Genomic DNA, 53770 nt, shown 5'->3' with positions numbered 1-53770 from the left:
ACCCATTTCGGTAATCATCGTTGTCAGAACGCTCAGATTTTTCATATCCGAGATGATCCTCCATTTCGGCTTCCATCATTTCTTTGATGGTTCCGCCCAGAAGGTCTTTTAGAGCTTCCTGAATATCCTCAGCTGTCTGAATATCGTATTCTTCCATGAGCTGATGAATAATGTTTCGTTTTCCCTCTGTCATTTGTACCCGATGTATGGGTTTCTTCTGTTTTGCCATAATAAAAGGTCCTCCTATGATTTAAATTTTACCATAGAAGAACCTCTTCAATTACATATTTACAGAAAAAGTTTCACACTGCCTGAGTATCTGTCGGTAGAATCAATGAGAGAAGAAAGTTTAATCTTAAGTATATTATTAAGTGCTGGGAATGCATCTATCTTAAAGAAGGTCCAAGAAGTTTTGATCAAACCCTCTCAAACATTTCCTTCAACTCCCACTCACTGATTTCTCCCTGCTCCGCTTTGTCTTTCATTTCCTGTGCCCAGGCAACTGCCTGATTCCATTCCTCCACAGAGATTTTCTTCCTGTTTTTTCTTGTTTTCAAACGATTATATAGTTTTTGATATTCCGCCTGTGCAGGTGTTTTTGTCTGTGCGGCGGATTTTTTATGTGCGCCGACCTGTCTGCAGGTACGAGTGGTTTCGCCGGGAGCAATATTTGTGCAGTAGCTGACATGGTATCCCTTTTCCAAAAGGAAATATTTTCCGCAATTTTGGCATTTCTTTGGTGCGTGCCCAATCATAAGCCCTCGATATAGATCCACCTGCAAAAAAGAAAAGAGGTTCGTAAATACAAATCGTTCCGCAATGCAGAAGGATTGGGATTCGTCCTGTTCTGTCATGGTGACAAATTCCAAACCTACTTCATGGGTTTGGTTAATCAAAGGCAGCCCATGGGGAATTGCTTTTTCTATTTCCAGTTGCACCTGTCGGTTGGTCATAAAATCATAATAAGCCGATGCATAGGCTTCTGGATTATGATATTTCAGACGTTCCAAAAAGAGATTTACGAAGGCGGAAGCGTAGGAAAGGAAGGTGGCAATGTCGTTTACCATTCTGATCCAGCCGAAAATCATTTCAGCAAACATTTCGTAATACATGGAACATTCCTGCGTAACATCAGAACACTTTCCGTGAATTTCATCATAAGCAGAGGGCAGCATATCCTGAAATTCTTTCATAGGGATACGTAAGTCTTTGATGACAGGAAATTCTTTGGCAAAAGCCATGAATTGATTCCATGCTCCCTGTGCTTCCAGAACCATGTCTCTTGAGTGCTGTTCTTTTGGAGAAAAGAATTTCTGGTCTATGGTTTTGGCGAAAGATTCAGAAAGGCTTTTCAGTTTCAGCATCGATTCTTTGGATACGTTCAGCATATCTACGGACAACTGTCCAATGGGATAAGATGTATCCCCGATATATAATTTCTCTCTGGCAAACCGAACGGTAAACAGATCAGGATAATCACGTTTTTCTGCCAAAGATTTGATCTCAAACATTTTGTTCCCCTCCTTCTGTATCCGATTGATTTTTGGGATTTACCCATTCCAAGGCAAATCCATTGTAGTGTCATTTTATATCTGTTACATTGAGTGTACCCGATTGCAATATCAATTTCAATCAGGAAAGGAGTGATACTTATGGACAGTAGTCATAGGGTAGCGTATATAGATGGAAAAACATTGATGGAAAAAATCGTGATGCCTGCGGAATTTATCATTGAGGATTTATTAGGAAAAGGACTTCATATTCTGGCAGGTGCGCCAAAGGTAGGAAAGTCATGGATGGTGCTTTGGTTTTGTCTTCAGATTGCCAAGGGAGAACCTATCTGGGGGATGCCAGTAAAACAGGGAGAGGTTTTATATTTGGCATTGGAAGACCATGAAAATCGTTTGCAGGAACGCATTATATTATTGGGGGATGACGCTCCGGCGAGTCTTCATTTTTCTTTTTCCTATCCGACTTTAGGAAATGGACTAGAGGAAGAAATAGAAAAATTTCTGCGTGCCTATCCGCAAACCGTTCTTGTGGTCATCGATACATTGCAGATGATTCGTTCCAACATTTTTGAGTATGGTTATGCGGCAGACTATAAGGATATGGCTGGTCTGAAAGAGATTACAAAAAAATATCAGATTGCCATTTTGCTGGTGCATCATCTGCGCAAAGATGAAACGGGAGATGTGTTCCAACGTATCTCAGGAACCGTTGGCATACAGGGAGCGGCAGATTCCTGTTTCACTTTGGTAGAGGACAAACGCGGCAGCGGCAAAGCCCTGCTCTCTTGTATCGGCAGAGATATTGCGTATCGGGAAATTTCTTTGAGAAGAACGGAAAACCAAATCTGGGAATTGACGGAAGACAGCATAGAAGAAAAAGAAAAGGATCTGCTGCCGGAAAAGATTGCAGAACTGATGGAGGGTCGATTCTTTTTTGAAGCGCCGCCCACAGAATTCGCGGAACTTTTGAGGGACAGTTACCGCATAGATGTTTCGCATCTGACCCTGTTGAAACGTCTGGATCAAAACCGTCATGCATTGAAAAAACTTGGATTTTCCTTTCAAAGCCGCAAAAGTAATGGTACAAGGTATATTAAAATTTTTCGCATAGAGGAAGAAATAGGGACAGTAGGGACAGCAGAAACAGGTGCGTAAGCCCTCGAAAAGCGGTGAACCTTCTGACCCTGTGGTGGCGGTTTGGGGCTGTATTTGCCCTTGTGTGGCGAGGTATCAAACTTCTGGTAGTTTTGCCGCAGGGAAGAAAAGTGGGATTTTGGGCGGAAATTTGCCTTTGCCGACCACGATCCCTCCCCAAGGGAGGGGCAAGCATAGCGCCAGGCTGTACGCCGCGCGAAAGTTCGGGGCGCTGCCCCATGCCCCGCAGTGAAAAAAGAAGGTGAGAGCATGAAAACAGAACGTTTCAATTTGCGTATGACAAAACAGGAAAAAGAAAAGATCAGAAAAAAAGCGGAGAAAGCTCATAAGCCCATGGCAGAATTTATGATTGATATGGCTTTGGAGAGAGAAATCGTTGTGATAGAAGGACTGCCGGAAATCATAAGGGAGCTGAAAGCCATCGGCAATAACTTAAATCAGCTGACGATCCTTGCCCATCAAGGAAAAATCAGAACCATGAATTTTCGAAATTTTACGGAACAGGTGGCAGATATTTATGTGGAGATCTGTGATCTGGCAAAGAGGATATCATGAGTATTTTTACAGCGGTGCGTAATCAAAAGCAGACGGCAGGTGCTTTGCATGGCGCTATGCAATATATCATGGACCCGAGAAAAACCGTTGACGGAGAAAGAAATCTGGTAACGGGCATCAACTGCACTGCTTATACTGCATTTGTGGAAATGATGACCACAAAACGGCAGTTCAAAAAAACAGAAGGCAGGCAGTTTTATCAGTTTGTGCAGTCCTTTCCTGCGGACGCCAAGATTACGCCGGCGGAAGTCCATGAGATTGGTTTGGAATTTGCAAAGCGTCAGTTCCCAGAATATGAGGTACTGGTGGCAACCCATTGTAATACGGAACATCTCCATAATCACTTTATTGTGAATGCCGTCAGTTTCCAGACAGGAAAAAAGCTGCACCAAAATCATGGGGATTTGGAGCAGCACAGAAAGGTAAATGATGAAATCTGTGCTGCCCATGGGCAGGAAATTTTAGAGCACTATGGGCGTAACCCAAAGCAAAAGCCAATGAAACCAAAAGAATATCAGGCGGCAATACGGCAGCAAAGCTGGAAGTTTCAGCTCATAAAAGCTATTGAGGAAGCCTTAGCATACAGCACCAGCAAGGAGACTTTCATACAGAATATGAACTATGAAGGCTATGATGTGGCATGGAGTGACAGCCGAAAATATATTACCTATACCTGTCCCAATGGAAGAAAGTGCCGTGACAACAAGCTCCATGATGATACGTATCTGAAAGAAAATATGGAAAAAATATTTGCCTATCGGCAAGCGGCAGGTTTTATTCCGTTGACACCGGAGCCAAAAGAAGGTTGGCTTACGCAGGCGGAAACCTTTTTTTCGGAGATGGTACGGCTTGGATATCATGTGGAACAGAGCTTTCTGCCGCCGGAAAATGGCAGAACCATTGCCAGAAATGACCGAAAGCTGAAGCAAAGAGAAGCGCTGAAAAAACTGGCACATGGGCATAAACTCTCCAGCGAGGAAGAAAATCAAAAAGAAGATTTGAGGTGGTAACCGTGTATAAAGAACGTTTTACTTGGAAAAACTAGGAAAAAACAAAGGGGGGACTTGCTTATTTGAAAATCAATCTGAATGAAAAAACAAAAAGAAGAACCGTTTGGATGACGGAAGAGGAAATGAAGGATGAATGTTTGAAGCAGGTTTTTCAAGATGCAAAACCACAAAAAGACAGTGCAAAGTATCAAAATGTTATTTTTATTTCAGGGCACCATGACTTTTTTTCTATGACAGAGGGATTGCTTCTCCATAATTATGGTCTGGAGCAGAAAGAAAAGGTGCAATGATAAGCAATAGATCATAGAAAAAGCCGCCAGCTGAAAGGCGGCTTTTTATCCAGTATTTTCTGATACAAGTGTATGAAAAGCCATGATATACTGATGCCAAAGAGAAAAAGAGGTGAGAACATTGACAGAAACTTATGATATTGCGGGGTATTGCCGTATCTCTGTAGACGAGGAGATGGACAGGGACAATACCTCCATAGAAAACCAAAAAGCTATTATTGAGGACTATGTAAAACAGAAATTTCCAGGAAGTACCCTGACATTTTATGAAGATAGAGACCGCTCCGGTTATACCTTTGAAAAACGGGAAGGCTATCAAAAAATGCGTCCCCTGCTCATGGGACATAAATATGATATCCTGATAGTCAAAGATTTTTCCAGATTTTCCAGACGAAACAGCCGTGGTCTGGTAGAACTGGAGGACTTAAGGGACAATGGGGTAAGGATTATCTCCATTGGGGACAATGTGGATTTCCCCACCTTTGATGATTGGACGGTAATACAGTTTCGATTTATGATGAACGAAATGCCTGTTACTGATACCAGTAAAAAAGTAAAATCCGTCATTGACCGACGTCAGAATGACGGCAAATGGATTTGTGCTGTACCATACGGCTACATCATAACCAATACAAAAAATATGACCATTGCCATAGATCCGCCAGCGGCACAGGTGGTGCAGACCATATTTACCCGTTACAACGAGGGTTGGGGATATAAAAAAATCGCTAATTACCTGACAGAACAAAAAATCCCAACACCCCGTATGCACGAGAAAATGCGACGGGAAGCCAATGGGGAAGAAACAAAAATCCAAGCTAGACAGGAATGGAGCATCGTTACCATACAGGGGATTCTGGAAAATGACTTCTATATTGGTACATTACGGCAGGGGAAATATACCAGAAAACGCATCAATGGTCCAGAAATCAAGAAGGATGAACTGGATCATATTGTCTTTGAAAATCACCACGAAGCCATCATAGACAAGCAGACCTTCGCCATGGCACAGGAACAGCGAAAGAAAAGAACCCGTTCCAATTACAGAGGAATCAAGAAATATGACAATGTGTATTCTGGATTTCTCTACTGCGGTGACTGCGGCAGTCCCATGTTTTCCATGAGCAGGAGCGATTTGAAGCCTGCCTATCTCTGCGGCACCTATCACAAACGTGGGCGGAAAGGATGCACCAGTCATCATATCCGTGTGGATCTCTTGGATGGTATTTTGAAAGAATATATCCTGAAAATCAAAGAAAATTCAGAAGGAATTCTGGAACGGCTGAATGCGTCTTTGAAGGCGGAAAAAGCGGCGGTACAGACCAATGCAGAAACGGCTTCCAATATCCAGAAACAGATTGACGATGCTCTTGCGGAATTAAAAGCAACCAAGCGTCAGCGCATACGAGATATTATGAAGCATCCAGAAAAAGAAGCCATTCTGGAAGAAACCTATGACGAAATGGAAGCGGAACTGGAGGAAAAAATCAGCGCGCTAAAAGCGCAGGCGGAATTAAATGAGAATCAGAAAAACAATATGATCCGCATTAACCGTATCACAAAAACGGCTTTGGATGTGTTCGATGAGATTCTGCAAAAAGAAAAGCTGGATAAAGTCGATCTGGATTTTCTCATAGACCGTATTACGGTATATGAAAACCGCATCGAAATCAAATTAAAGGCAGATATTGAAGCCATACTGAACACAGAAGGCGTCTTTGTACTGCATGAACAAAAAGGAGAAACCGCCGCAAATTTTGACTGCGGCATCATAGATATCGCAGCAAGCCGTATTGTCCATCAGGTGCGCAACCGGAAAGACAAGGTCTATGATGTCAATGTTATCAGTGACGGCGACCCTTTGGAAATTTTCACAGATAGAGAAGGCGAAATCATTTTGAAGAAATATTCCCCCATTGGGGAATTGGGGGCATTCGCCAAGGAATACGCCGAAAGCCTTGCCCAGACCGCGGGACATGTGACCTGTATCGTGGATAAAGACCGGATCATTGCCGTTTCCGGCGGCGCGAAAAAAGAATTTCTGGAAAAACGCATCAGCCCGGAAATGGAAGAATGTATCAACAAGCGCACCCCCTTTGCGGCAGAAGCCGGGGATGGGCAGTTTGTACCGGTGCTCCATGATGGCGACGGCAGCGAATATCCTTACCAGTTGATGGTGCCCATTATTGCCGAAGGGGATGCGCTGGGTGCAGTGCTGTTTCTTTCCAAAGAGCAGAAAATGGGCGAAGTGGAAGGCAAACTGGCGCAGACTGCCGCAGGATTTTTGGGCAAACAGATGGAATCCTGAGAAAGAGATTTCATTTGTTTCGCAGGGGAAAATAGCTGGAATCCTTGAGATAGAAAGGATTTCAGCTATTGTGTTTTTATGAGGATATTTTCCTGATGAAAAAAGTTTTATGCGTTGCCAGCCTTTTGGAAATGTGGTACCCTGTTAGACAAGACAGGAGGTGCAACATGCATCATTACTTTATTATCAACCCGGCAGCAGGTCAGGGGAAAGCGGCAAAGCTGGTGCCTGCCATCCGGGAATACATGGAAGGGGAAGGACTACCTTTTACCATCTACCAGACAAAAGGTGTGGGGGACGCCATGGCTTATGTACGGTATATGGCAAAGAAAGGACCTGCGCGGTTTTATGCCTGCGGCGGAGATGGTACCCTCAATGAGGTAGTCAATGGGTTGAAAAAATTTCCGCAATGTCAGGTGGCTTTGATTCCTGCGGGAACAGGCAACGATTTTTTGCGGAATTTTACCAATATGGAAAACTTTCAGGATATTGCCGCACAGGTGGCTGGGGAAGCCGTTGCTATAGACGTGTTACAGGTTAACGGCAGACGTGTGGTAAACATGACAAACACGGGCTTTGACAGCGCTGTGGTGGCACAGGCGGCAAAGCTGAAGAAAATCCCCTTTGTGGCTGGACCTTTGGCTTATGTGCTGGCGGTGGCGGTGCTGTTCTGCCGTCCCATGGGCAAAGACCTTTCCTTCCGTACGGACAACGGCAAAGAAGCCAAGGGGAAATTTCTGCTGACTGCCCTTGCCAACGGTAAGTTTTATGGCGGCGGGTTCTGTCCTGCTCCCATGGCAAAAATCAATGACGGCAAACTGGAACTGGTGGCAGTGCGGAAAGTATCCAGATGGCGGTTCCTCCACTTGGTAGGCGCTTTCCGCAAAGGGACTTATTTGCAGGAGCCAGCGGGGGAAAAGCTTGTATTTCAGGACTGCTGCACACGGGTACATATTCACGCAAAAGAAACCCAGAAGCTCAGCATGGACGGGGAGATTGTGCCTTTTACCCATCTGGAAGTAGTGGTGGAAAAAGGCGGACTTTCCTTTGTGGTGCCAAAGGGCAGTGCATTATTAGAAGAAAGGGACGTGATGGAATGATTCACCAAGGCGGATATTATCTCCATTATAAAAATAAACTCTATCGAGCCATTGGCGTGGCGAAACATTCGGAAACACTGGAAGAATTGGTGGTTTATGAACCCCAGTACGGGGAAGGGGGCTTATGGGTGCGCCCACTGGACATGTTTCTGGAAAATGTTATCGTAGAAGGGAAAGAAGTGCCTAGATTTCGTTATGTAGGCATGGAAAAGCCCGAAGGGTATTAAAAAACGGATACCCTGTTAGGGGCATCTTCATAAGAAAACAAAGAAAGCCAAAATCCTTATCATTACAAAGGATTTTGGCTTTCTTATTTTATTAAGATTGTATTTGTTATGTTTTCTTATGAAGGTAGCCGTTGCAATTCCCCTTAAGAAATCAAGAAAAAGGAAAATCAATGTTTTCTTAAGGGGAAGTTGCTTTGTCAAAGGCTCATTTCATTCAAGCCTTTGACGAGTAGACAGAAGTATAAAGCAGGAGTTCCATCAGATTGTAATCTTTGAAACTCCTGCTTTTTCCCATGGGATTCCAGTTGGGAAACCCACACCGCAAAGAGATGCGGGCAACCATTTATGGCTGACATTTACAGAGCAAATGTGTTGACTCTTTGTTTCCCAAGCCCTTCCACGTTCTTGAAAAGGTATAAAATTTATTTTTTAATAGTTTAAGAGGAAGATTTCTTTTTTGAAATCTTCCTCTTTTTATAGTATCATTTTTCGTACTGTGCCATAAATTTTTGCAGGTTATTGTAAAACACATCTTCTATTTCTTTTTCCGTCAATCCGCTGGTGATTACTTTCTGCATTTCGATGGTGGGATGATGGAAAGGGGCGTCGGTGCCAAAGAAAATCCGGTCACTGCCTACAGTTTCATAGGCTTCTTTGATTTTGGAATTCATGGGCATGCCGGACATTTCCAGATAGAGGTTGGAATAGCGTCTTGCCATTTTCAAAGCGGCGTCGATGTAAACACCGTGCCCATGCCCCATGTGGATCATAACGATATTTACATCAGGGAACCGTTCTGCCAGCAGAGCAATGCTCCAAGGCAGAGCATAAGGTGCGTGACCGCTGTGGATGAAAACAGGAATATGCAGTTCTCTGGCGGCTTCCATGATGGGGTCAAGGCATTCCGCGTCTGCCACGTAGGCATGGCGAAGGGGGTTCAGCTTAATACCGGAAAAACCCTTGTTCTGCACCAAATCATAAATTTCCTGAACGGACTTTTCGCCCTCCAAAGGATTGGCGTATACCAGACCCCAGAAACGGTCTGGATATGCTTCCATAGCTTCTTTTGTGCGGAAATTGTCGTCACTTCCCGTGCTGCAAAGAACGGTTTTTTCGATTTCGCAGGCATCCATCTGCTGTACCAGTTCTTCTGCGGTGATGGCAACATTTGCCCAGCCGCCGAAAGTGCCCACATGGGCATGTGCGTCTAATTTTTTCATATATCTACATCTCCTTTACTTTTCGTAAAATGCCAGTGGTGCCCAAAACACCCACGAATATAGAAGTCAGTACAAGACCGAAAGCTGTCTGTACCAGAAGTCCTGGTGTCATGACCATGGCGGTGGCGAAGCCGTAATAGAAAATCTTCACTGCTGTGTAGCCAATGATCTGGAAAATACCCCCCAGCACTGCTCCAGCCAGCCAATTTCCCTTATGATGCCATTTGTTGATGACATAACCCATGATGAGTGCCATGAATGCTTTGATGAGAAACGTTGGCAGTACCCACTGCATATATCCTCCCAGCAGGTCAGCCAGTGCGGCGCCGATGCCCCCAGCCCATGCGCCTTTTCTGCCTCCCAAAAGCAATACACTGATGAGAATCATACAGTCCCCTAGATGGCTGTAACCGTTTGGTCCCGGTATTTTCAGCACATAAATGGCTACAAATACCAATGCCGCCATAACGGCGGTTTTTGTCAGTTCTTTCGTTCGCAAGATATCCGTCCTTTCTTGTATGTGTTTCTGTACAAGAGGATACCAGAAACTGGAAGGAGAAACCAGAGAATGTCAGACCACAATGGAAAATGTATGGATACAATATAGTATAAATGTATGGGTACAATCAAAGACAATAAAAAAAGCCGAAAATCTTTTTCAGATTCTCGGCTTTGTATTTTTTATCAGGCTTCCTCTGTTTCTTCTTCCACGGGAGCGGGGAAATTCTGTTCCTTGGCTTTGAAGCCGCCGCCTTCTGCTTCGGTGTTTTTTACCAGAGAAGTGAGGATGGTGCCATAAAGATGGCTCACGTTTTTCCGCCAGTTCCGGCAGATAGCCAGTGCCTGTTGTTTGGAAACAACGGAAACGCTGATTTCCATGAGGACGTTGCCGTCGTCGTCATTCAGCCCGCATTTTACCAGAAAATCATCGTTGATTTCCGGGAAATAATTGGCGGTAACGGCGTATTCCGCGCGGATGCGTTTGCTGTTTTCCTGCACGTAAGTATTGATTTCGTTTTTGGCGTGTTCGGAAATGTGGTTCAGAAAGTAATTGACGATTTCGTCGCCTTCGTCAGTGAGGGTATAGCGTGTGTTGTTCTGCTCCCATGATTTTTCCAGCCAGCCGGCGTCCACCAGTTCTGTCAGATACTGCTGGATGGAAAAATAGTCCATATAATTTTTTTCCAGCAAAAACTGGCAAATCTCACTGTTTGACAAAGCAATGCCCATTTTCTGCAAAAGATGCAGGATGATCAGCTTATGCTCCGCTAACTGCCGAATGGATTCTTCGGACATGGAACCCCCTCCTTTCTGTACTGCTAACCCTAATCATAACATATTTTTGTGAAAAGAAAAACATAAAATACGAAAAAAATCGAAAAATAGCGGTTTTTGCCTATTTTTCCCCAAAGTCCATGCCCTGACGGATATTCCGCTGCCGCAGGGTCTTATGGATGGTGTTGAGGACATGACGCTTATTCAGGCTCCACAAAGGCGCCAGCAGGATGTTTTTATCTCCGTCGCCTGTCAGCCGGTGCAGAACAATATCCGGGCGCAGACGAGCGATGCAGGCGCAGAGCAGGTCAATATATTTCTCCAGTGTCAACGGCGTATACTGTCCGCTGCGGTACAGTTCCGCCAAGTCTGTATGTTCTAAAACATGAAGCAATTGCAGCTTCACCCCTTCAATGGGCAGGCTGTTGATGTAGTCCATGGTTTTTAGCAAATCTTCTTTTGTTTCTCCCGGAAGTCCCACAATGACATGAGCCACCACGGAAATATCATGGGCGGCAAGGCGTTTTACAGCGTCGGTGAAAACGTCGTTGTCATATCCACGGCGGATGAAATGGGCAGAGGTTTCCTTTGCCGTTTGCAGCCCCAATTCCACCCAAAGTTTTGTTTTGCCGTTCAGCTCCGCCAGCAATTGGATTACATCATCTCCCAGACAGTCAGGACGTGTGGCAATGGAAAGCCCCACAATGTCCGGCTGGGACAGGGCTTCTTCGTATTTCTGCCGCAGGGTATCCACAGGGGCGTATGTATTGGTGAATGCCTGAAAATAGGCGATGTACCGGGGATGGTCCCACTTGGCGGAAGTCTGGGCTTTCCCCTTTGCGATTTGCTCCCTGATGGAAAGGGCAGCGCTTTCTGCAAAATCACCGGAGCCGCCTGCGGAACAGAACAGACAGCCGCCGGTGCCGATGGTGCCGTCACGGTTGGGGCAGGTGAAACCGCCGTCCAATGAGATTTTGGCAGTTTTGCCGCCGAATATGTTTCGGTAATAGGTATTCAGGTCACGATAGGGTTTTTCGTCCATAACAAAACCGCCTTTCTTTTGGTTTGTCCATTTGTTTCTGCCGCAGGTTTTCGCAGACATCCATCACATGCTGCCACAGCACATCGTCTTTCCCTGCCGCCAGCAGCAGAAAAAGAAAATCCGTTTTGGTGCTCTCCAGAAAATCTTCTGCTTCTGCTGGGCTTTTTGCCAGCAGGAATTTTTCCAGACTGTCTGTGGTCAGTGCCATGGGGATGCAGCTTTCCATTTGGGTCAGTATGCCGCCGACGGTATCCTTGCCGCAGGGCAGGGCGGAAAGGTGTTGATACAAAGCGTGGCTGTTGAGAAAATAAAGATTGCCTGCCTGCCAGTTATTCAGACTTTGCCGCAGCAGAGAGAAACAGCCGCAAAGAGTTTTGCGGCTTATGATTTCATGGGTTTCCATTGCCAATATCCTCCGAAAAAAATGTTGTATTTCTTCCCTAGGATATGTGGTTTTGAAAGATTTATATTGTCAGTTTTTTACGCTTCTTCTACCAGTTTTTTCAATTCTGCAATGAGCATAGCGTTGTCCTCGGGACGTAGGATACAGAAACGCAGGAAACTTTCATCCAGAAAAGCGAAGCTGGAAGCGTCGCGGATGAGCATTTTTTTCATGATCAGTTTTTCAAAAAGCTCAGCGGCAGTGATTTTGTCTGTCAGCAGCTTCAGCAGAATGAAGTTGGCAGAGGAAGGATATGCCTTGATATTTTTCCATGTAGAAAATTCTGCCAGCGCTTTTTTACGCTCGTCGGAAATGAGTTTCTTTGTGGTGTCATGGAATTCTTTGTCTGTGAAAAGACGTTCGCCGGCAAAGGCAGCCAGAGAGTTTACGCTCCAAGGGTCTTGGTTGGTCTGGAGTCGGTTACGGAAAGCTTCGTTGGAAGATACGCCGTAGCCAAGACGGATACCGGGTGCCGCAAAGAACTTAGATGTACCACGGATGACAAAAAGGTTGTCAAACTCCGCAGCCAGAGGAATGGCGCAGATTTCATCCAGATTGTCGGCAAATTCCAGATAGGTTTCGTCAATCATGACGGAAGCCCCTGTTTCTTTGCAGTGGGTCAGAATGGTGCGCAGCTGGGATACGGTCAAAGCGGAGCCTGTGGGGTTATTGGGATTGCAGGCAACGAACATGCCGATTTCCGGTGTCAATGCTGCCAGCAGGGCATCCAGATCAATGACAAAGTCGTCCTCTGCTTTCAGAGGAAAATAATCGAATGTGCCGCCGGTGAGAGAAACTTCCCGTTCGTATTCGCTGTAAGCAGGGCCCATGATAAGGCTTTTTTTCGCGTTGACGGTCTTGATGAATGTACCAATGAGTTCTGTGGAGCCATTGCCCACCACGATATGCGCGGGATTTGCGCCAGTGTATGCGCCGATGGCTGCACGCAGAGCGGTGTAATGTTTGTCTGGATAAGTGGAAATGATGTCCAGATTCTGGGCAAGGGCTGTTTTCACAGATTCGGGAAAGCCCAGAGGGTTGATGTTGCCGCTGAAATCCAGAATTTCCGCTTTGGAGATGCCGTATTTTCTTTCGATGGCGTCCAGATCGCCGCCATGCTGATGCATCAGAGGTTTTGTTTCCATGATTTATCTTAAGTCCCTTCTTATATGGTAATAATGTTAATAAATTTCGTCGATCTGTTCCATTTCGGTGATCTTTTCGCTTTGTCTGCAAATGCGTGGATACATAAGGTAAGGATTGCTTGCCTTTTTCTCCAGCACCTCAATGGTGAGAGCACCAGCTTTGCCGGAAGGCGGCGTCAGTGTCCATACATCGCCGATATGTAAAGGCAGATCACCCAGTGTCAGACCATCTGTTTTGTTGATGGCGCGCTTGGAAGCGGCTGGTGCGTATTCCATGGGGAAGCCGTTGTCATCGGGGATGGACAGAACGTATTCCCGTGTGTCTTCCATGGCAAAAGCGGCGAAGATGTCACAACAGAAATCATGGAGTAGATTTTCTGTGGAAAGTTCCGCTTCTTTCCAGAGGTTTTCGTCCTTCTGCAATGTGGCGCGGAGAGAAACCACATCGGTCACCAGTTCAAAACGCAGCATTTCTTCGTAATACCGCAGTTCCAGTTCCGGTGTGATGGCTTCCATGATGCGCTCAAAGGAAATGTTTTTGGGCATTTTCTGCTTATTGACAGAAAGCTTTTCTTTTGCCGTCAGTTCCATGCCGATGGCTGTCAGACTGCAATAGGAAGGTGGTGTGAACAGCTCCGCACCGGGATTATGGTGCATGAGGAACAGTGCCGCCAGATTATTGATGTTCTGATAAAAACGGAAGGCTGTGAAGGAAATGGGGCGCACCACATGGAAAAAGTGTCCAAGAGGCGTGAATACCCATTTGTCCATCATAATGCCTGCAAAAAGGAAAGAGGATACAATGGACTGTTCTTCTTCCGTCAGTTCATTAGGCGGCGTTTTCCAGATACTTTCCAGATCAATGTCCACCCGTTTATAAAAGTCTACAAAGACCTGATCGATGTCAATGTGGTTTTCCAGATACTGATAGAAAAAGCTGCTGCTGACCATGCCCGGTTCTAAGTCCATGGTGTATTGGAGCCGTTCTGCCGCCAGTGCGCAGCCTTCCCAAAGGAGGGTATCCAGCGCTTCTTTGGGTTCTTTTCCAAAGAAAGCGTCGGCTTTCGGGCTTTTGGTCACTTTATGGATATGGATGGCAGGAACTTTCTGGAAAAAGCCCATCTGCTGACACAGGCGTGTGAGATATTCCAGATAAAAGCCATCAGGCAGTGTGATTTTTTGCAGCAGTTCCGCTCTGTCCTCCGGCAGGAAAAAGCCGTTTTCGTCAACGGTGCAGTCCGGCAGGCAGGCATCCAGTATGGTTTGCATATCCCGCAGTATGGGGTGGTTTTCCAATGTGTAGGAAACGGGATGGAAGCTGTATTTTTCCATGCCAGCGGCTTTTTTGTCCACATGAAGGATGTAAGCCTTTTCCACCTTTGGATCTTCCTCGTCACAGTGAATGATGTTGGCAGGGGTCAGTATGGTTTCTCCCGTCAGTGCTGTATAATACCATTTGGAAAAAACCATGGGCGCAATGTCCCAAAGACCGTCCATGGCTTCCGGGTCCATGCGGCTGGCATACTTTTCGTATTCCGTTGTAAAAAGCTGAAGCAAGTCTTCGTGCCGCAGCTGATCTGTATGATTATTCATGAAGAACTCCTTTTTCATCTGTTTCGGGTTTCCGACCTGAGGGGCAGAAACAACCACTTTTCATTTTAGCAGAAAAAAGGGGCATTGGGAAGGATGGCGTCGAAAAAACATAGGCAATTCTTCAAAAGGAATGGCAAAAGAGGCAAAAGTTTTTGTGCAAAAGACAGAAAGTGGATTGTTTCAAAAAAAACCCTCCCATTTTATTGAAACTGTGGACAGAATGTGCTATATTCCTTGTAGTAGAAACAAATGTATGTATCAGAGATACAAAAGGGGAGAACAAACATTGAAAGAAGATAAGAATTTTTTCATCGTGGACAAAAGCGTACTGCCTGAAATCTTTCTGAAGGTTATGGAAGTAAAAAACCTGCTGGAAAGCAAGAAGGAAAAAACAGTACAGGATGCGGTGAACCGTGTTGGCATCAGCCGCAGTGCTTTTTATAAGTACCGTGACGCTGTCCATCCACTCTACGAAAACACGAGAGGAAAAACTGTCACCATCGCAGCCAATCTGGATGATACACCAGGGCTCCTTTCCGCAGTGCTCAACAGCATTGCCACAGAAGGCGCAAACATCCTGACCATCAACCAGACCATTCCCATCAATGGCATCGCGAACGTGACAATCACCATCGAAACAAATGAAATGCAGGGTGAATTCGGCAGACTCATGACCCAGCTGGAAAACTTGCAGGGCATGCAGTCCATCAAAATCATCGGCAGAGAATAAACGAAAGAGAAAAGGAAATAAAATGGCAAGGAAATCGACCCGCATCGTCTGCGGATGAGGCGGGTCTTGTTTTTGACCGCAAAAATCGGTGATGAAAAGGGGAAAAACGAAAAAAGGAGGCTTCTGTTATGATTCATATACGGGTACCTGCCACATCTGCCAATATGGGACCTGGCTTTGACAGCATCGGTGTGGCGCTGCAGTTGTACAACCATTTGTGGGTAGAAGAAATCCCTGAGGGCGTAGAAATCGAAATCCGCAAGGAACAGCCCATTGCCATTCCTACAGACGAGAGCAACCTCATTTATCAGACCATGCGCAAACTCTACGACGCAAAGGGGCTGAAAATGCCTGGGGTGCGTCTGATCCAGTCTGACGACATTCCTATGGTGCGCGGACTGGGCAGCAGTGCCGCTTGTATCGTTGGCGGGCTCATGGCAGCAAATGAACTGGCTGGCAGACCTTGCACCAAGGAAGAACTGGCAGAAATGGCAGCTCAGATGGAAGGTCACCCGGATAACTCCAACCCTGCTTTTTTCGGCAGCATGGTGGTAGGGGCTCTGGGCGAAAAAAATATGAAACATGTACGTTTGGAGTTGCCCGACGACTTATTTTTTGCTATAATGGTGCCGGATTTCCCCGTTTCTACGGAGCGGTCAAGAAGCGTACTGCCAAAAGACTATTCCCGGAGCGATGTTGTATTTAACGTGTCCCGGGCAGCATTATTGGTAGCGTCTTTGATGACAGGGAAATTCGAAAACCTGGAGATGGCCATGGAGGATAAAATCCACCAGCCGTACAGAAAAGAACTGATCCCTCACATGGAGGATATATTTGCAAAAGCCAAGGAAAGCGGTGCCACGGCATGCTATTTGAGCGGCGCAGGTTCTACCTTGATGGCGATGGTAACAAAAGACAAGGCTGAAACATTCAGGAATCAAATGTCCGCCTACTTTGCAGCACTGCCCAACAACTGGCAGCTGACGCTGCTGAAGCCGGATTTGGAAGGTGCTGTAGTAGTGACTGAATCACAGGAGGAAGTAGAATAATGTTAATTGTGCAGAAATACGGCGGCAGCTCCGTCGCCAATGCAGAAAGAGTGTTCAATGTTGCCAAGCGGATTCTGGCAACACAGAAAGAAGGCAATGACGTTGTAGTCGTTCTGTCCGCACAGGGCAAGACAACAGACGGACTGATTGCCAAAGCAAAAGAAATCAATCCCAAGGCAAGCCGCAGAGAAATGGATATGCTGCTGGTAACTGGGGAACAGCAGTCTGTAGCACTGATGGCAATGGCGATCAATGCGCTGGGCGGCAGAGCCGTTTCCCTCAATGCCGTACAGGTAGGGATTGAAACCACAAATACTTACAGCAATGCCCGTATTCGTAAAATCCATTCCGAACGCATTGAAAACGAACTGGAACAGGGCAACATCGTACTGGTGACCGGTTTCCAGGGCGTAAATATGCTGGGGGATATGACCACACTGGGCCGCGGCGGTTCCGATACTTCCGCAGTGGCGCTGGCAGCAGCCCTCAACGCAGATCTTTGTGAAATCTACACAGACGTAGAAGGTGTTTACACTGCAGACCCTCGCGTAGTAAAAGATGCCAGAAAGCTGGATGAAATCAGCTATGACGAAATGCTGGAATTGGCGTCTTTGGGTGCGAAAGTGCTTCACTGCCGTTCTGTGGAAGTGGCGAAGAAGTACAATGTAAAACTGGTGGTGCGCTCCAGTATGTCTGACGCGCCCGGTACAGAAGTGAAGGAGGAATGCAAGATGGAAAGAATGCTGGTAAGCGGTGTAGCTGCGGATAAAAATGTATCCCGTATTTCAGTTTTAGGTGTAAAAGACGAGCCCGGTAAGGCTTTTGAAATATTCGATCTGATGGCAAGAGAAAAGGTAAGTGTAGATATCATTCTGCAGTCCAACGGACATGACGGCAGACAGGATATTTCCTTCACCATCGGTCAGGAAGATCTGGACATTGCCCTGAAGGCTCTGGAAGAAAACAAAGAAAGACTGACAGCACAGGAAATCGCTCACGACGAAAACGTTGCAAAACTGTCCATCGTTGGCGCAGGTATGGCAACCAACCCCGGTGTTGCAGCGATGTTCTTTGAAGCAATGTATGATGCAGGCGTAAACATCGAAATGATTTCTACATCCGAAATCAAGATCACTCTGCTGATCCCTAGAAAGGATATTGACGAAGCGATGATCGCCGTACACGATAAATTCAAAATCGCATCTGTAAATATGAGAAAAGACTGATTTTTGATAAAACTAAAAGAAAACGGAATGTAAAACATTCCTGATGAAAACAGCTGGAATCTAAGGATTCCAGCTGTTTTTTTGTGCCATGGTCTTGTCGTACATAATGGACGACAAATGGCGAAAAGTGTTTTGCAAAGGCAGGTGTCGGATTTGCGTTTTTTGATGGAAAAAGCAATGTTTTGGCGTTTTTTGGGTAGTATCTGCCAGAAGATTTTTTTGTTTTTTGTATAACATGCCGCTTGTTTCTTTGTCTAAGTTCATGTACAATAGGTACAAGACTTGTATACAGTATAGAAAAAACGAGGGAACGACGTGGAAGAAATCAGATTAAAAGCACGGGCAAAAATCAACTTAACACTGGATGTAACAGGCAAGCGGGACAACGGCTATCATGAGCTACAGATGATTATGCAGACCGTAGGGCTCTATGACGAAATCGTTCTGCGGAAAATTCCAGAGAATGAAATCCGTCTGGAATCTAACGTCAGCTGGCTGCCTGCGGATAACCGCAATCTGGCTTGGCGTGCGGCAGAACTCATGCGCAGCACCTATGACATTAAGGAAGGCGTTTTAATTCAGATTGACAAACGCATTCCTGTGGCAGCAGGGCTGGCTGGCGGCAGCGCAGACTGCGCGGCAGTGCTGGTGGGCATGAATAAGCTGTTTTCGCTGAAATTGCCCGCGAAAAAGCTGGAAGAGCTGGCTTTGACCATGGGAACAGATATCCCTTACTGTGTGCGCCGGGGAACGGTGCTAGCAGAAGGCGTGGGTGAAGTGCTGACCAATATTGAGCCCCCCTGTCCATTCTGCTATGTGGTACTGGCAAAACTGCCTGTAAGCGTATCCACAGCGAAGGTCTACCAGAGCCTGAAATGGGACCAGGTAGAACACCACCCTGATACCAAAGGTATGTTGGCGGCTATGGCAGAAGGCGATGTGCCTGCCATGGGACGGCTGCTGGGAAATGTGCTGGAAACAGTCACCATTCCCATGTATCCAAAAATCGCTGATATCAAGGAAAGTATGTTGGAAAACGGAGCGGAAGGCGCCCTCATGAGCGGCAGCGGTCCTACCGTTTTCGGTTTGTTTACCAAACAGGAAAGGGCAAAGGAAGCGGCGAAAATCCTGCGGAAGCAGTTCGCCATGAGAGATGTATTTGTGACACAGATTTACCATGTGCCCCATGGCAAGAAGGAAAGGAGAACGACTGATGGCAGACACAAGATTTAATATCAATTCTAACGAATATCTTCCCCTGCGGGATGTTGTATTCAATACACTGAGAGACGCGATTTTGACAGGCAAACTGGTTCCCGGTGAAAGACTGATGGAAAACCAGCTGGCAGAAAAACTGGGCGTAAGCCGTACACCCGTCAGAGAAGCACTGCGTATGCTGGAACTGGAAAACCTGGTAGAACTGGTGCCCAGAAAAGGCGCGCAGGTTCTGGATATGAGCGAAAAAGACATCATCAACATCCTGGAAGTCAGAGGTGTTCTGGAAGGTCTGGCAACTGGTCTGGCTTGTAAGAAAATGGGCGCAGAAGGTCTGGCAGAACTGAAAAGCCTGGAAGAACGCTTTGAAAAAGCAATTTCCGAAAAAGCACTGGAAGAAATCGCTGAAATCGACGAACAGTTCCACAATGTGATTTTTGCATCCACAGACAATGACAAACTGATTCAGATTTTCAATAACCTGCAGATTCAGCTGTACCGTTATCGTATGGCACACCTGAAACTGGATTCTTCTATCCCTGCTATCGTGGCACATCACAAAGGCATCATCCGTGCCATCGAAAACCACGACGTGGAAGAAGGTACAACTATGGCACAGGGTCATGTAAAATACCACACAGAATTCATTCTGCGTGCTGTTCGCAACAAAGAAACAAAGTAAGAAAATACGAAAGACCAGATAAAAGCAACTTCCTCTTAAGAAAACATTGATTTTTTTCCTTGATTTCTTAAGGGGAATTGTGACGGCTGTCTTCATAAGAAAACATAACAAATACAATCTGAACAAAATCATAAAGCCAAAATCCTTTGTAATCATAAGGATTTTGGCTTTATTTGTTTTCTTATGAAGATGCCCCTAATGTCTGGTCTTTTTTTCTGCAAAAAATCAGGTTTCTTCCGGCAAAGAGTAGGTTTTGTCCAAAAGAGGAAGAAACTTTTCGCGATTTTCCCAAAGATCGATTTCGGTATAAGATTTGAGAAGCAAGATACGAGAACCCTTTTGGATGACAAGATAGTTTTGAAAGTCTTTTGCTCGGTACTCCAGTTTGGTACCATCGGCGAGAGTTTGTGTTTCCGTTTTGTTCAGGTTGTTGTCGGCTTCTGTCATCAGATAAGTTTTGCCGATGCTTTCGGACAGAAATTCTGATTGACATTGGAAATACTGGGTATCCAAATAAAAATCGTCACTGATTTGAAAAATTTCATACTGTACAGGAGCCAGAAATGAGGTGTAGTAGGAAAAATAGCTGCTATCCGATAGAGTTTTATGGCTTCCAAAAGCGGCAGGAGAGAGCGTAGGAAGCTCTGTGCTGTTCTGCGCAGACAAGGGAATGCGTTCGTTCCAGTTTTGTATCCAAAAAGGAGACAGAAGGAGCAGAAAGAGCAAAACTTCTGCGGTGATGCGGCAACATGTCCGAAGGAGCAGTTTTCTTTTTGCTTTGTGGAAATCCTCTGTTTCGGTCACGTCTGTTTCCTCAAAGATCTGCTTTTTCAGTTTTTGCAGCTGTCGAATTTCCTTGGTTGTATCAAGAAAATAAAAAAACAGAAGCAGGACAAAAGCTGAGATCAAAGCGGAATGGTGCAGCCAGTAAAGCCAGTTGCCGGCGGAAATATGTAAAAGCAGCCATAGGGGGAAAAGGCAGAACACAAGGAGCGCCCTCCGCAGACATTTTTTCTGAAGCTTCCCAAGGGTCTCCAATTGCAGTTCCGCATCTGTGTGGAGCTCCGGCAGAGAAAAATCATCGGTGCCATAGACCACCAGATGTTCCGAACGATTGTCGATGTATTTCCAGCCAAATTCTTCGTAAAGCTGCTGCCGTTCCTGACTGGGGTCCCAGCAGCGGTCTGGGTCTGCGTCTACTCGATAGCGCATGGGTTTTGGTGTGCCTTTTTCAAATTTGGCAATGGCACGGCGGCAGGAAACCAGAAACAGTCCTTCTTTTTCTGCCAGTTCTTCCAGCCAAGCTTCAAAAATTTTTATTTCATATGGGGCACAAGGAATCAAACGGCGAATATAGGCCATGTTATGCCCTCCTTTCTTATAAAGGCGTGTATGATTGTGTAAAGAGTTTTGCAAAATCTTCCACATGGTCTTTCAGGGAAGCATCACCAGCGTAATGGACTATCAGCACCCGGTTTTCCTGCCGCAGCAGAAGAATCTGCGCATTGCCAAGGAGATCGCCATAATAGGCTTGCGAAAAACCAGACAGAGAAAGGGGTTTCTTTTCCATTTTGTAGCCTGATATGCCGGGGGTACTTGCATAGAGATTTGCCAGATCCATGCCCACGATTTTTGCCAGAAACGAATTTGACATTTCCCCGTAATAAGAAGTCATGGATGTGGCAACGGCTGGCAGGTTAGGGTCTGTGTGATAAGCCGTCTGACTGATGTGGAATGTGATAGGTGCGAGGAAGTTTGTGCGGCTGCGTATATAATTGGAGTCGCTGTTTTCATTGCCCATGGTAATGGGGTCGTAAGGGGTCTGCACCCAGTCGGGAGAAATGCCCATTTCCGCCAAAGGTACATAGGGCAGGGGCTCTTCCACGGTCGTCAGGGATTGGGTGATTTGGTCGTTTTCGTCCCATTCCACCAGTTTGTCACTGAAAGGCAACAGGAACAGCACAAACAGTGCTAGCACAATGGTCTGCAAAGAAAGGATGTTCAGGTATCCTTTGTGGTGACTGAGAGGGTTCCCCTGAGAAAGATTTCTGTAAATCTTCCAAAGCCGCAGGACAGACCAGAGAATCAAAACAGCAAATGCCAACAGTGTTACCAGAGCAAAAGCAGAAAAACGGGGACGCTCCAGCAAGAAGGATGGATGATACAGGGGAATTCCCAGAAAGATTACCAGCAACACAAGGGCAGCCAATCCAAATACGCTGAAATTCCGGCACATCCGTTTGTAGCCTTTTGCCTGTACCAGCGGGTCACAGTGGATTTCCGGTGTATCGGGGTTTTCCGCAACGAATATGAAAAAGAAATGGGAAAAAGGCGTGAGATATTTCCAGCCGAAATCTTCATAGAACTGCACCATTTCCTGAGAAGGTGTCCGTACTGTATCGGGGATGGGTTCCAGACGATAGCGGACAGGGGCAGGAGTGCCTTTTTCAAATTGACAGAAAGACAGAAAATAGCCTACTTTTTTCAGGAACCAGCCTTTTTTTGCCATGTCCTCCAGAAAGGTTTCCATGGCATCAGGAAAAGAAACAGGCAGGAAAGTTGGTAAATATAAACGATGTTTCATAGAAAGCCCCTCCTTTTGTTTATAACGCTGTGTGTGCCTCCTCCTCCGCATCCAGCAGACAGCGGCGAAGCCGTTCCACTTCCTCGGCGTAGATGCGCCGTCCCCGATCCGTGATGCGGTAGGTGCGTTTTCGTCCTTGGATTTCCGTTTCCTCCAAAAGACCTTCGGATTGGAATTTCGCCAGTATGGTGTAGAGAGTACCAGGCCCCATCTGGATACGCCCTTTTGTTTTCTGGTCGATGAAAGCGGCAACATCAGTGCCGCACATATCTGTTTTCAAAAATGCCATCAAGACATAAAACATGGTTTCTGTTAAAATTTCCAGTGATTTTTTTGCCAAAGCCATCACTTCCTTTGTAAAACATTTGAATATCGTGTGTCGATATCGTCTATCGATATTATAACATGAAGGACATTTGGACGTCAATGGAGAACATGGGGAGAAAATATTGATTTTGGGAAGTGATTTTCTGTTTTTTTTCGTACTATAAGAGAAGGCAGTTTCAGAAAGGAGGGTGTGGATTGCAGGAGAAGAATATCATAGATGCCATCAAGGCTGGAGATGAACAGGCAATGCAGAAGATCATCTGCCGTTATAGTCGGCTGTTGTGGTCTATTGTGGGAGCGGTGCTCAGTCAGGTGGGGACCACTGAGGATATGGAGGAATGTGTGGCAGATGTATTCATTGATTTATGGGAACATCCCCAGAAATATGATGAAAGCAGGGGCAGTCTAAAGGCATGGCTGTCTGTCATTGCCAGAAACAAAGCCATTGACCGCTATCGCCAAAAAACAAAGATACAGACCATTCCTTTGGAGGAAACAGTGCTGGCGCAAGAAAAATACCAGCGGACAGTGTTAGAGGAAGCCTACCAGCAGGCTTATGAAAATCTGCCGGAATTCCAAAAAGGACAAGTTGTGTCGGCAGTATCGCCAGTGTTGCCGGGGAACCGTATTCAGAAGGAAATGTGTTTGACGGTGCAGGACCCTCCGGAAGGAGTTATTTGGGATGAAAGGATTTCTCCTGAGAAACAGTATGAACTGATGGGGCTGAATTGGAGCACTTACGATAGTTTTGGCAGACTCATTGGCGCGCAAGGAGAATATGCCATGGTGCTGTCTGTGCAGGTGCCTTTGCAAGATTATGCCGATGGCACCAGAGAATTGCCGTTGTTTTATGTCATGGTTTACGATAGGGAAGAAACCCAAAAGGATGATGCTTGTGCTTTCATCCATGGGCAGACCGTATCTTTTGAGGATTTGGAAGAGAGAAAAGTATTTGCAGATGAAAAATATGCGGCTTATGATGTAAGCGACTATGTCTATGGAGATGGGGAAAGTTATTTGCAGGCATTTTTCCGGCAGAATCCCGATGTTGCCCAAAATGCGCAGACGTTGGGACGGATACAGAACTTCTATACATATTATCAAGACCATCTGCAAGAATCCGTATTATATTTGCAGGATGCACAGCAAAAATAAAAAACAGGAAGGTACAAAACTTTTGTTTTGTACCTTCCTGTCATGTTTGGATGCTGTATGAAAAAGTTTATGCTTCTTCTTCTGCCTTTTTGCAGGCAGCACATTTTCCGTAAAGAATCAACTGTTCACAGGCCACTTCGAAATCCAGTGGTTTGGAAAGTTTTTTGTGGAGGTCTGTCAATTCATCATTATATAAGTCTGAAACGCAGCCACAAACGGTGCAGACGGTATGAGGATGGCAGTGCACCTGCGCGTCATAGCGGGCGCTTCCTTCCCCCACGTTCAATTCCTGTACCAGTCCAAGGTGCTTGAAAAAGTCCAGAGTTTTATATACGGTAGCCAAGCTCATGGTAGGATTGGTGGCTTCCAATGTGCGGTAAATGGTTTCCGCATTGGGATGTTCTGTCGAATGCAGCAGCATATTATAGACAGCGATTCTCTGGGGTGTTACCTTGAGCCCTTTTTCACGCAGCACTTGTGCTGTTTCTTTCATAGGCAACCCTCCTAACTAATAATTATTCTTATATAATAATAAAGGATAAAAAGGAATCCGTCAAGTACCAGAAAGTGGAAATATTGAACAAAATTTCTTTTTATGCTAAAATAAGAGAAAATTTCCACGGAAAAGAGGGTAAAACGTGCATATTGTGTTATTAGAACCGGAAATCCCCCAGAATGCGGGCAACATTGCCAGAACATGCGCTGTGACCAATACGGTGCTGCATCTGATTAAGCCTTTGGGATTTTCTGTAGAGGATAAATATTTGAAACGTGCAGGGCTGGATTACTGGAAACTGCTGGACATTCGGTATTATGAGAATTTTCAGGATTTTCTGGACAAAAACCCCAATGCAAAAATCTGGATGGCAACCACAAAGGCGAAACATGTTTATTCCGATGTGACTTTTGGGGAAAATGACTATCTGATGTTTGGGAAGGAAAGCGCAGGCATCCCTGAGGAAATCCTGCTGCAATACCCGGATACGGCTATCCGCATTCCCATGCTGGAAGCGGCAAGAAGTTTGAATCTGTCCAATTCTGTAGCCATTATCATTTATGAAGCACTGCGTCAGCAGGGATTTCCCGGCATGCTCCAGGAAGGGGAACTGCACCGCCATACATGGGCAGAAGCAAAGCCAAAAGAATAAATTTCAGAAGAAACCAAAGAAAGCTGAAATCCTTGTAGTAGAAAGAATTTCAGCTTTCTTTTTTCGTATTTTGGGCAAAAGAAAAACAGAGAGAAACTTGCGTTTCTCTCTGTTTGTTTTTTGTGTAGGCAATGCCATATTCAAATGGCTGATTTTGCAGTTAGATTATTTGTTGCCAGCTGCTTTGTAAGCTTCGATACCTTTGCCCAGCAGTTCGATACCTCTAGCCATATCGTCTGCGTTCAGGATGTAAGCGATACGCAGTTCGTTTTTGCCCAGACCGGGTGTAGCGTAGAAGCCTTCAGCAGGAGCATACATAACTGTTTCGTTGTTGTCTCTGAATTCGTTCAGCAGGAACAGCAGCAGATCTTCTGTGTTTTCAACAGGCAGTTTGCATGTGATGTAGAAAGCGCCGCCGGGTTTTTCGCAAACAACGCCGGGGATCTTTTTCAGAGCTTCGTAAGATACGTCTCTTCTGTGTTCATATTCAGCTTTTACATCGTTGAAGAAGTCAGCAGGCAGTTTGTACATTGCTGTAGCGCCAACCATGTCCAGTGTAGGTACGCACAGACGACCCATAGCAATCTTGAATACTTCTGCCATGAATTCTTTGTTTTTGCATACCATGCAGCCGATACGAGCGCCGCAAGCGGAGAATCTCTTAGAAACGGAGTCGATGATGATAACTCTGTCTTCGATGTCAGGGATCTGACCGAAGGATGTCATTTCTCTGCCGTCGTAAGCGAATTCTCTGTAAACTTCGTCAGCCAGGATCCACAGATCATGTTCTTTTGCGAAGTCAGCGATAACTCTCATGTCTTCTCTGGACAGGATGCAGCCTGTAGGGTTACCAGGGTTAACGATGGAGATCATTTTTGTTTTGTCTGTTACAACTGCTTCCAGCCTTTCTTTGATAGCGTATTTGTAACCTTCTTCAGCGTATGTAGTAACGGGTTTTACAACACCGTCAGCAGCCTGAATGAATGTCAGGTAGTTTGTGTAGTAAGGTTCAGCTACGATAACTTCGTCGCCGGGGTTGATGATGGACAGGAAAGCCAGTGTCAGTGCTTCGGAACCGCCAGCTGTGATCAGAACGTCGTTTCTTTCCAGATTCATATCGAATCTCTTGAAGTAATCAACGATAGCGTCCTGCAGTTCAGGCAGACCCCAGGAACCAGCATAAGCCAGTACTTTCTGGTCAAAGCCTTTGATTGCTTCCCAGAATACGGAAGGTGTTTCGATATCGGGCTGACCAATGTTCAGGTGATAGATTTTAACGCCAGCTGCTTCAGCTGCTTCAGCCATAGGGTTGAATTTTCTAATAGGGGAGTTCTGCATTGCCTGCACTCTGTCGGAAATTCTCATGTCTTTCACTTCTCCTTTTTATTGATATTTTTTACAATAAATCATTTCTTTGCCTGTAAGAAAGCGAATTCCTTTCAACGAATGAAAAAAAGTACAGCATCTGTCCATTTTCACGATAGAAAGGTCTTGGTTTCGCTTCTGCTTGCAATAATAGTATATCACTTTTGGCAGGAAAAGCAAGTGGCACTGTGAAAATTTCTACAAAGTAGGGGAAGTTTGTGTATTATTTCGTATACTTTTGGCAAGAAAACGATATGAACGACTGTTTTTATTAAGTTTACACCATAAGTAATGAAAAGCAGTTCATTAAATATGGAAATATTGTAGAGAAAAGAAAAGCTGTTTTGCGGTTGATTTTTTCTGAATACGGCAATATGGCAGGAAGGACATTTTTGGATGCAAAACCACAAAATGGGGAGAAAAAACCAGTTGGAATGCGAAGAAACTGGACTTTTTCCGCCTTTTCTCCAAATGGAGAGCCTATAAAAAGCAAAAAAGATCGTATATTTTTTGTCAAATAAAAAGTATGAAAAAACGAACAATCAATATTTTGCGTGCAAAAAAACGGGAAAACATCAAAGTTCAAAGGCGGTGTTTCAAAGAAAGAAAAAAAGGGGAAATTCTGAAAAAAATGGGACAGAGGACAAAGAAAAACAGAACAGACAAGAGAAGAAAAAGCCGCTCTTGTCTGTTCTGCTGTCAGTACATAAAATTGTTATCTTTTTTGCAATGTTAATTTTCTGCTGTTGTTTCTTCCGGATTGGGTTGTGCTTCCGGCAGTGATGCCCGAGCAAAACGTATCTGCGCTTTGAACAGATCGCCGTCAATGGAAAGGAAGAACTTGCCTTTTTGCAGTTCCACCAGAGAACGGGCAATGTTCAGCCCCAGACCGCTGCCTTCTGTGGAACGGGAGCTGTCCCCACGGACAAAACGTTCCATCAGTTCGTCAGGGTCGATGTTCAGCTGATCCCGGGAGATGTTCTTCACTGTGATAAATACCAGATCCGCATTTTGTTTTATCTGTATATAAACGCGGGTATTGGGCTGGGAATATTTGCAGGCGTTACTCAGCAGATTGCTCAGCACACGCCACATGAGGTTGCCGTCCACCAGACCGTAAACGATTTCGTTTTCCGGTGCGTTGATAACAGCTTCCAGCTGGGATGCCGCCAGTTTTTCTTCATATTCCCCCACAGCCTGCTGTACCAGTTCCACAATGTCTGTGCATGCCAGAGAACAATGGATGTTGCCAGTGGATGCTTTGGAGGCTTCCACCAGGTCTTCCGTCAGTTTTTTCAGACGGCGGGACTGGCGGTCCAGCACTTCGATATAAACGGAAGCCTGTCCGGTCAGTTCTTCTTTTTTCAGCAAATCCACATAGTTGATGATGGATGTCAGTGGTGTTTTGATATCGTGGGATACGTTGGTGATGAGCTCTGTCCGCAGACGTTCACTCTTCATTTTCTGATTCAGGGCAATGGCAATGCCTTCGGAAATATTGTTCAAATCTTCCCCGTGCTGGCGGAAGGAACGGAACATACGCTTAGTATCTACCTTATATTCCAGATTGCCGGCGGAAAGCTGTTTGCTGGCCCGGCTCAGTTTCTGCCACTGTGCTGCAATGGAACAGAATACAATGAGCAGGACAAAATTCAGTATCATCACAACGCCTGCCGCATAGGTGCTGGTAAGATAGATGGAGGATACCACCAGCCAGCCGACTGCAACCTTCCATGTGCTGGGCAAAGCGTGAATGGCATCACCGATGGTGCTGAGAATGGCTTTGCATACCTGCCAGAGGAATTTCACTACATAATATGAAAGGGCATTTCGCCACCAGCCGCCTTTTTTCAGACGGGTGGACATGGTCATAATCAAAGCCAGCAACAAGGCTTCCAGTATGAAAAATCCGAAAAAGACAGCCATCATACGGGAAACATCTAAATCGCCGTAATAAGCGCCGCCGGAAAGGATGCCCATGGTCAGGGACATGATGCCAAACCACAGCAGCAGGTAAATATCCAGCGGGATGCGATCCTGTACGTTTAGGATGATTTCTTCGCTTTCCCCTCGATGACCTGCGGCACAAAGCAGATAAATGAAGGATGCCGCCAGTATAAACAGACTCACGAGGGCAATGAGGAACAGCCAGTAACCCAATGACATGGTCAGATTATAGAGCCGATAGCTGAGCCAGTAGTTATCCGGTGCGGAAAGAGGGTCTGCTACATAGCCAACAACGGTATAAGCAACGGCATTATCAAAATAAGTATATTCGCCGCTGATATCCCGCGCATCATTGTAATAGAAAGAATAAGATGTGGTCAGACCGATTTTTTCCGGTAATTCGCTCTTTATAACCAGATTGCCATTGTAGTCATACAGCTCAAAGGCAAAGTTGGTTTTGCCGTTGGAAAAGATGCTGGCAATTTCTTCTGGTTCCGCGCCATCTATATACCAGCGCACCACGTTATCGGAATAACTGTAGGTGGTGTTTTCGCACCAAGGTGTGTCGTAATAGGATTTTTTCTGGTCGCTGAAAATGCCGCTTTCTCCGGCGAACAATATCCCGACAATGCTGAAAAAGGCGGTTATGCCTGTGATCATCACCAGAAAGATGCATGTCACTTTGATTCCCAGATTGTGGGTCACTTTTGTCATTCCTTCGCCTCCTTCTCCATTTTATAGCCCAAGCCCCAAACCACTTTCAGGTAACGGGGTTCGGAGGGATTGATTTCGATTTTCTCGCGAAGGTGACGGATATGCACGGCTACTACACTGCCGGAGCCATAAGCGTCCTCGTTCCAGATCTGTTCATAAATCTGATTGGAGGAAAATACCCGTCCGGGGTTTTCCATGAGCAGTTTCAGGATGTTGTATTCACTGGGTGTCAGGGAAACAGGTTCTCCGTCCACGGTAACGGTCTTGGAATCATCATCCAAGTCGATGCCGCCGATGACCAGATGGGAAGCTTTTTTTGCCATGCCGCCCAAAGAAGTGTAGCGGCGCAGATGGGATTTGACCCTTGCCAAAACCTCAATGGGATTGAAGGGCTTTGTGATGTAGTCGTCAGCGCCGATGTTCAGTCCCAGGATTTTGTCGCTGTCCTCACTTTTCGCTGTCAGCAGAATGATGGGGATGTTGTACTGTTCCCGCAGTTTTGCTGTGGCGGAAATGCCGTCCATCTGGGGCATCATCACGTCCATGAGCACCAGATGGATGTCGTTATGGGCAACCACGTCCAATGCTTCTTTTCCTGTAAAAGCTGTGAAGATTTTATAATTTTCCGTAGAAAGGTAAATGGACAAAGCAGATACAATGTCCTTTTCGTCGTCACAAATCAAGATATTATACATGGTTCATACACCTCCAAATTTCTGCTTTTATTGTAGCAAGATTCCCTTTAAGAAAACAGGGAAAAAATCTTTAAGATTGCTTTAAGATTAGAGGAGTTCCTCTTTGTATGCCTATTCTACCACATGACAAAGTGAAAAGGTAGGATTTTGCACCGGGATTTTTTACAAAAAAATGGAACAATCCTGGAATGGAGTAAAATCCTGATAAAATAAAAAAGCTGGAATCCTTTTTCAGGATTCCAGCAAAATTTCTTTTTTAAACATAACGATTATTCGTAGTCTTTCGGGTTCTGGTAAATGCCGTTGAGCTGAATTTCGTAGTGGCAGTGAACACCAGTGGACATGCCGGTGGAACCAGTCATAGCGATGACATCGCCTTTTTTCACAGTGTCGCCAACTTCTACCAGATTTTCGGAGTTATGGGCATACAGTGTGGTGAAACCGTTGCCGTGGTCGATCTTTACATAATAACCGTAGTCATCATGGTAAGTAGCTTCTACAACAGTACCTGCTGCTGTTGCGCTGATGGGTACAATCTGGCTTCTGGTGGAAAGGTCAACGCCTTTGTGAACACGACCGTCGCTGATAGCAGCATTGCCGTCTGGATTAAATTCTGTGGAAATCACATATTCTTCCAGTGGATAGCCCATGGGTACGTTGCTGTACTGTGCCAGTGTTTCTGTTACGTTTGTTGCCACATCCACAAAGGAAGCCCCTGTCAGATCCAGCATCACATTCATTTTATCCAGCTGGGCGGAAAGGGATGTTGCTTTGTTGTAAGAAGTGGTGACGATGGTGGTGAATGTTTTTTCACCAGACTGAGATGTACTGCCGTTTTCCAGAATGGAAAGGCATGCAGTGGAAAGGTCTGCTTCTGCGGAAGCAGTGTCGTTGCTTGCGGCGGAAGCGTCTTCTGTGCTTTCGGTAGTTGTAGTGGAAGTGGTGCTGCCGCTCATGTTATTGATTTCTTCTGCAAGGCTCTGTTTTGTATTTTCCAGTTCCGTCATCTTGTTTTCCAGCTCTTCTGTTTTCATCTGGATTTCGTTGATGTGCTGGGTGTATTCTTCGTTTTCGTTTTCCAGTATTTCTGTGCGCTGGGTCAGTTTACGGTTTTCCTTTTCCATTTCTGCCAGCTGCTGCTGAGAGTTTGTCAGACGGTTCTGGGTCTGCAAATAGGAAACACCCGCATAAGCGCCGCCGCCCAATACCAGCAATGCTGCTACAGATGCGGCAATGAGATGACCTTTTTTCAGGTGCAGGGTTTTGGAACCGTTTTTGTGGGACAGATGCAGCGTAATCAGATGCTTGTCCGCCTTTGCTTCTGCCTGTGTATTTTCTGTCTGAATTGTTTCTGTATTGTTATCTTTGGAGAAGTTTTCGTTTTCTGCCATGAGATCACCTTTCTGTCTTTTTTATCCTGAATTAGTATACTAAATAATCCAAAATTTGTAAACTAAAAGTTACGTATTTTTTACGATTGTTAATAAATTTTTAATAATTTACTGTTTTTTCCATAGAAGATGAGAATTTCCTTTGAAAAATCCCCTTTTCTTGTAACGTTGGAATAACTGTGGTATAATAAAGTACCGGTTTCGGGAAGGGGAATCATGATGAATCTGAATTTCAAAATGATAGAAAAATATGGCAAAGACGGTCTTTTTTTCTGGAAAATGCTGCGCAGAGGATTTTCTGTTGGAAAAAGACTGTTTTTTGGCAGAAAACGGAAACAGAAACGGCAGGGAAAACAACGGCAGAAAAAGCGGCTGGTTGCGGACGTGCCTGTTTTTTTGTGTCGGTCTGTCAATAGTCCGGCAATGCGAAGAACGAAACGGCTGGGGCGGACAGTGTTGGCTGTCAAAAACAGATATTTTTAATTGAAGGAGGTTCCTGAAATATGGACGAAGAAAAGAAGGATCTTTCCCTGACGGAGGATCAGGCACAGCAGATGCCCGCGGAAACAAAGGCAGCGGAAGAAGTGCAGAGCGCAGAAGAAGTGACACAGACAACAGAAGATGTAAAGGAAGAAACAGCGACAGAAGAAACGATAACAGAAGAAACAACAGAACCAGCAGAAGAACCGGCTGCGGAACCTGCGGCAGAGGAAGCACCTGTGCAGACAGCGGCTCCTGCAAAATCCGGCACCAACATCGTTGGCATCGTTGTCGGACTGCTGGTGTTCATCGGCGTTCTGGCATTGTGCTGGAAAATGGTGGGTCCTGTTGGTGAAGTCCACGCAGACAAAGGCATTGCCTATGCAAAGGACAACAACCTGTATATTTATGACTTGGAAAACGACGCTTATGTGGCAGCAGAAGGCATTTCTGCCGGCGGTCAGTACAACCAGTACTATTCCGCATGGGGTACCACATTCAATGAAGACGGCAGCGGTCTGTATTACAGCACCAATGTACGGGAAGACGGCACATTTGACCTGTATTACAAAGGCGTTGGCGCAGACAGCGAGGGTACTCTGGTGAGCGAAGCCGTAGCGGACTATATGCCCACAAAAGACGGCGCAGCTGCTATTTTTGTAAAAACAACAGCAGACGGCGCAGCTGATCTGTATCAGTTCGTAAATGGCACATCCACACTGGTGGAATCCAATATTCTGGCAGAAAGCGGCTCTTATGCCATCAGCAATGACGGCAGCTTTGTGATGTACCGTAAGAGCGGTGACAACGGCACAGCCCTTTACGCAAAAGGTACAGCCGAAGGGGAAGAAGCTGTATGCCTCCATGAAAACGCAGCAACAGCCATGATGACCAGCGATACAGATGAAATCTATTTCGCAGGGGCAGAAGGCGAAGGCTATGCCGCATTCGTGTATGCTTACGGCACAGAACCTGTGAAAATCATGGATGAAGTGACTTATCTGGAAGTAATGCCCAACGGCAAAGATGTACTGCTCATGGGTCCCAGCGAAGGTCTGGTAACATATGAATCTATCATTGAAGACGATCTGGAAGAAAGTGACGCGCTGCTGACAGAAGCAGACGGCGACGCTTATCAGGAAAAACTCCAGCGTGATGCCATCCGTACAGCGATGGAAGGCGGCGAAGGCATTGAACCTGTACTCCAGAAAGTATATATCTACAGCAACGGCAAACTGACAGAAGTGGCTTCTGATACCATCTCTGCCGTATCTTTGGAAAATGACAGACCTTATGCTGTATGCTACGCAGCAGGCGATATGGAAAAAATGCCTATTTCCCAGCTGGGAAGTCTGGAAGACGCAGAACAGGGCTATTATATGAGCCTGATGTATACAGAACCGAAGATTCTGGTAGTGAATGCTACCGGCGGCAGCTGGCAGCTGGAAGGTAAAAACATTTCTCCTGCCAATGTGTTCCTTTCTGACGACGGCACCATGGTAGGCTATTATGAAACAGATACTATGACAGGTGCAACAACACTGAATGTTGGCAAACTGGGCGCAGAACCTTCTTTCACCATGGAAAATGTGGAAGTGGCAGACTTCCTTGGCACCACTCATGATGTGGGTTACTTCAAGGATTATGAAAACGGTCTGGGTACCATGGGTATCTGGAACGGCGGCGACCCTACAGAAGTGGAAAGCGTTGGCGGCGTACACTTTGCTGCGGATGGCGATGCGGTATACTATATCAACAACATCGACCAGGAAAATGGCAATGGCGACCTGCATGTAATGGCAAATGGCGAAGATACACTCATCGACACTGGCGTTTACAGCATGCAGTACAAATACAACGGTAAGCTGGCTTATCTGAAAAACTACGACTATACAGCCAATAGAGGCGATCTGTACTACTACGATGGCAATGAATCCAAAGAAATCGACACAGGCATTACAGCCATCTTCATGTACTAAAGAGAAACTGGGGGGCTATTATGGAAAAAATCTGGGAAACCCACAGCCCGGCGGAAACGGCGGCTCTGGGAAAAGAAATGGGTAAAAACGCCCAAAGGGGACAGATCTTTTGCCTGACAGGGGATCTGGGCACCGGAAAAACCGTGTTTACTAAAGGCTTTGCGGCAGGGCTTGGAGTGACAGATCATGTCACCAGCCCTACCTTTACCATTGTCAATGAATACCATGACGGACGCCTGCCTTTTTACCATTTTGATGTGTACCGTCTTTCCTGTGAGGAGGAAATGGACGACATTGGCTACGAAGAATACTTTTTCGGCGACGGTGTCTGCCTGGTGGAATGGGCAGAGCTGTTCCCCGACCTGATCCCAAAGGAAGCCATCTGGCTGACAGTGGAAAAGGATTTTGCAAAAGGCGAGGACTATCGCAGAATCACTCTGCGGCAGGAGGTGGAACCATGAAAATACTGGCAATCGATACATCAGGACAGACTGCAAGTGCTGCCCTTATTGAAGATGAAAAACTCATTGGGGAATTTACCCAGAATGATAAACTGACACATAGCCAGACCATTCTGCCTATGGTGGCAGAAATCTGCGAAAAAACAAATACAGACCCGAAAGATGTGGATTATATTGCCTGCGCTGTGGGCCCCGGCTCTTTCACAGGGCTGCGCATCGGCGCTGCAACGGCAAAAGGTCTTTGTCTGGGACTGAATAAGCCCCTTCTGGCCGTTCCCACTTTGGATGCTCTGGCATATCATATGTTTATGACAGGTGCCATCGTCTGCCCCATTATGGACGCCAGACGGCAGCAGGTGTATGCCTGCTTCTATGAATGGGAAGGGGAAAAACTGGTGCCTCTGACAGAATATATGGCAGAAAGCATTGATATCATCATCGACATTGCCGAAACCTTTGAACGGGATGTGATTTTCTTAGGGGACGGCGTTCCCGTGCATAGAGAAAAACTGGCGAAAAATCCGGACTTCCACTTTGCTCCTGCTCACTGTGCTTTGCAGCGTGCGGCAGCAGTGGCATCTTACGGCAAAGTCATGGCAGAAGAAGGCAAAGCCATTTCCGGCAACGAACTGGAACTGATTTATCTGCGGAAGTCCCAGGCAGAAAGGGAAAGGGAAGAACGTCTGGAAAAGGAGGCAGCGGAACATGTTTGAAATTATCCCCATGACAGTGGAGCATATTGACGGCGTATTGGCTGTGGAAGAAGCGACCTTCTCTATCCCTTGGACACGGAAAGACTTTGAACGGGAAATGACAGAAAACAACCTTGCCATTTATTATGTGGCAGTGGCAGACGGGAAAATCGTGGGCTACGCAGGTATGTGGCATGTCATCACCGAGGGTCATATCACCAATGTGGCAGTACTGGAGGATTACCGCAAACAGGGCATTGGTGACGCCCTTATGGCACAGCTGGAACAGGTTGCCATGGAAAAAGAAATGATTGGCATTACCTTGGAGGTGCGTATCAGCAACGCCCCTGCCCAGCATCTGTACCATAAGCATGGTTACCGTGCCGAAGGTCTGCGGAAAAATTATTACCCCGATACCCACGAGGACGCAGTCATTATGTGGAAATATACGCCTTTTTATGAAGGGCAGGAAGATTGATTTTTGAGATGCCGAAGAACCCTTTTCTTCGGCATTTTTTGCAAGGAGGCGAAAGGATATGCAACGCGAACTTTCTTATACAGAGCTAAAAAACGGCTGCTCTGCCGATGATTTCTCTTTCCGTTCCACTGCGGAACTGGAACCACTGGAAGGTATCATTGGACAGGACAGAGCTGTCAAAGCCTTTGATTTTGGGCTGCATGTGAAAATCAAAGGCTATAACATCTATATGTCAGGACCCTCCGGCACAGGGAAAACCACCTATGCCAAAGCCAGCACAGAACGTTTGGCGGCAACGGAGGAAGTGCCTCTGGACTGGTGCTATGTTTATAACTTCCAGAACCCCAGAAGCCCTCTGGCGCTGTCTTTTCCCGCAGGGGAAGGCAGAAAGTTCCGGGATGATATGAATGAACTGGTGCAGCTGTTCCAGACAGAGCTTCAGAAAGTATTCCGCACAGAGGACTACGAAAAGCAGAAAACAGAATTGCTTCGTGGTTTTGACGAAAAACGGGATGCCCTCATGGATCAGATGAGCAAAGAAGCGGCGGAAAATGATTTTCAGGTAAAGACTACCAATTCCGGCATTTACTTTATGCCTGTGGTGGATGGGAAACCTGTGGGTGAGGAAGAATATGACGACCTTGCGGAAGACGTGAAGGATGTCATTGAGAAAAATTCCCAGATTGTACAGGAAAAAGCTTCTGCCATTATGCGGGACATTCGGGAATTGGATAAGGAATCCAAACGGTGTGTAGACCAGCTGGATTATAAAGTTGGCATGTTTGCCATTGGTCATCATGTGAGCGCTGTTCAGGAAAAATATGAACAGAACGAAAAAGCAGTGGCGTATATCAACGCTGTGAAAGAAGATGTATTGGAAAATATCAGCCAGTTCTTTGAGGATGAGGACGACGGGGAAGAAGGTCTGGCATCCCTTCTGCCTATGCTTTCCAAAAAACAGCCGGAAGATGTGACACTGAAATATAAAGTAAATCTTATCGTAGATAACAGCGAAACAAAAGGCGCGCCTGTGGTGACCACATTCAATCCCACTTACTATAATCTGGTGGGGGAAGTGGAATACGACAGCGAATTTGGGAACCTGACCACAGACTTTATGAAAATCAAAAGCGGTTTGTTCCATAAGGCAAATGGCGGTTATCTCATTGTGCAGGCACAGGATATCCTCTCCGCTCCGCAGGCGTGGGAAGCTTTGCGCCGTGTGATCAAGACAAAGGAAATCAATATGGATGCCATTCGGGAACAGCTGGGCACAGTGGTTGCGCCGACACTGAAACCGGAACCCATCCCTGCCAATATCAAAATCATCATGATCGGCAGCAGTTATTATTACGAACTGCTGAGCACTTATGATGAGGAGTTCGACAAGTTCTTTAAAATCAGAGCGGATTTCGACTATGAAATGCCTCGTTCTCAGGAAAATATGCTGAAGATTGCCCAGTTCATCAAGGGCTTTACCATGCGGGAAAAAACCATGGACTTTGATGTGAGTGCTGTCTGCGCTGTGGTGGAATATTCCTCCCGTTCTGCGGAACGGCAGAACAAGCTGTCCACCCGTTTCAACCATCTGGCGGAAATTCTGGGGGAAGCGGCAGTATGGGCAAAGCTGGACGGTGCGGAAATGGTGACGGCAAAGCATGTGCAGAAAACCATTGTGGAAAAAGAAGACCGCCTGCGGCTCTACGAAGAAAAACTGGATGAAATGCTGGAAGAAAACGTCATCATGATTGACGTGGACGGCGCAGAAGTGGGGCAGATCAACGGTCTGGCAGTGCTGGATATGGGCTCTTATGCTTTCGGCAATCCCAGCCGCATCACAGCCACCACTTATGTGGGCAAATCTGGTATTGTCAACATCGAAAAAGAGGCCCGCATGAGTGGTCAGACCCATGACAAAGGGGTACAGATCATCACCGGCTATCTGGGACAGACTTATGCCCAGAAATTCCCCCTTTCTCTGTCCTGCCGTGTCTGCTTCGAGCAGAATTATAACGGCATCGACGGGGACAGCGCTTCCAGTACAGAGCTGTACTGTATCCTGTCTTCTCTGGCAGAACTGCCCATCCGTCAGGACTTGGCGGTGACAGGTTCCGTCAACCAGAAAGGGGAAATCCAGGCCATCGGCGGTGTCACATACAAAATCGAAGGGTTCTTTGACCTGTGCAAAAAGCGTGGTCTGACGGGCAAACAGGGGGTTATCATTCCTGTTTCCAATATCCGGGATTTGGTGCTGAAGGATGAAGTGGTGGAAGCCGTGAAAGAAGGGGTATTCCATATTTATCCCATCTCCACCATTGACGAAGGCATTGCCCTCCTCATGAGCACACCTGCCGGAGAAAAAGACGAAAATGGGGAATATCCTCCCGACAGTGTCCATGGAAAAGTCATGAACAAACTAAAAGCCTTCTGGAAATACGCCGAAGGGGAATAAGAAATTTCAAAAGAAGCTGGAAAGTTCGGGCAGCCGGATTTTCCGCTTCTTTTTTTCATGGGCAAAAATGACAAAAAATGAGGTTTTCATGGCAGTTTCATGGGAATTTATTAAAATTCCATTGCAAATGGAACTTTTTCCTTTTCATTCCGACAAAATTTGATATACTGTTTTGTGTGATAAAAAGAAGGAAGAACAAAGGAGCGGAAAATATGTGGTACAAAGGAAAACGTCTGCTGCTGACCACATTGGCAGCAGGACTGTTATACACGACGACGGCATTTGCCGCCAATGTCCAGATGGACTTGTTTTATAATGGCGCACATCATGCGTATAACGCCAAAGAGATTGCCATCGTCATTGATGGAGAAAGCTATACAGACCCCAATATGCCGGCGGTAAGCATTGACGGCAGAACCATGTTGCCTATGCGCGGCATCTGTGAGGAGCTTGGTTGTACCGTCACATGGAACGAAGCGGCAAGACAGGTTTACGCTGTCAGCGACACCCATACAGTAGTGTTCCAGATTGACAGCAAAACAGGCTATAAAAACGGGGAAGCCTTTACCATGGATGTGGCACCCATGATTATCAACGACAGAACCATGCTGCCTGTTCGTGCATTGGCAACAGCACTGGATATTGATGTCACATGGGATGACCCCAACAGAACTGTATACATTGGCGAAGCGCCCAGCACCGGCGGAAGTACCGACGGCAGCACAGGCTCTAATACCGGAACCAACACCGGCGGCAGCACAGGAAGCAATACTGGCGGCAGCACCGGTACCAATACAGGAACCAGCACAGCTACCACAGGGAAAGTATCCAGTGTGACTGTGCCCACATCCAAAACAGCAACACAGAATTTTGTCATTACAACCACTGGCACATTCAACAGATGTGAAGAAGTTTATGTCAGCGACAATAAAGTGGTACTGGATTTCTACGGCGCAACAAATGGGCTTTCTGCCAATATCACTGCCACCAACAGTCCTTTTGTCACTGCCATCCGTACGGCACAGCATACGGCGGACAACGGAGAAACCTATACCCGTGTGGTATTTGACCTGACAGGCAAAATGGAATACAAAGTAACGCCAAACGCGGCGAAAAATCAGGTGACACTGGCATTTGAACAGGTAGAAATCAAGAGCATCACCAGCAGCCACAGCGGCAGCACAGAAACCGTCACCATCAACGCCAGCGGCGCAACAGGTGCAACGGTGACCACCATGCAGGACCCTTACCGTACGGTCATTGATATGCCCGGCGTAAAGGCGGATGATATTGATGAAATCATCAATACAGACGGTTTGGAATATGTCAGCGAAGTCAGAACAGGCTGGATGAATGGCACCACATTCCGCGTAGTGGTGGAAGCAAACGACCTGACACAGATGACATGGAAAGAAGAAAATGGAAAACTGGCTGTCACCATCCAGAAATCCACATTGGAAAACCTTTCTTATGATGACAGCACCGATACACTGACACTGAAAAAAGTGGAAACTATCAATACCGGCAGCATCAAACATAACGATGCATATCTGGATGGATATTACGAGCTGACACTGCCCGGAGATTATTCTGACGTATATGGTTACGGTACTTTGAACGTGAATACAGACCAGATTAAGTCCTTTACCATCTCCACCACCGGCGGAAATACTGTGATTCGCTTCAATCAGAACATCATCAGCGCTTATACCATCAAGGATACCGGCAGCGCTTATGAAATCACAGCAAAGAACCCTCAGCAGGTATACGACAAAGTCCTTCTGCTGGATGCCGGTCACGGCGGCAATGACCCCGGTACCAGCGGCAATGGACTCACAGAAAAGACCATGAACCTGACCATGGTACTGAAAGTAAAATCTTATGTGGAAAGCAATTCCAACATCAAGGTATATCTCACCAGAGATGATGACAGCAGACCTGCCAATGCAGACCGTGCAAAAACAGCCAACCAGATTGCGGACCTGATGGTTTCCATCCATATGAACGCAGGCACAGCTTCTGCCAGCGGTACAGAAACACTGTACGCCGCTCACAGCAACGACGGCAACGGCACATTGACCAGTTTGCAGGCAGCACAGGCAGTACAGAGCAGACTGCCTTCCGCATTGAGCACAACAAACCGTGGCGTAAAATCCCGTCCCGACCTGTTGATTCTCAATTCCACAACAGTACCTGCTATCCTCATCGAAACATGCTTCCTGTCCAATCCCGGTGATGCCCTGAAAATTTCTCAGGCAACTTATCAGGAAGCGGCAGCAAAAGCCATTGGCGATGGTATCATTTATGCCATGAGCAATTACAAATTGAGATAATATTGGAAAACAGGAAGATGGAGCATCTTTCTGTTTTTTTCTGTGGGGCTGTTCAAAAAAGAAAAATCAGGCTATAATGAAAGCAAATTCCCCTTAAGAAAACCTTGATTTTCGCTTTCCTGATTTCTTAAGGGGAATTACGACGGCTGTCTTCAGAAGAAAACATATCAAATCCATTCTTCGTAAAAATAAGAAAGCTGAAATCCTCGAAAAGAATCTCAGCTTTCCTTGTTTTCTTATGAAGATGCCCCTAAACAGAGATTTTTTTGGAAAATAAAGGAGGAACTAACGTGAGCAGATATGACGGCAGAGAAAACAACCAACTGCGCCCCATCCGTATCACAAAGAATTTTACAAAGTATGCGGAAGGCTCTGTTTTGATAGAATTTGGCGATACAAAAGTCATTTGTAACGCAACGGTAGAAGAAAACGTACCCCCTTTCCTGCGGGAAAGCGGCAGCGGCTGGGTAACAGCAGAATATGCTATGCTGCCCCGTGCAACAGCCAGCCGGAACAAACGTGACATCAACAAACTGAAACTGAATCCCCGTGCAACAGAAATCCAGCGACTCATTGGTCGCGCGCTCCGTGCGGCAGTGGATTTGGAAGCGCTGGGCGAAAGAAGCATCACTGTAGACTGTGATGTCATTCAGGCAGACGGCGGCACTCGTACTGCTTCCATCACAGGCGGTTTTGTTGCCCTTGCTATGGCGTGTCAGAGATTGGTGGAAGAAGGCGTTCTGGAAAAAACACCTCTGCGCCACTATATTTCCGCCATCAGCGTAGGTATTGTAGACGGCGAACCTATGCTGGATTTGTGTTACGTGGAAGACTCTGCGGCAGAAGTGGATATGAATATCGTTGTGAACGACGCAGGCGGTTTTGTGGAATTGCAGGGCACAGGCGAGCATGGCACATTTTCTCAGGAACAGCTGCACCAGCTGCTGGCACTGGGTGAAAAAGGCAATCGCGAATTGCAGGCATTACAGAAAAAGGCGCTGGATGGTCTGGAACTGTAAAAAGGAGGAAAGAGATGGAAACCATTATTTTTGCAACAAAAAACAAGGGGAAAATTCGGGAAATCAACGAAATCCTTGCAGATATGAATGTAAACGTAGTGTCTATGGAAGAAGCTGGCATTACCATCGATGTGGTGGAAGACGGCAAAACTTTTGAAGAAAATTCCATGAAAAAGGCCGTACAGGTCATGGAAATCTCCGGCAAAATCACACTGGCAGACGATTCCGGTCTGGAAATCGACTATCTGGATAAAGCCCCCGGCATTTATTCCGCGCGTTTCCTGGGAGAAGATACCCCTTATCCTGAAAAATTCAAAGTCATTCTGGAAAAACTCAAAGACGTGGAAGAGAAAGACAGAACCGCCCGTTTTGTCAGCTGCATCGTTGCGGCTTTCCCTGACGGCAGACGTCTGGTAAGTCTGGACACCGTAGAAGGCATCATCGGCTGGGAACCCACCGGAGAAAACGGCTTCGGCTATGACCCTATTTTCTATGTGCCTGAACTGAAAAAATATATGGCAGAACTTTCTTCTGAGGAAAAGAACGCCATCAGCCACAGAGGCAAAGCCCTGCGGAAGATGAAAGAACTGCTGAAAAAGGAGCTGTAAACCATGAAGATACTGGTTTTCAGCGATACCCATAATTATCTGGACAATGCCAGAGAGGTGCTGCGGCGCATTGGCGGGCAGATGGATATGGTGCTGCATCTGGGGGACCACGATACAGACGCCATGGAGCTGAAAAAGGAATTTCCATCTCTCCCGTTCCATTATGTGCTGGGGAACAACGATTATTCCTGGGATACGCCCGATAAGAAGATGGTATTCGCAGGCGGAAAAAAATTGCTCCTTGTCCATGGGCATAAACAGCGGGTTTACTGGAATTATGACAGCATTTCTTACTGGGCAGAGGAACAAGGGGCAGATGTGGTGCTCTTTGGACATACCCATCGTCCTGTTTATGATGACAGAGGACGGGTGATGCTGTTCAATCCCGGCAGCATTTCCATGCCCCGCGGCGGCACGCCTCCCACATTTGGCATCCTCACCATTGAGGAAAACGGCAGAATGGAAGGCGCCATTATGGAATATCACAGAGATATGCCTTTTTGCAGATGTAAAGGATGATTTTTGCAGCCCCGAAGGATGGTTTCGGGGCTGTATTGTGTAAAAAACAGTTTTTTCCTGATTTTTCAGAAAAAAGCCTTGACGACGCTTATTTTTTATGGCATAATATCTCTTGCCGAATTACGAATGAATCAGTAGCTCAGCTGGATAGAGCAACGGCCTTCTAAGCCGTGGGTCGGGGGTTCGAATCCCTCCTGGTTCAGTATGCGGGTGTAGTTCAATGGTAGAATGTCAGCCTTCCAAGCTGAACACGTGAGTTCGATTCTCATCACCCGCTTCGGTATGAATCAGTAGCTCAGCTGGATAGAGCAACGGCCTTCTAAGCCGTGGGTCGGGGGTTCGAATCCCTCCTGGTTCACTGAAAAGAGCAAAAGCACTGCTTTTGCTCTTTTTTCGTTCTTGACAGACCCAAACAGAATCGGTACAATAATATCGTTATGCGGATATGGCGGAATTGGCAGACGCACTGGATTTAGGTTCCAGCGGGCAACCGTGCAGGTTCAAGTCCTGTTATCCGCACCAAACCAATATAATCCGAACTTGTTTCCGATAGGAGATGGGTTCGGATTATTTGTTTTCTTTGACCGTTACGAAACCGCCTATTTTCGCAACGGGGTGAAGCGCAAACCGACTTCCAAGCCAAGAGGGCCACGGAAAAAGAAGAAATCTATATAAACGCAAAAAAGCGGGGTGCCACCCTTTTCGGATGACACCCCGCTTTTGCTATGCCATTATTCTGTTTTTGCCTCTTGCTTCTCTATTTCTCTCTGCTTCTTCCATTCAGAAAACTCCCGCTGCCCTTCCTCGCTCTCATAGAAGGCCAGAATGTCCGGCAGGATGCAGCAGGCTATTGCTTCGATCTGGTGCTGGGGAATATCGGTGTTGTTGATCAGCTTTTTTCTTCTACCCAAATGTACCTCCGTTTTTCTCAAAGATGGTTTACAGATCGTGATCTTTGGGTCGCTGCTGGCGCTGCTGCTCTCTGAGTATCCGACGCACCTCAGGGGGAATACTGTCCACAAACCGCCGCAGCCGCTCGTTATCCTTTTTCAGTGTCAACACCTCCATCTGCTTCTGTATGCTCTTTTCGCTGTTGACCTTTTCCTTCAAGCCCTCGTTCTCCTGCGTCAGATAGTCGATGGTGGCTTGGTATTTCTTCATCTGTCCCAAATGCTTTTCCAGCCGGGAGAAATATGGCCCCACCATCTCCAAAATTTCGTCTCGTTTTTTCCCGGCGTTCAGCACCCCGATTTCCGACACCGCCTTTTCTATGGCCTGCTGTTGCCGGGTGAGGTCTACGGACTGCTTGAACAACCATGTGGGAATGTGCTTGCGCTTGGTGACAAGGGCGCTCTCGCCCCGCTTGAGGACGGGGAACACCTTTTTCATGTGGGCGTGAAACTCGTCCTGCCATTTTGAAAGCTGCGCCCGGTTGCCCAAAATCTCCTTTGCAGACAGCCGCCCGTCCTCTGTGATGGGGGTAAAGCACAGGTGAAGATGAGGTGTTTTTTCATCCATGTGTACCACAGCGGAAAAAATGTTCCCCCGGCCCACCTTCTTCTCCATAAAAGCTACCGCTTCGGTGAAGTAGGCTTGTACTTCTTTCTTGCTTCGGCCTGTGAAGAACTCCGGGCTGGCGGTAATCAGCGTGTCCACAAACATAGTGCTGTCCTTCCTGGTACGGCACCCCGCCGCCTTGATGCGAGTGTCAATTTCCTTTCGGTACTTCTGCGTAGGCTGAATAATGTGAAAATTGTCCTTGCTTTTACTGATGTCAATATCGGGATTGCTGGCGTACTTTTCCTTTGTACGCTCGTGGTGGGCTTCCAATGCCCCTGCCGGCCCCGCCTTGTGTTTGGCAAAGCGTAAAATTGCGTGCTGTGCTTTTTGTGCCATTGTACCTCCTTACCGCTTACGCTTGACCCAGACAATGTCATAGTCCAGCACATCCGCAAGCTCCACGGCTTCTTGGTATCGCAGGGAACCCCGACGCAATTTGCCGGATAGATTGGGAACGCTGCGGCTCCAATCGTAATCGTCGTACAGCCTATCCACTACCTCTGTCATGGTCATGCCAGAACGGACGATATAGGACTTGATTTCTTCTCGAATGCCCATTGTTCTCTCTCCTTTCTATGTCTGCCCCGTAAAGAGCAATATTCGGTTTCGCTGTTTTGTGTGGGATTTGCCGGAAATGAAAAAAAGCCCGCCAAACCATGAACTCCGTTCGCTTCACGGTGGCGCGCTCTCCAGAAAATAACCGACACAAAAACAGTCAATCGTTCATTGAACGGCGATCCTTCAAAAATTCGGGGGAATTTTCACCTCTTTTCATCCGGCTTGAGCGCAAAAAAGCCACGCACAACCTTCTGGTCTGCGTGGCTTTCATACGCTGCATCTGTACTTTTGAAGTTTCTTTTTTACCGCCTCCACTCGTTTGATAACTCCGCTGTGGTTTTTATACCCCAGCTTGTCCGCAATTTCCTCGTAAGTAAATCCATCCTGTCTCAGTTCAACAATCTGCCGATCTTTCAGGGGCAAGGTCTTTAAAAACCGTTCCACAAAGTCCTTAGCGATCACATATTCCTCTACATTTTGGCTTGGATCTGGAATATGGAAAATAGGACTGTCGTCATCACTGTTTTCCAGCATTCCTTCCAGTGAAACGGTCTGTACTTTCTTGGAGCGGGTGTGATACCACCTGCGGAGAAAGTCTTTGCGAGCGTTGGTATCCCATTTTTCAAAATCTTCATCGCAGGGTATTTCTCGCACGATGTCCAAAATTGGTTGCCACCCCTGCTCCGTAATCGCACGCTTCACCACATGGGCAAATAATTCTCTTACCTGATCGGCGTCTGGGAACGGAATTTGTGTTCCAGGCTTCATGCGAAATAAAAGCTGCAATCCCCAACCACATTCCTGATCTATTAAGCTGGCCCAAAGTGGTAGCGCATAGGAGAGCCGCCAAACTGGACAGTAGCCAGTGTAGTGTTCTTTCCACCCGCCAAAGCCAAAGTGCGGAAAGGCCAAAGCAGCTATGGCGTCCATGATGTCCTTCAAGAAAGCGTCGCTGTCGAGCAAGTCCATCATCGGTTCGGATGCCGCTATTTCAGAAAGACACCGTGGCAGTGCATTCAGCGTAGGATACCTGACGATCTGGTCTGCTGGGATAAGATAGACAAGAGGCAGATAGCGGATGTTGCTGTCAAAGGGAAAAGTTACTTGCATATGCGGATGTGGTTCGTCCATAGGGCTGACCTCCTTTTATGCTTTAAAATATGTTATCTATTATAATACGACATAAGTATATACTTTTTGTTCCTAAAATTCAAAAACATTTTTGGCGTATATACGGGCAGTTGCTTAAAAAGCTCTTGCCTAATTTCGCTTAAACGAATATACTAATAATGGTTTAATATTACCCCATGAGACAAACTTTGAGGTGTCACAAGTGAACGGATATATGACGGTACAGGAAGCCGCTGAAAAATGGGGCGTGACTCCCCGGCAAGTCCAAATTTTGTGCAAAGAAAACCGAATTGCCGGTGCGGCGCGTATGAGTCGGATTTGGATCATCCCAGAAAATGCAGAAAAGCCGACTAAAGATAGCAATACAAGAGCGAGGACAAAAGATGACAAACAATAATTTGACAATGATTGACTTATTTGCGGGTGCAGGTGGATTGTCTGAGGGACTTTCTGAGGCTGGATTTCACAGTCTATTCGCTTCAGAAATCATGCCTGTTTATGCTGCAACATATCAGAAAAACCACCCTTCCGCTAGGGTCTTAACAGCAGATATTCGTAGTATAGACGCAAATCAAATTCGAGAAGAACTTGGTATTGAGCGTGGAGAGTTAGATTTACTTGCTGGCGGTCCTCCGTGTCAGGGATTTTCAATCAATGCTCCAGTCAGAAGTGTACTTGACCAAAGAAATCATTTGTTCAAAGAATATTTGCGCTTTGTAGATGCTTTTGCTCCAAGGGCAATTTTGATTGAGAATGTTCCCGGACTTGTTTCTTTTGAACATGGTGCCACTCTGCACGCCATTCTCAATGCTTTGGCAGAACTGGGGTATGGCGCTGATGTGCGTATCCTTGGTGCTGCATATTATGGTGTCCCCCAAATGAGGTGGAGAACCATCATTCTTGGCTTGAGGGGGAAAAACCTTCCTTCTTTGGCATTCCCGGAGCCGCTCTACCATGCGCCAGTGAAGCCCAATTTTACCACTACATTTGACGGCCAGTTACTCGTAAAGCTCCCTTCGCCTGAAGCATCTGCTAAATTCACCACAGTGCAGGAAGCTATTGGCGATCTTCCGCCATTGAAGTGTGGGGAAAGAGGTGCTGAAGTAAAAGAATATATATGTGAGCCAATGTGTGATTATCAGAAACGAGCGCGTATCGGTAGTTGTGGAATATATAATCATGAAGCTCCCCGGCTTTCTAAAGAAAATCAAGAGAGATTGAAATACATTAAGCCTGGTGGGAATTGGACAGATATACCTGATGAGCTTTTGCCAAAAGGTATGAAAAGGGCCAGAAAATCTGATCACACCAAGCGATATGGCCGTGTTACTCCTGATGGTTTGGCTTCGACTATTTTAACTAAATGCGATCCTCATTGGGGCGCTTATTTCCATTACAATCAAGATCGCTCTTTTACTGTTAGAGAGGCCGCCCGCCTACAATCCTTTCCAGATCACTTTATCTTTACTGGCACGCAAGGACAGCAGTTCGCTCAGGTAGGAAACGCCGTACCTCCTTTGCTGGCAGAAGCTGTTGGTCTTGCACTCAAATCCATTTTAGAGGAGGGGTCTTAAAATGGCCGGATATATTTCAGAGTTTTTCGGTTATCGTGCAGAAGATAAATCCTCACAAGCTGCAACAGCAGCAGCTCGTCAGGTTTGTCCTTTTCTCGGAACTCAATGCACAAAAGTTTTGTCGCGGGATAGAATTATTTCTGGAGTCTGTGCAGTTCGACAGAAAACACCAGGGTCTCCGGATGTCATCTGTTGTCCAAATCGGATTTATGCCGAAGATTACAAGATGCTCCACTTAGTCGCGCAGCAGGCATTTGGCTGTGAGTTAGGGCTTTACTCTGGGAGAGCAGCAGTAGAAAAAGCCAAAGCGGAAAATGGAGCTATTGCTGTTTTTGGGCATGGATGGGGCGGAGAGTTACGACTGCCCCAAAGGGCCGGGACAGGCTCCTACTTTGTTGATTGGGTGTTGGCACGCTTGGATGGAGCCGGAGAGCTTGTTGAATTTACAGCTATCGAAGTCCAAACTATTGATACCACAGGAAACTACCGTGAAGCCCGCAATTCACTTATGGAAAACCGAGACATCGTTGCAGACACTGTCGGATTGAACTGGGAAAATGTTTCTAAGCGTATTATCCCACAATTGATTTATAAAGGGCAGGTTTTGCAGCGAGAGGATTTGTGTAGAACAGGCTTGTTCTTTGTGTGTCCCAAAGCTGTATACGATCGAGTTCTCAACCGACTGGGAGGAAAAGAACGCATTCCACGCTTTCCAACACAACCAGCTTCTATCCATTTTCTTGCCTATGACTATCTGGAAACAACTGGTGAAGGAACGATTACTCCTCTTGGTATCTTGGAGGAACACTGCACAACGGTTTACAAAGTCCAAGAAGCCTTTTCTTCCATGAATCTACCAGAAGGCAATGTTTACCGGGATGCTATTCGCAGGTCTCTATATGGGATGGAATAAGTGGGTTTTCTACATTTTCATCCCTTTTAGGAGAAGCTTATGAAAGAATGGAAGAATGTTAAGCTTACATCTAAAGGCCAAGAGTATGTTGAGCCGTGTGAGTTAAAAACTGGTTTGCGCAGTTCGTCAAGAGCAGTTTTCTTTAGAAACACCCATCAAACGACTGGCGAAAAAATAGTCTCATTGAAAATTGCTCGATATAGGAAAGTCAATGGAACATTTTATGAAAAGCAAGACAAATCAATTACGCTTTCCTGTGGAGAGATAGATAAACTAATTGAGTATATTCAAGAGTATTATGCGCCCTTAAACACGGGAATGTCCGAGTTTATTTCGGTAGACAAGGATGCTGCCGAGTTGTTTGCTAAAGTTCGTGACTTGGGAATTCCCGATGCAGAAGTTGTGAAAAAGCTTCATGAATCTGGGATACTTACCGAGAACCTGAGCGTTGCTATTACGGCAGCAGAAAGAAATCGTGCAGTCAGTGAATTTGAGCAAGCTATCAGTAGCGGCTATCCTGAATCATATTGGCAAGATTGGTTCAGCCGAAATAAATGGGTGCTTGGGTCCGAATATCTGAATATATTGCCAGAACGAGATATTGATGTCACAGATATTGCAGATTATTTAATGAGAGCTATCGATGGTTTTCTTGATGTTGTAGAAATAAAGCGTCCTGATCTACCATTTTGGACAAGGCCAGATTCACATGGAAATTTATGCCCTTCTTCCCAGCTTACTGCTGCGATAACCCAATGCTTGAACTATTTATATAAAATAGAGCTTCAGTCTAATTCCGTGGAGTTCATGGAACGGGTAGAGGATACAAAAACCGTCAAACCTCAATGTATGTTGGTGTACGGTCGATCAGTTGACTGGGATGATAATGAATTAAAGGCCTTGCGAATCTTAAATGCCGCATATCATCAATTGCATATCATAACTTATGACCAACTATTAATGCGAGCAAAACTCCTACTTGGAATTGAGAATGAAACTGCTGACGAGGAAGAAGATTTTTCCGAATGGCCGTTTTAAAGAGGTTTGTCACTCTCTTGCAAGTAGCAACCCCATCTAGGGGCATCAACGGTCAAGATGAACGGTGCATTTCATGCGGCGCCGTTGACAGCACTGCCCGGTCTTGCTTTATGGGTAATCAAGGAGGGCAAGCTCCAAGTGTGCTTGCCCTCCCTTTTAAATCTAGGGATAACGGTAATCGCATCTTTGGGACATTTTGTCCCATCAGTAGGGGACGGAGGACGAGGGACGGAGGTTTGTATACCTGCTGGTGCTCTCTGAAAACGAACGGGATTTTTGTTCCCGTCCGCTCACAAAAATCCTGCCCGTTTTCCTGCCAGTGTAAGCGGGGCGCAAACCGCATCGCACCCCGTTTACCCTGTCAGCCGCGCCAGCAGGTATAACACACTACACCTTGCAAGCAAGGTCGTGTGCCAAAGGGGGCATAAGCCCCCTTTGGAAACCCCCGGTTTTGTCAGTGCGTGGCCACAGATTGCATTTCTTCATCTATGTCCTCACCCCATCCAAAACCTAAAGAAACGGCGCAGATCAGCCTATGAATGGTGGGCTGGTCTGCGTCATTTCTTTATTCGGCCTGTGGGCCGGAACGAGACAAGGTGCATATGGAGAATTGTATTTCCGGGTTGAAAATTTGTGCAATTCGGGTTATAATAAAATTAACCCGAATAGGAGGTTGGAAGATGAAAGAAGTGGGTAAGCGTTTGAAGGCCCTGCGGGAGAGTATCGGCCTTTCACAGGTAAAAATGGCTGAGGCCATCGGCTCCACACAGTCCAGTATCAACCGCTATGAGAATGGGCAGTCCACCCCATCTGTGGAACTATTCCGCCGCTATGCAGATTACTTTGATGTATCCTTAGATTATATCTTTGCCCGGACGGACAAGCCCCAGGGAGTAATATACGAGTTTAAGCCTAAAGCCGCTCCAGAGCGCGAGGAAATGCGGCGCTTTATTGAGATGTGTTTTGACCCACAATCTCCTATGAACGAAAAGCTAAAGGAAACACTGTTCCGTATGATGGAGGATGGAGAATGAAGGTTATATATGAAAAAGAAATTTCTGCAATAAAAGACTGGCTACAGCGTACCAACGCCCAACTTTCAACAGGAGCCTTACCAGCGTTTCTCCAAACCGATTGTTGGAAAATACAAAATGAGTTGCAGACGATTTCGACAAATATTCAGTACGAATACCCATTTTATGGCCATGAATTATTAGAGATAAAGAACATACTTTTTTCTGCTCCCCAGCCTCCTTATGGCATGATGCTGTTGAATTCAGCCGCGTTTGGAGAGCTTTTCATAATTATCAAACACATTTCTTCGGAACCGATAGATACTCGGGTTTGGCAGGACATTCACCCTCGAATCATTGCTGTTTCAAAAGGGCTGTTTTGTGATGGTCATTTTGCCGCCGCCGGTGAAGCCGCCATTAAAGAAGTTGAAACTCGAATGCGAGAATTGTTTAAGGAAGGAAAACCGAACTCTCCCATTCCTAAAGATGCAGCGGGTTTAATTGGCGCATTACTTTCAGACAATGGCTTCTATCAGTTTTGCGATACATCAGAAATAAGCGGAGCCAATTTTCGTAAAGGTGTTAAGTCTATCTTTGAGGGTGCTTTTATGGCTTACCGGAACCCCTCTATGCACGCAAATCTAACTTGCTCACAAAGAGAAGCTTTTGAACGGATCGTGCAGGCAAGTCAAATGATGGGTATTTTAACAAGCGGCGAGGTGAGAATATGAAAGCCGTTATCTATGCCCGCTATTCCTCCGACAACCAGCGGGAGGAAAGCATTGAGGGCCAGATTAGAGAGTGTACCGCCTTTGCCGAGAAGAACGGTATCACCATCCTGCGCCACTACATTGACCGGGCCTTTTCCGCCAAGACCGACAACCGCCCGGAATTTCAGAACATGATCAAGGACAGCGGCAAGCACTTATTCGATATGATTATCGTCTGGAAGCTGGACAGGTTTGCCCGCAACCGCTACGACAGCGCCCGCTACAAGGCCGCTCTGAAAAAGAACGGGGTCAAGGTGGTGTCCGCCACCGAGGTCATTTCCGACGGGGCCGAGGGCATCATTCTGGAAAGCGTGCTGGAGGGTTATGCCGAATACTACTCCGCTGACCTGTCCGAAAAGGTAGTTCGGGGCATGACGGAAAATGCCTTGAAATCCAAGTATAACGGCGGCACCCGTCCTATCGGCTATCTGATTGACAGCGACCAGTGTTTCCAGCTTGACCCGCTCACCGCCCCTTTTGTCCGTGAGGCGTTCCAGCGGTATGACGAGGGGGCCACTATGACCCAGATCCGGGACTGGCTCAACGAACAGGGTGTGAAGAATACACGGGGCCAGAAGATGACCTACAACAGCGTGCAGCACCTTTTGAGCAACCGCCGCTATATCGGAGAATACACCTACCGGGACATTGTGGTGCCGGATGGCATTCCCGCTATTGTCCCCCAAGACCTCTTTGACCGGGTGCAGCAGAAACTGGCAAAGAACAAAAAGGCTCCGGCCCGCCACAAGGCTGAGGACGATTATCTGCTGACGACCAAGCTGTTCTGCGGCTATTGCGGGGCCTATCTTTGCGGGGAGAGCGGCACCAGCCACACGGGGAATGTCCACCACTACTACAAGTGCGTGTCCGTGAAAAAGAAGCGCACCGAGTGCCATAAAAAATCTGTCCGTAAAGAGTGGATCGAGGATTTGGTGGTCAGTGAAACCATGAGAATGGTGATGGACGATAAGGCGATTGAGGCCATCGTGTCCATGCTGATGGACTTGCAGGACAGAGAGAATGTCAATCTGCCGCTCTATGAACAGCAATTGCGGGAAACGGACACGGCCATTCAAAACCTCTTGAACGCCATCCAACAGGGGATTTTAACCAAGTCCACGAAAGGCCGTCTGGAAGAACTGGAAGCCACGAAAGAGGAACTGGAAACCAAGATAGCCTGCGAGAAACTGGCGAAGCCCAAGGTGAGCGCCGAGTTTATGACCTTCTGGCTCCACCGCTTCCGCAAGCTAGATGTACGGCAAAAGTCCCACCGCAAGATGCTGATTGACACTTTTATCAACGCCATTTTCCTGTACGATGACAAAATGGTGATAACCTTCAACTACAAGGAAGGGACAACGACCATCACTTTTGATGACCTCAAAACCGCATTGGCCGATCAGAAAACAGGTTCGGATTTGGATTGCTCAACTGCAGAGAAAAGACGGCATGAAAGCATGTCGTCTTTTTTTGTTGTTGTATTACAACTGCCGTGAATTTTCACAATGTTATGCAGTGCAGTAAAAAAAGTCTTTGTAGAACCCAAAGAAAGTATGATACAGTTGAAAAAAGGAATCCGTTTCCAGGGGAATTTTGACAGGGGCGTTTTTTGATTGGAAAAGTCTATGGTCTTTGTTTTGTATGGGAATGGATTCGGCATTTGTCGGTCAGAGCATGGCTGTCAGATGCTTCACTATCATATCTGTGACGAGCAGAAGGAGGGGTTTTTATGAAAATGCTGCAAAAAGCTGTTTCTGTCATCACTGCCGGGGCAATGGTTTTGACCATGTCCGTTTCCGCTCTGGCGGCAGAGTATATCCAGCTGTCTCAGGAACCATTGGATTTTGTGCATATTACAGGTGAGATGCCGGAAATGCCCGGCAATCCCGCAGTTCCCATTGATGAAACGGCGTATCTCATGGCTGATGATGCCACATTGTCCATCTCTTTGCCGGAAGGTGGCACGTATTCCGTAGGCATGGCGATGCTGGACTTCCCTGCTGGCTCCGGTGACCCGGGTTATGACCAGCCTTTGCTCAATGAGCCTTTGCGGGCAGACGGCAAATATACCTATACGGTTTATGACAGTCAGGGAAATACCGTAGATGAATTTGTTTTCATCACACAAAATTACGCAGATAAACTCACTGGCATGGGTTATTCCGTCGTTTCTGTGGAAAGCGGCGAAACCACAGAACCTACTGTGGTGCCTGAACCGGCGCCAGCATTCACTGACGTTCCTGCTGATGCTTACTATGCGGACGCAGTTGCATGGGCAGTGGAAAACGGTATCACCAGTGGCACCAGTGCTACCACATTTTCTCCCAATGACACTTGTACCAGAGCCCAGATCATTTCTTTTATGTGGCGTGCGGCAGGCTCTTGGGAACCGGTGGACAGCACATTGACTTTTTCCGATGTAGACCCCAATGCTTACTATGCGAAAGCAACCGTATGGGCGAAGGAAAGTTTGACTGCGACAGGGGATACGTTCTCTCCCAATGACCCCTGCACAAGATTGATGGCAGTGGAATTTATGTGGAATCACGTGGGACAGCCCGATGCGCCTGATGCAGGATTTACGGATGTTTCCTCCAGTGCTGTGGACTGGGCAGTGGAACAGGGGGTTACCAGCGGCACCAGTGCCACCACATTTTCTCCTGACGATACCTGCACCCGTGGGCAGATCGTTACATTCCTGTATCGTGCCTTTGGCTGATGGCAGGAAATAAAATCATTTGAGGAATGTAAGCAGGCAGACATGAAAATGTCTGTCTGCTTTTTCTTGGGTGCTTTAGCTTAACAAAACCCCTAGTTCTACTAGGGGTAAATAAAATACTTTAGTATATAAAACCTCCTGATTATAATTTTAGAATGAAGGTTTGGCGACCGCATTACTAAAACAAATCAGGAGGTTTTTGACATGAAAAATGAAATAAAAAATACAGCACATTCTAAATACAGATGCCAATATCATATCGTATTTGCACCGAAATATAGAAGAAAAGTGATATACAAAGAATTAAGAGCAGATATAGGACAAATAATTAGAAAATTGTGCGAAGAAAAGAAAGTTGAGATTCTTGAAGCA

Annotated in this window: 55 protein-coding genes and 4 tRNA genes; 38 read left to right on the top strand and 21 right to left on the bottom strand. The window is 46.3% G+C overall.

What is annotated here, in order from left to right; genetic code table 11:
- Positions 1-229: transposase (locus BUB35_RS05640; RefSeq protein WP_084730586.1), on the bottom strand; the 229-nt coding region annotated here is incomplete at its 3' end.
- A gap of 187 nt (positions 230-416) precedes the next feature.
- Positions 417-1511, bottom strand: coding sequence for a DUF6076 domain-containing protein (locus BUB35_RS05635; RefSeq protein ID WP_072849938.1), 1095 nt, complete (start codon positions 1509-1511; stop codon positions 417-419).
- A 141-nt stretch (positions 1512-1652) separates the two neighbouring features.
- On the opposite strand from BUB35_RS05635, the gene BUB35_RS05630 reads away from it, so the two are divergent.
- The 7 genes from BUB35_RS05630 to BUB35_RS05600 all read left to right on the top strand — a co-directional run bounded on the left by BUB35_RS05630 (position 1653) and on the right by BUB35_RS05600 (position 8156).
- Positions 1653-2666, top strand: a complete 1014-nt coding sequence (locus tag BUB35_RS05630) for an AAA family ATPase (RefSeq protein WP_072849936.1) — start codon at positions 1653-1655, stop codon at positions 2664-2666.
- A 249-nt stretch (positions 2667-2915) separates the two neighbouring features.
- Entirely contained in the window at positions 2916-3221 is a 306-nt protein-coding gene (locus BUB35_RS05625) for a plasmid mobilization protein (RefSeq protein WP_072849934.1), read from the top strand.
- Positions 3218-4231 carry a relaxase/mobilization nuclease domain-containing protein gene (locus BUB35_RS05620; protein WP_072849933.1) on the top strand — a complete coding sequence of 338 codons (1014 nt, stop codon included), beginning with the start codon at positions 3218-3220 and terminating at the stop codon, positions 4229-4231. Before BUB35_RS05625 ends, BUB35_RS05620 begins: the two co-directional genes overlap by 4 nt.
- A gap of 62 nt (positions 4232-4293) precedes the next feature.
- Positions 4294-4521: a hypothetical protein gene (locus BUB35_RS05615; protein WP_072849931.1), complete on the top strand. Its 228-nt coding sequence runs from the start codon at positions 4294-4296 to the stop codon at positions 4519-4521.
- 112 nt (positions 4522-4633) lie between these two features.
- Entirely contained in the window at positions 4634-6829 is a 2196-nt protein-coding gene (locus tag BUB35_RS19915; protein ID WP_330391106.1) for a stage V sporulation T C-terminal domain-containing protein, read from the top strand.
- 167 nt (positions 6830-6996) lie between these two features.
- A complete protein-coding gene (locus BUB35_RS05605; RefSeq protein WP_072849929.1) occupies positions 6997-7929 on the top strand; it encodes a diacylglycerol/lipid kinase family protein in 933 nt (310 codons plus the stop codon).
- Positions 7926-8156, top strand: coding sequence for a DUF1653 domain-containing protein (locus tag BUB35_RS05600; protein WP_072849928.1), 231 nt, complete (start codon positions 7926-7928; stop codon positions 8154-8156). Before BUB35_RS05605 ends, BUB35_RS05600 begins: the two co-directional genes overlap by 4 nt.
- Before the next feature lie 482 nt (positions 8157-8638).
- On the opposite strand, the gene BUB35_RS05595 is transcribed toward BUB35_RS05600, so the two are convergent.
- The 7 genes from BUB35_RS05595 to BUB35_RS05565 form a co-directional block, all read right to left on the bottom strand.
- Positions 8639-9376, bottom strand: a complete 738-nt coding sequence (locus BUB35_RS05595; RefSeq protein WP_072849927.1) for an amidohydrolase family protein — start codon at positions 9374-9376, stop codon at positions 8639-8641.
- Positions 9377-9380: 4 nt separating this feature from the next.
- On the bottom strand, positions 9381-9875 hold the full coding sequence (locus tag BUB35_RS05590) for an ECF transporter S component (protein ID WP_242949211.1): 495 nt from the start codon (positions 9873-9875) through the stop codon (positions 9381-9383).
- Between the two features lie 185 nt (positions 9876-10060).
- The gene (locus BUB35_RS05585) at positions 10061-10672 is read right to left on the bottom strand and encodes a DUF4364 family protein (RefSeq protein ID WP_072849925.1); all 612 of its coding nucleotides are present in this window, start codon (positions 10670-10672) and stop codon (positions 10061-10063) included.
- Positions 10673-10772: 100 nt separating this feature from the next.
- Positions 10773-11693 (bottom strand): tRNA modification radical SAM protein MnmL/YtqA, encoded by a 921-nt coding sequence (gene mnmL / locus BUB35_RS05580; protein ID WP_072849924.1) that lies wholly within the window; start codon positions 11691-11693, stop codon positions 10773-10775.
- Positions 11671-12096, bottom strand: a complete 426-nt coding sequence (locus BUB35_RS05575) for a hypothetical protein (protein ID WP_072849923.1) — start codon at positions 12094-12096, stop codon at positions 11671-11673. The genes mnmL and BUB35_RS05575 overlap by 23 nt, the downstream gene beginning before the upstream one ends.
- A gap of 77 nt (positions 12097-12173) precedes the next feature.
- On the bottom strand, positions 12174-13280 hold the full coding sequence (locus tag BUB35_RS05570) for a pyridoxal phosphate-dependent aminotransferase (protein ID WP_072849922.1): 1107 nt from the start codon (positions 13278-13280) through the stop codon (positions 12174-12176).
- Between the two features lie 36 nt (positions 13281-13316).
- Complete coding sequence (locus BUB35_RS05565) at positions 13317-14873, bottom strand: hypothetical protein (RefSeq protein ID WP_072849920.1); 1557 nt, start codon at positions 14871-14873, stop codon at positions 13317-13319.
- A 286-nt stretch (positions 14874-15159) separates the two neighbouring features.
- Between BUB35_RS05565 and BUB35_RS05560 the strand changes: the two genes are divergently transcribed.
- From BUB35_RS05560 to BUB35_RS05540, 5 genes are all read left to right on the top strand, one after another.
- A complete protein-coding gene (locus BUB35_RS05560) occupies positions 15160-15603 on the top strand; it encodes an ACT domain-containing protein (protein WP_054329697.1) in 444 nt (147 codons plus the stop codon).
- Between the two features lie 128 nt (positions 15604-15731).
- Positions 15732-16652, top strand: coding sequence for a homoserine kinase (gene thrB / locus BUB35_RS05555; protein WP_072849917.1), 921 nt, complete (start codon positions 15732-15734; stop codon positions 16650-16652).
- Entirely contained in the window at positions 16652-17878 is a 1227-nt protein-coding gene (locus BUB35_RS05550) for an aspartate kinase (protein ID WP_022254882.1), read from the top strand. Before thrB ends, BUB35_RS05550 begins: the two co-directional genes overlap by 1 nt.
- 315 nt (positions 17879-18193) lie before the next feature.
- A complete protein-coding gene (ispE, locus tag BUB35_RS05545; RefSeq protein ID WP_072849915.1) occupies positions 18194-19111 on the top strand; it encodes a 4-(cytidine 5'-diphospho)-2-C-methyl-D-erythritol kinase in 918 nt (305 codons plus the stop codon).
- Complete coding sequence (locus BUB35_RS05540) at positions 19092-19775, top strand: GntR family transcriptional regulator (RefSeq protein WP_072849913.1); 684 nt, start codon at positions 19092-19094, stop codon at positions 19773-19775. Before ispE ends, BUB35_RS05540 begins: the two co-directional genes overlap by 20 nt.
- 225 nt (positions 19776-20000) lie before the next feature.
- Here BUB35_RS05540 and BUB35_RS05535 read toward each other — a convergent pair whose 3' ends face one another.
- From BUB35_RS05535 to BUB35_RS05525, 3 genes are read right to left on the bottom strand one after another with little or no spacing between them, the layout of a single operon-like run.
- On the bottom strand, positions 20001-21137 hold the full coding sequence (locus BUB35_RS05535; protein WP_072849911.1) for a DUF2812 domain-containing protein: 1137 nt from the start codon (positions 21135-21137) through the stop codon (positions 20001-20003).
- Positions 21138-21153: 16 nt separating this feature from the next.
- A complete protein-coding gene (locus tag BUB35_RS05530) occupies positions 21154-22359 on the bottom strand; it encodes a DUF2812 domain-containing protein (RefSeq protein WP_072849909.1) in 1206 nt (401 codons plus the stop codon).
- Positions 22360-22378: 19 nt separating this feature from the next.
- On the bottom strand, positions 22379-22699 hold the full coding sequence (locus tag BUB35_RS05525) for a PadR family transcriptional regulator (RefSeq protein WP_072849907.1): 321 nt from the start codon (positions 22697-22699) through the stop codon (positions 22379-22381).
- A 182-nt stretch (positions 22700-22881) separates the two neighbouring features.
- Here BUB35_RS05525 and BUB35_RS05520 point away from each other — a divergent pair, with 182 nt between their 5' ends.
- Positions 22882-23841 carry a sigma-70 family RNA polymerase sigma factor gene (locus tag BUB35_RS05520; protein ID WP_072849905.1) on the top strand — a complete coding sequence of 320 codons (960 nt, stop codon included), beginning with the start codon at positions 22882-22884 and terminating at the stop codon, positions 23839-23841.
- A gap of 67 nt (positions 23842-23908) precedes the next feature.
- On the opposite strand, the gene BUB35_RS05515 is transcribed toward BUB35_RS05520, so the two are convergent.
- Positions 23909-24334: a Fur family transcriptional regulator gene (locus BUB35_RS05515; protein WP_072849903.1), complete on the bottom strand. Its 426-nt coding sequence runs from the start codon at positions 24332-24334 to the stop codon at positions 23909-23911.
- 145 nt (positions 24335-24479) lie between these two features.
- Between BUB35_RS05515 and trmL the strand changes: the two genes are divergently transcribed.
- Positions 24480-24989, top strand: coding sequence for a tRNA (uridine(34)/cytosine(34)/5-carboxymethylaminomethyluridine(34)-2'-O)-methyltransferase TrmL (gene trmL, locus BUB35_RS05510; RefSeq protein WP_072849901.1), 510 nt, complete (start codon positions 24480-24482; stop codon positions 24987-24989).
- 165 nt (positions 24990-25154) lie between these two features.
- On the opposite strand, the gene BUB35_RS05505 is transcribed toward trmL, so the two are convergent.
- A complete protein-coding gene (locus BUB35_RS05505; protein ID WP_072849899.1) occupies positions 25155-26354 on the bottom strand; it encodes a pyridoxal phosphate-dependent aminotransferase in 1200 nt (399 codons plus the stop codon).
- Between the two features lie 392 nt (positions 26355-26746).
- Between BUB35_RS05505 and BUB35_RS19780 the strand changes: the two genes are divergently transcribed.
- Positions 26747-26875, top strand: a complete 129-nt coding sequence (locus BUB35_RS19780) for a hypothetical protein (protein ID WP_276326384.1) — start codon at positions 26747-26749, stop codon at positions 26873-26875.
- Between the two features lie 211 nt (positions 26876-27086).
- Here BUB35_RS19780 and BUB35_RS05495 read toward each other — a convergent pair whose 3' ends face one another.
- The 3 genes from BUB35_RS05495 to BUB35_RS05485 all read right to left on the bottom strand — a co-directional run bounded on the left by BUB35_RS05495 (position 27087) and on the right by BUB35_RS05485 (position 31101).
- Positions 27087-29015 (bottom strand): sensor histidine kinase, encoded by a 1929-nt coding sequence (locus tag BUB35_RS05495; RefSeq protein WP_072849895.1) that lies wholly within the window; start codon positions 29013-29015, stop codon positions 27087-27089.
- The gene (locus BUB35_RS05490; protein ID WP_022254870.1) at positions 29012-29710 is read right to left on the bottom strand and encodes a response regulator transcription factor; all 699 of its coding nucleotides are present in this window, start codon (positions 29708-29710) and stop codon (positions 29012-29014) included. The genes BUB35_RS05495 and BUB35_RS05490 overlap by 4 nt, the downstream gene beginning before the upstream one ends.
- 269 nt (positions 29711-29979) lie before the next feature.
- A complete protein-coding gene (locus BUB35_RS05485) occupies positions 29980-31101 on the bottom strand; it encodes a M23 family metallopeptidase (protein ID WP_072849893.1) in 1122 nt (373 codons plus the stop codon).
- Between the two features lie 216 nt (positions 31102-31317).
- Here BUB35_RS05485 and BUB35_RS05480 point away from each other — a divergent pair, with 216 nt between their 5' ends.
- The 14 genes from BUB35_RS05480 (at position 31318) to BUB35_RS05415 (ending at position 42644) form a co-directional block, all read left to right on the top strand.
- Positions 31318-31584 carry a hypothetical protein gene (locus BUB35_RS05480; protein WP_072849891.1) on the top strand — a complete coding sequence of 89 codons (267 nt, stop codon included), beginning with the start codon at positions 31318-31320 and terminating at the stop codon, positions 31582-31584.
- A gap of 20 nt (positions 31585-31604) precedes the next feature.
- On the top strand, positions 31605-33560 hold the full coding sequence (locus BUB35_RS05475; RefSeq protein WP_072849889.1) for a TolB-like translocation protein: 1956 nt from the start codon (positions 31605-31607) through the stop codon (positions 33558-33560).
- 20 nt (positions 33561-33580) lie between these two features.
- A complete protein-coding gene (gene tsaE / locus BUB35_RS05470) occupies positions 33581-34021 on the top strand; it encodes a tRNA (adenosine(37)-N6)-threonylcarbamoyltransferase complex ATPase subunit type 1 TsaE (protein ID WP_072849887.1) in 441 nt (146 codons plus the stop codon).
- The gene (gene tsaB / locus BUB35_RS05465; protein WP_072849885.1) at positions 34018-34734 is read left to right on the top strand and encodes a tRNA (adenosine(37)-N6)-threonylcarbamoyltransferase complex dimerization subunit type 1 TsaB; all 717 of its coding nucleotides are present in this window, start codon (positions 34018-34020) and stop codon (positions 34732-34734) included. The genes tsaE and tsaB overlap by 4 nt, the downstream gene beginning before the upstream one ends.
- A complete protein-coding gene (gene rimI / locus BUB35_RS05460) occupies positions 34727-35191 on the top strand; it encodes a ribosomal protein S18-alanine N-acetyltransferase (RefSeq protein ID WP_072849883.1) in 465 nt (154 codons plus the stop codon). The genes tsaB and rimI overlap by 8 nt, the downstream gene beginning before the upstream one ends.
- 58 nt (positions 35192-35249) lie before the next feature.
- Positions 35250-37643 carry a Lon protease family protein gene (locus BUB35_RS05455; protein WP_072849881.1) on the top strand — a complete coding sequence of 798 codons (2394 nt, stop codon included), beginning with the start codon at positions 35250-35252 and terminating at the stop codon, positions 37641-37643.
- Between the two features lie 212 nt (positions 37644-37855).
- A complete protein-coding gene (locus tag BUB35_RS05450) occupies positions 37856-39976 on the top strand; it encodes an N-acetylmuramoyl-L-alanine amidase (RefSeq protein WP_072849879.1) in 2121 nt (706 codons plus the stop codon).
- Between the two features lie 290 nt (positions 39977-40266).
- On the top strand, positions 40267-40995 hold the full coding sequence (gene rph, locus BUB35_RS05445) for a ribonuclease PH (RefSeq protein ID WP_072849877.1): 729 nt from the start codon (positions 40267-40269) through the stop codon (positions 40993-40995).
- Positions 40996-41009: 14 nt separating this feature from the next.
- Positions 41010-41603: an XTP/dITP diphosphatase gene (locus tag BUB35_RS05440; RefSeq protein WP_022365428.1), complete on the top strand. Its 594-nt coding sequence runs from the start codon at positions 41010-41012 to the stop codon at positions 41601-41603.
- A gap of 3 nt (positions 41604-41606) precedes the next feature.
- The gene (locus tag BUB35_RS05435; RefSeq protein ID WP_072849876.1) at positions 41607-42122 is read left to right on the top strand and encodes a metallophosphoesterase family protein; all 516 of its coding nucleotides are present in this window, start codon (positions 41607-41609) and stop codon (positions 42120-42122) included.
- Between the two features lie 128 nt (positions 42123-42250).
- Positions 42251-42324, top strand: a tRNA-Arg gene (locus BUB35_RS05430).
- Between the two features lie 4 nt (positions 42325-42328).
- Positions 42329-42399 (top strand) — tRNA-Gly (locus BUB35_RS05425).
- 7 nt (positions 42400-42406) lie between these two features.
- A tRNA-Arg gene (locus tag BUB35_RS05420) sits at positions 42407-42480 on the top strand.
- 81 nt (positions 42481-42561) lie between these two features.
- Positions 42562-42644, top strand: a tRNA-Leu gene (locus BUB35_RS05415).
- A gap of 209 nt (positions 42645-42853) precedes the next feature.
- Here BUB35_RS05415 and BUB35_RS05410 read toward each other — a convergent pair.
- The 4 genes from BUB35_RS05410 to BUB35_RS05395 all read right to left on the bottom strand — a co-directional run bounded on the left by BUB35_RS05410 (position 42854) and on the right by BUB35_RS05395 (position 45371).
- The gene (locus tag BUB35_RS05410; protein ID WP_072849874.1) at positions 42854-43033 is read right to left on the bottom strand and encodes a hypothetical protein; all 180 of its coding nucleotides are present in this window, start codon (positions 43031-43033) and stop codon (positions 42854-42856) included.
- Between the two features lie 28 nt (positions 43034-43061).
- Positions 43062-44018 (bottom strand): MobV family relaxase, encoded by a 957-nt coding sequence (gene mobV, locus BUB35_RS05405; protein WP_072849872.1) that lies wholly within the window; start codon positions 44016-44018, stop codon positions 43062-43064.
- A gap of 9 nt (positions 44019-44027) precedes the next feature.
- On the bottom strand, positions 44028-44240 hold the full coding sequence (locus BUB35_RS05400) for a phosphoribosylglycinamide formyltransferase (protein WP_072849870.1): 213 nt from the start codon (positions 44238-44240) through the stop codon (positions 44028-44030).
- Between the two features lie 267 nt (positions 44241-44507).
- Complete coding sequence (locus tag BUB35_RS05395) at positions 44508-45371, bottom strand: RNA polymerase sigma factor (protein WP_242949210.1); 864 nt, start codon at positions 45369-45371, stop codon at positions 44508-44510.
- 214 nt (positions 45372-45585) lie between these two features.
- On the opposite strand from BUB35_RS05395, the gene BUB35_RS05390 reads away from it, so the two are divergent.
- The 9 genes from BUB35_RS05390 to tnpA form a co-directional block, all read left to right on the top strand.
- On the top strand, positions 45586-45768 hold the full coding sequence (locus BUB35_RS05390; protein ID WP_072849942.1) for a MerR family transcriptional regulator: 183 nt from the start codon (positions 45586-45588) through the stop codon (positions 45766-45768).
- Positions 45755-46945: a DNA cytosine methyltransferase gene (locus tag BUB35_RS05385; RefSeq protein WP_022345027.1), complete on the top strand. Its 1191-nt coding sequence runs from the start codon at positions 45755-45757 to the stop codon at positions 46943-46945. Before BUB35_RS05390 ends, BUB35_RS05385 begins: the two co-directional genes overlap by 14 nt.
- A 1-nt stretch (position 46946) precedes the next feature.
- A complete protein-coding gene (locus BUB35_RS05380) occupies positions 46947-47858 on the top strand; it encodes a NotI family restriction endonuclease (protein ID WP_072849867.1) in 912 nt (303 codons plus the stop codon).
- Positions 47859-47897: 39 nt separating this feature from the next.
- Entirely contained in the window at positions 47898-48896 is a 999-nt protein-coding gene (locus tag BUB35_RS05375) for a Shedu immune nuclease family protein (RefSeq protein WP_084730580.1), read from the top strand.
- Between the two features lie 680 nt (positions 48897-49576).
- Positions 49577-49930, top strand: coding sequence for a helix-turn-helix domain-containing protein (locus BUB35_RS05370; protein ID WP_072849865.1), 354 nt, complete (start codon positions 49577-49579; stop codon positions 49928-49930).
- Positions 49927-50640 (top strand): TIGR02391 family protein, encoded by a 714-nt coding sequence (locus BUB35_RS05365; protein WP_072849863.1) that lies wholly within the window; start codon positions 49927-49929, stop codon positions 50638-50640. Before BUB35_RS05370 ends, BUB35_RS05365 begins: the two co-directional genes overlap by 4 nt.
- Positions 50637-52175 carry a recombinase family protein gene (locus BUB35_RS05360; protein ID WP_072849861.1) on the top strand — a complete coding sequence of 513 codons (1539 nt, stop codon included), beginning with the start codon at positions 50637-50639 and terminating at the stop codon, positions 52173-52175. Before BUB35_RS05365 ends, BUB35_RS05360 begins: the two co-directional genes overlap by 4 nt.
- 233 nt (positions 52176-52408) lie before the next feature.
- A complete protein-coding gene (locus tag BUB35_RS05355) occupies positions 52409-53398 on the top strand; it encodes an S-layer homology domain-containing protein (RefSeq protein WP_072849859.1) in 990 nt (329 codons plus the stop codon).
- Positions 53399-53602: 204 nt separating this feature from the next.
- Positions 53603-53770: IS200/IS605 family transposase (tnpA, locus tag BUB35_RS05350; RefSeq protein ID WP_143158944.1), on the top strand; the 168-nt coding region annotated here is incomplete at its 3' end.

It is taken from the genome of Anaerotignum lactatifermentans DSM 14214 (assembly GCF_900142265.1).
Classification (GTDB): domain Bacteria; phylum Bacillota; class Clostridia; order Lachnospirales; family Anaerotignaceae; genus Anaerotignum; species Anaerotignum lactatifermentans.
This window is presented reverse-complemented; position numbering and strand designations above follow the sequence as displayed.

What these genes read in the sequence shown, in the direction of transcription:
- BUB35_RS05605 (WP_072849929.1), top strand. Translation starts at nt 6,997, where the DNA reads ATGCATCATTACTTTATTATCAACCCGGCAGCAGGTCAGGGGAAAGCG.
- BUB35_RS05480 (WP_072849891.1), top strand. Translation starts at nt 31,318, where the DNA reads ATGATGAATCTGAATTTCAAAATGATAGAAAAATATGGCAAAGACGGT.
- BUB35_RS05635 (WP_072849938.1), bottom strand. Translation starts at nt 1,511, where the DNA reads ATGTTTGAGATCAAATCTTTGGCAGAAAAACGTGATTATCCTGATCTG.
- BUB35_RS05630 (WP_072849936.1), top strand. Translation starts at nt 1,653, where the DNA reads ATGGACAGTAGTCATAGGGTAGCGTATATAGATGGAAAAACATTGATG.
- BUB35_RS05370 (WP_072849865.1), top strand. Translation starts at nt 49,577, where the DNA reads ATGAAAGAAGTGGGTAAGCGTTTGAAGGCCCTGCGGGAGAGTATCGGC.
- BUB35_RS05535 (WP_072849911.1), bottom strand. Translation starts at nt 21,137, where the DNA reads ATGGCCTATATTCGCCGTTTGATTCCTTGTGCCCCATATGAAATAAAA.
- BUB35_RS05485 (WP_072849893.1), bottom strand. Translation starts at nt 31,101, where the DNA reads ATGGCAGAAAACGAAAACTTCTCCAAAGATAACAATACAGAAACAATT.
- BUB35_RS05395 (WP_242949210.1), bottom strand. Translation starts at nt 45,371, where the DNA reads ATGGACGAACCACATCCGCATATGCAAGTAACTTTTCCCTTTGACAGC.
- BUB35_RS05390 (WP_072849942.1), top strand. Translation starts at nt 45,586, where the DNA reads ATGACGGTACAGGAAGCCGCTGAAAAATGGGGCGTGACTCCCCGGCAA.
- BUB35_RS05530 (WP_072849909.1), bottom strand. Translation starts at nt 22,359, where the DNA reads ATGAAACATCGTTTATATTTACCAACTTTCCTGCCTGTTTCTTTTCCT.
- tsaE (WP_072849887.1), top strand. Translation starts at nt 33,581, where the DNA reads ATGGAAAAAATCTGGGAAACCCACAGCCCGGCGGAAACGGCGGCTCTG.
- tsaB (WP_072849885.1), top strand. Translation starts at nt 34,018, where the DNA reads ATGAAAATACTGGCAATCGATACATCAGGACAGACTGCAAGTGCTGCC.
- BUB35_RS05380 (WP_072849867.1), top strand. Translation starts at nt 46,947, where the DNA reads ATGGCCGGATATATTTCAGAGTTTTTCGGTTATCGTGCAGAAGATAAA.
- BUB35_RS05375 (WP_084730580.1), top strand. Translation starts at nt 47,898, where the DNA reads ATGAAAGAATGGAAGAATGTTAAGCTTACATCTAAAGGCCAAGAGTAT.
- mnmL (WP_072849924.1), bottom strand. Translation starts at nt 11,693, where the DNA reads ATGGACGAAAAACCCTATCGTGACCTGAATACCTATTACCGAAACATA.
- BUB35_RS05360 (WP_072849861.1), top strand. Translation starts at nt 50,637, where the DNA reads ATGAAAGCCGTTATCTATGCCCGCTATTCCTCCGACAACCAGCGGGAG.
- BUB35_RS05620 (WP_072849933.1), top strand. Translation starts at nt 3,218, where the DNA reads ATGAGTATTTTTACAGCGGTGCGTAATCAAAAGCAGACGGCAGGTGCT.
- BUB35_RS05490 (WP_022254870.1), bottom strand. Translation starts at nt 29,710, where the DNA reads ATGTATAATATCTTGATTTGTGACGACGAAAAGGACATTGTATCTGCT.
- BUB35_RS05585 (WP_072849925.1), bottom strand. Translation starts at nt 10,672, where the DNA reads ATGTCCGAAGAATCCATTCGGCAGTTAGCGGAGCATAAGCTGATCATC.
- BUB35_RS05550 (WP_022254882.1), top strand. Translation starts at nt 16,652, where the DNA reads ATGTTAATTGTGCAGAAATACGGCGGCAGCTCCGTCGCCAATGCAGAA.
- BUB35_RS05440 (WP_022365428.1), top strand. Translation starts at nt 41,010, where the DNA reads ATGGAAACCATTATTTTTGCAACAAAAAACAAGGGGAAAATTCGGGAA.
- BUB35_RS05625 (WP_072849934.1), top strand. Translation starts at nt 2,916, where the DNA reads ATGAAAACAGAACGTTTCAATTTGCGTATGACAAAACAGGAAAAAGAA.
- BUB35_RS05565 (WP_072849920.1), bottom strand. Translation starts at nt 14,873, where the DNA reads ATGAATAATCATACAGATCAGCTGCGGCACGAAGACTTGCTTCAGCTT.
- BUB35_RS05455 (WP_072849881.1), top strand. Translation starts at nt 35,250, where the DNA reads ATGCAACGCGAACTTTCTTATACAGAGCTAAAAAACGGCTGCTCTGCC.
- BUB35_RS05595 (WP_072849927.1), bottom strand. Translation starts at nt 9,376, where the DNA reads ATGAAAAAATTAGACGCACATGCCCATGTGGGCACTTTCGGCGGCTGG.
- BUB35_RS05475 (WP_072849889.1), top strand. Translation starts at nt 31,605, where the DNA reads ATGGACGAAGAAAAGAAGGATCTTTCCCTGACGGAGGATCAGGCACAG.
- BUB35_RS05575 (WP_072849923.1), bottom strand. Translation starts at nt 12,096, where the DNA reads ATGGAAACCCATGAAATCATAAGCCGCAAAACTCTTTGCGGCTGTTTC.
- BUB35_RS05400 (WP_072849870.1), bottom strand. Translation starts at nt 44,240, where the DNA reads ATGGGCATTCGAGAAGAAATCAAGTCCTATATCGTCCGTTCTGGCATG.
- BUB35_RS05515 (WP_072849903.1), bottom strand. Translation starts at nt 24,334, where the DNA reads ATGAAAGAAACAGCACAAGTGCTGCGTGAAAAAGGGCTCAAGGTAACA.
- BUB35_RS05355 (WP_072849859.1), top strand. Translation starts at nt 52,409, where the DNA reads ATGAAAATGCTGCAAAAAGCTGTTTCTGTCATCACTGCCGGGGCAATG.
- BUB35_RS05365 (WP_072849863.1), top strand. Translation starts at nt 49,927, where the DNA reads ATGAAGGTTATATATGAAAAAGAAATTTCTGCAATAAAAGACTGGCTA.
- BUB35_RS05435 (WP_072849876.1), top strand. Translation starts at nt 41,607, where the DNA reads ATGAAGATACTGGTTTTCAGCGATACCCATAATTATCTGGACAATGCC.
- BUB35_RS05495 (WP_072849895.1), bottom strand. Translation starts at nt 29,015, where the DNA reads ATGACAAAAGTGACCCACAATCTGGGAATCAAAGTGACATGCATCTTT.
- BUB35_RS05540 (WP_072849913.1), top strand. Translation starts at nt 19,092, where the DNA reads ATGGCAGACACAAGATTTAATATCAATTCTAACGAATATCTTCCCCTG.
- BUB35_RS05570 (WP_072849922.1), bottom strand. Translation starts at nt 13,280, where the DNA reads ATGGAAACAAAACCTCTGATGCATCAGCATGGCGGCGATCTGGACGCC.
- BUB35_RS05505 (WP_072849899.1), bottom strand. Translation starts at nt 26,354, where the DNA reads ATGAGAATTTCCGACAGAGTGCAGGCAATGCAGAACTCCCCTATTAGA.
- rimI (WP_072849883.1), top strand. Translation starts at nt 34,727, where the DNA reads ATGTTTGAAATTATCCCCATGACAGTGGAGCATATTGACGGCGTATTG.
- thrB (WP_072849917.1), top strand. Translation starts at nt 15,732, where the DNA reads ATGATTCATATACGGGTACCTGCCACATCTGCCAATATGGGACCTGGC.
- BUB35_RS05600 (WP_072849928.1), top strand. Translation starts at nt 7,926, where the DNA reads ATGATTCACCAAGGCGGATATTATCTCCATTATAAAAATAAACTCTAT.
- BUB35_RS05450 (WP_072849879.1), top strand. Translation starts at nt 37,856, where the DNA reads ATGTGGTACAAAGGAAAACGTCTGCTGCTGACCACATTGGCAGCAGGA.
- mobV (WP_072849872.1), bottom strand. Translation starts at nt 44,018, where the DNA reads ATGGCACAAAAAGCACAGCACGCAATTTTACGCTTTGCCAAACACAAG.
- BUB35_RS05385 (WP_022345027.1), top strand. Translation starts at nt 45,755, where the DNA reads ATGACAAACAATAATTTGACAATGATTGACTTATTTGCGGGTGCAGGT.